Origin of the sequence: Citrobacter sp. RHBSTW-00887, from assembly GCF_013728095.1 — a bacterium.
GTDB classification, from domain to species: domain Bacteria; phylum Pseudomonadota; class Gammaproteobacteria; order Enterobacterales; family Enterobacteriaceae; genus Citrobacter; species Citrobacter braakii.
The window spans coordinates 3,966,573-4,024,243 of sequence record NZ_CP056267.1; the positions used below are offsets into that span (position 1 = coordinate 3,966,573).

At 53.3% G+C, this 57,671-nt stretch carries 54 protein-coding genes (2 of these 54 cut by a window edge); 23 read left to right on the plus strand and 31 right to left on the minus strand.

Annotated features, from left to right (window positions below):
• From clpP to bolA, 3 genes are all read right to left on the minus strand, one after another.
• Window positions 1–230, minus strand: the 5' portion of a protein-coding gene (gene clpP, locus HV314_RS18990; RefSeq protein WP_003021624.1) for an ATP-dependent Clp endopeptidase proteolytic subunit ClpP. It extends 394 nt beyond the left edge of the window; 230 of the gene's 624 nt are visible here — the first part of the coding sequence; it begins with the start codon at window positions 228–230; its stop codon lies off the left edge, out of view.
• 247 nt (window positions 231–477) lie between these two features.
• Window positions 478–1,776, minus strand: coding sequence for a trigger factor (tig, locus tag HV314_RS18995; RefSeq protein WP_003021622.1), 1,299 nt, complete (start codon window positions 1,774–1,776; stop codon window positions 478–480).
• A gap of 344 nt (window positions 1,777–2,120) precedes the next feature.
• Window positions 2,121–2,438: a transcriptional regulator BolA gene (gene bolA / locus HV314_RS19000; protein WP_016152051.1), complete on the minus strand. Its 318-nt coding sequence runs from the start codon at window positions 2,436–2,438 to the stop codon at window positions 2,121–2,123.
• Window positions 2,439–2,744: 306 nt separating this feature from the next.
• On the opposite strand from bolA, the gene HV314_RS19005 reads away from it, so the two are divergent.
• The 7 genes from HV314_RS19005 (at window position 2,745) to cyoE (ending at window position 10,096) form a co-directional block, all read left to right on the plus strand.
• On the plus strand, window positions 2,745–3,323 hold the full coding sequence (locus HV314_RS19005) for a lipoprotein (protein ID WP_016152050.1): 579 nt from the start codon (window positions 2,745–2,747) through the stop codon (window positions 3,321–3,323).
• Window positions 3,324–3,367: 44 nt separating this feature from the next.
• Entirely contained in the window at window positions 3,368–4,843 is a 1,476-nt protein-coding gene (gene ampG, locus HV314_RS19010; RefSeq protein ID WP_115190891.1) for a muropeptide MFS transporter AmpG, read from the plus strand.
• A gap of 459 nt (window positions 4,844–5,302) precedes the next feature.
• Window positions 5,303–6,250: a cytochrome o ubiquinol oxidase subunit II gene (cyoA, locus tag HV314_RS19015; protein WP_003847580.1), complete on the plus strand. Its 948-nt coding sequence runs from the start codon at window positions 5,303–5,305 to the stop codon at window positions 6,248–6,250.
• A gap of 19 nt (window positions 6,251–6,269) precedes the next feature.
• Window positions 6,270–8,261 (plus strand): cytochrome o ubiquinol oxidase subunit I, encoded by a 1,992-nt coding sequence (cyoB, locus tag HV314_RS19020; protein ID WP_003831008.1) that lies wholly within the window; start codon window positions 6,270–6,272, stop codon window positions 8,259–8,261.
• On the plus strand, window positions 8,251–8,865 hold the full coding sequence (locus HV314_RS19025) for a cytochrome o ubiquinol oxidase subunit III (protein WP_003831007.1): 615 nt from the start codon (window positions 8,251–8,253) through the stop codon (window positions 8,863–8,865). Before cyoB ends, HV314_RS19025 begins: the two co-directional genes overlap by 11 nt.
• Window positions 8,865–9,194: a cytochrome o ubiquinol oxidase subunit IV gene (locus HV314_RS19030; protein ID WP_003831006.1), complete on the plus strand. Its 330-nt coding sequence runs from the start codon at window positions 8,865–8,867 to the stop codon at window positions 9,192–9,194. Before HV314_RS19025 ends, HV314_RS19030 begins: the two co-directional genes overlap by 1 nt.
• 11 nt (window positions 9,195–9,205) lie before the next feature.
• Complete coding sequence (gene cyoE, locus HV314_RS19035) at window positions 9,206–10,096, plus strand: heme o synthase (protein ID WP_003831005.1); 891 nt, start codon at window positions 9,206–9,208, stop codon at window positions 10,094–10,096.
• A 59-nt stretch (window positions 10,097–10,155) separates the two neighbouring features.
• Here the strand turns inward: cyoE and HV314_RS19040 are convergent, their stop codons facing one another.
• The 3 genes from HV314_RS19040 to HV314_RS19050 are packed head-to-tail and all read right to left on the minus strand — an operon-like array spanning window position 10,156 to window position 11,428.
• Window positions 10,156–10,500: a DUF1493 family protein gene (locus tag HV314_RS19040; RefSeq protein WP_046276090.1), complete on the minus strand. Its 345-nt coding sequence runs from the start codon at window positions 10,498–10,500 to the stop codon at window positions 10,156–10,158.
• Window positions 10,485–10,934, minus strand: a complete 450-nt coding sequence (locus tag HV314_RS19045; protein ID WP_181546449.1) for an STM2901 family protein — start codon at window positions 10,932–10,934, stop codon at window positions 10,485–10,487. The genes HV314_RS19040 and HV314_RS19045 overlap by 16 nt, the downstream gene beginning before the upstream one ends.
• A gap of 11 nt (window positions 10,935–10,945) precedes the next feature.
• On the minus strand, window positions 10,946–11,428 hold the full coding sequence (locus tag HV314_RS19050; RefSeq protein ID WP_047416886.1) for an Hcp family type VI secretion system effector: 483 nt from the start codon (window positions 11,426–11,428) through the stop codon (window positions 10,946–10,948).
• 182 nt (window positions 11,429–11,610) lie between these two features.
• On the opposite strand from HV314_RS19050, the gene HV314_RS19055 reads away from it, so the two are divergent.
• The gene (locus HV314_RS19055) at window positions 11,611–12,975 is read left to right on the plus strand and encodes an MFS transporter (RefSeq protein WP_016152045.1); all 1,365 of its coding nucleotides are present in this window, start codon (window positions 11,611–11,613) and stop codon (window positions 12,973–12,975) included.
• A 94-nt stretch (window positions 12,976–13,069) separates the two neighbouring features.
• Here the strand turns inward: HV314_RS19055 and HV314_RS19060 are convergent, their stop codons facing one another.
• On the minus strand, window positions 13,070–13,561 hold the full coding sequence (locus HV314_RS19060) for a YajQ family cyclic di-GMP-binding protein (protein ID WP_003831002.1): 492 nt from the start codon (window positions 13,559–13,561) through the stop codon (window positions 13,070–13,072).
• 174 nt (window positions 13,562–13,735) lie between these two features.
• On the opposite strand from HV314_RS19060, the gene panE reads away from it, so the two are divergent.
• From panE to HV314_RS19075, 3 genes are read left to right on the plus strand one after another with little or no spacing between them, the layout of a single operon-like run.
• Window positions 13,736–14,647, plus strand: a complete 912-nt coding sequence (gene panE, locus HV314_RS19065) for a 2-dehydropantoate 2-reductase (RefSeq protein ID WP_016155860.1) — start codon at window positions 13,736–13,738, stop codon at window positions 14,645–14,647.
• Window positions 14,610–15,200: a protein deglycase YajL gene (gene yajL / locus HV314_RS19070; RefSeq protein WP_016152043.1), complete on the plus strand. Its 591-nt coding sequence runs from the start codon at window positions 14,610–14,612 to the stop codon at window positions 15,198–15,200. Before panE ends, yajL begins: the two co-directional genes overlap by 38 nt.
• A 31-nt stretch (window positions 15,201–15,231) precedes the next feature.
• Window positions 15,232–16,311 carry a hypothetical protein gene (locus HV314_RS19075; protein ID WP_181548114.1) on the plus strand — a complete coding sequence of 360 codons (1,080 nt, stop codon included), beginning with the start codon at window positions 15,232–15,234 and terminating at the stop codon, window positions 16,309–16,311.
• Between the two features lie 99 nt (window positions 16,312–16,410).
• Here the strand turns inward: HV314_RS19075 and thiI are convergent, their stop codons facing one another.
• Window positions 16,411–17,859, minus strand: coding sequence for a tRNA uracil 4-sulfurtransferase ThiI (gene thiI / locus HV314_RS19080; protein ID WP_005125147.1), 1,449 nt, complete (start codon window positions 17,857–17,859; stop codon window positions 16,411–16,413).
• Window positions 17,860–18,067: 208 nt separating this feature from the next.
• Between thiI and xseB the strand changes: the two genes are divergently transcribed.
• Genes xseB through yajO form a run of 4 tightly spaced genes read left to right on the plus strand, consistent with a single transcriptional unit; the run spans window position 18,068 to window position 22,128 of the window.
• Window positions 18,068–18,310 carry an exodeoxyribonuclease VII small subunit gene (gene xseB, locus HV314_RS19085; RefSeq protein ID WP_016152040.1) on the plus strand — a complete coding sequence of 81 codons (243 nt, stop codon included), beginning with the start codon at window positions 18,068–18,070 and terminating at the stop codon, window positions 18,308–18,310.
• Complete coding sequence (ispA, locus tag HV314_RS19090) at window positions 18,311–19,210, plus strand: (2E,6E)-farnesyl diphosphate synthase (protein WP_016152039.1); 900 nt, start codon at window positions 18,311–18,313, stop codon at window positions 19,208–19,210. It begins immediately after the preceding gene.
• 24 nt (window positions 19,211–19,234) lie between these two features.
• Window positions 19,235–21,097, plus strand: a complete 1,863-nt coding sequence (gene dxs / locus HV314_RS19095; RefSeq protein ID WP_181546451.1) for a 1-deoxy-D-xylulose-5-phosphate synthase — start codon at window positions 19,235–19,237, stop codon at window positions 21,095–21,097.
• Window positions 21,098–21,153: 56 nt separating this feature from the next.
• Window positions 21,154–22,128, plus strand: coding sequence for a 1-deoxyxylulose-5-phosphate synthase YajO (yajO, locus tag HV314_RS19100; RefSeq protein WP_181546452.1), 975 nt, complete (start codon window positions 21,154–21,156; stop codon window positions 22,126–22,128).
• A gap of 100 nt (window positions 22,129–22,228) precedes the next feature.
• Here yajO and pgpA read toward each other — a convergent pair whose 3' ends face one another.
• The 6 genes from pgpA to nrdR all read right to left on the minus strand — a co-directional run bounded on the left by pgpA (window position 22,229) and on the right by nrdR (window position 26,332).
• A complete protein-coding gene (gene pgpA, locus HV314_RS19105; RefSeq protein ID WP_016152036.1) occupies window positions 22,229–22,747 on the minus strand; it encodes a phosphatidylglycerophosphatase A in 519 nt (172 codons plus the stop codon).
• The gene (thiL, locus tag HV314_RS19110) at window positions 22,725–23,702 is read right to left on the minus strand and encodes a thiamine-phosphate kinase (protein ID WP_019076158.1); all 978 of its coding nucleotides are present in this window, start codon (window positions 23,700–23,702) and stop codon (window positions 22,725–22,727) included. Before thiL ends, pgpA begins: the two co-directional genes overlap by 23 nt.
• Before the next feature lie 77 nt (window positions 23,703–23,779).
• Window positions 23,780–24,199 (minus strand): transcription antitermination factor NusB, encoded by a 420-nt coding sequence (gene nusB / locus HV314_RS19115; RefSeq protein ID WP_000801129.1) that lies wholly within the window; start codon window positions 24,197–24,199, stop codon window positions 23,780–23,782.
• A 19-nt stretch (window positions 24,200–24,218) separates the two neighbouring features.
• The gene (gene ribH / locus HV314_RS19120) at window positions 24,219–24,689 is read right to left on the minus strand and encodes a 6,7-dimethyl-8-ribityllumazine synthase (protein WP_016152034.1); all 471 of its coding nucleotides are present in this window, start codon (window positions 24,687–24,689) and stop codon (window positions 24,219–24,221) included.
• 86 nt (window positions 24,690–24,775) lie between these two features.
• Window positions 24,776–25,879, minus strand: coding sequence for a bifunctional diaminohydroxyphosphoribosylaminopyrimidine deaminase/5-amino-6-(5-phosphoribosylamino)uracil reductase RibD (ribD, locus tag HV314_RS19125; RefSeq protein ID WP_016152033.1), 1,104 nt, complete (start codon window positions 25,877–25,879; stop codon window positions 24,776–24,778).
• Between the two features lie 3 nt (window positions 25,880–25,882).
• Entirely contained in the window at window positions 25,883–26,332 is a 450-nt protein-coding gene (gene nrdR / locus HV314_RS19130; RefSeq protein ID WP_016152032.1) for a transcriptional regulator NrdR, read from the minus strand.
• 153 nt (window positions 26,333–26,485) lie between these two features.
• Between nrdR and HV314_RS19135 the strand changes: the two genes are divergently transcribed.
• Together HV314_RS19135 and HV314_RS19140 are read left to right on the plus strand one after the other, a co-directional pair.
• On the plus strand, window positions 26,486–27,025 hold the full coding sequence (locus HV314_RS19135; protein WP_181546454.1) for a DUF3251 domain-containing protein: 540 nt from the start codon (window positions 26,486–26,488) through the stop codon (window positions 27,023–27,025).
• Window positions 27,026–27,323: 298 nt separating this feature from the next.
• Window positions 27,324–28,187 carry a nucleoside-specific channel-forming protein Tsx gene (locus HV314_RS19140; protein ID WP_003021561.1) on the plus strand — a complete coding sequence of 288 codons (864 nt, stop codon included), beginning with the start codon at window positions 27,324–27,326 and terminating at the stop codon, window positions 28,185–28,187.
• A gap of 45 nt (window positions 28,188–28,232) precedes the next feature.
• On the opposite strand, the gene HV314_RS19145 is transcribed toward HV314_RS19140, so the two are convergent.
• The 7 genes from HV314_RS19145 to queA form a co-directional block, all read right to left on the minus strand.
• A complete protein-coding gene (locus HV314_RS19145; RefSeq protein ID WP_016152029.1) occupies window positions 28,233–28,925 on the minus strand; it encodes a helix-turn-helix transcriptional regulator in 693 nt (230 codons plus the stop codon).
• A 23-nt stretch (window positions 28,926–28,948) separates the two neighbouring features.
• Entirely contained in the window at window positions 28,949–29,314 is a 366-nt protein-coding gene (locus HV314_RS19150) for a VOC family protein (RefSeq protein WP_016152028.1), read from the minus strand.
• A gap of 169 nt (window positions 29,315–29,483) precedes the next feature.
• Window positions 29,484–30,455 carry a protein translocase subunit SecF gene (secF, locus tag HV314_RS19155; RefSeq protein WP_003021550.1) on the minus strand — a complete coding sequence of 324 codons (972 nt, stop codon included), beginning with the start codon at window positions 30,453–30,455 and terminating at the stop codon, window positions 29,484–29,486.
• 10 nt (window positions 30,456–30,465) lie between these two features.
• On the minus strand, window positions 30,466–32,313 hold the full coding sequence (secD, locus tag HV314_RS19160) for a protein translocase subunit SecD (protein WP_003021547.1): 1,848 nt from the start codon (window positions 32,311–32,313) through the stop codon (window positions 30,466–30,468).
• A 27-nt stretch (window positions 32,314–32,340) separates the two neighbouring features.
• Window positions 32,341–32,673, minus strand: a complete 333-nt coding sequence (gene yajC / locus HV314_RS19165; protein WP_003021544.1) for a preprotein translocase subunit YajC — start codon at window positions 32,671–32,673, stop codon at window positions 32,341–32,343.
• A 22-nt stretch (window positions 32,674–32,695) separates the two neighbouring features.
• Window positions 32,696–33,823 (minus strand): tRNA guanosine(34) transglycosylase Tgt, encoded by a 1,128-nt coding sequence (gene tgt, locus HV314_RS19170; protein ID WP_003021535.1) that lies wholly within the window; start codon window positions 33,821–33,823, stop codon window positions 32,696–32,698.
• 55 nt (window positions 33,824–33,878) lie between these two features.
• Window positions 33,879–34,949 carry a tRNA preQ1(34) S-adenosylmethionine ribosyltransferase-isomerase QueA gene (gene queA / locus HV314_RS19175; protein ID WP_003021529.1) on the minus strand — a complete coding sequence of 357 codons (1,071 nt, stop codon included), beginning with the start codon at window positions 34,947–34,949 and terminating at the stop codon, window positions 33,879–33,881.
• Window positions 34,950–35,166: 217 nt separating this feature from the next.
• On the opposite strand from queA, the gene acpH reads away from it, so the two are divergent.
• Together acpH and HV314_RS19185 are read left to right on the plus strand one after the other, a co-directional pair.
• Window positions 35,167–35,748: an ACP phosphodiesterase gene (gene acpH / locus HV314_RS19180; protein WP_019076154.1), complete on the plus strand. Its 582-nt coding sequence runs from the start codon at window positions 35,167–35,169 to the stop codon at window positions 35,746–35,748.
• A gap of 168 nt (window positions 35,749–35,916) precedes the next feature.
• On the plus strand, window positions 35,917–36,519 hold the full coding sequence (locus HV314_RS19185; RefSeq protein ID WP_003021524.1) for a peroxiredoxin: 603 nt from the start codon (window positions 35,917–35,919) through the stop codon (window positions 36,517–36,519).
• A 48-nt stretch (window positions 36,520–36,567) separates the two neighbouring features.
• Here HV314_RS19185 and HV314_RS19190 read toward each other — a convergent pair whose 3' ends face one another.
• From HV314_RS19190 to HV314_RS19210, 5 genes are all read right to left on the minus strand, one after another.
• Complete coding sequence (locus tag HV314_RS19190) at window positions 36,568–37,962, minus strand: DUF3999 domain-containing protein (protein WP_141894815.1); 1,395 nt, start codon at window positions 37,960–37,962, stop codon at window positions 36,568–36,570.
• Entirely contained in the window at window positions 37,959–40,601 is a 2,643-nt protein-coding gene (locus HV314_RS19195; protein WP_181546456.1) for a DUF2339 domain-containing protein, read from the minus strand. Before HV314_RS19195 ends, HV314_RS19190 begins: the two co-directional genes overlap by 4 nt.
• Window positions 40,602–40,737: 136 nt before the next feature.
• Window positions 40,738–42,606, minus strand: a complete 1,869-nt coding sequence (locus HV314_RS19200; protein ID WP_053388992.1) for an amidohydrolase — start codon at window positions 42,604–42,606, stop codon at window positions 40,738–40,740.
• Between the two features lie 21 nt (window positions 42,607–42,627).
• The gene (locus HV314_RS19205) at window positions 42,628–43,173 is read right to left on the minus strand and encodes an antibiotic biosynthesis monooxygenase (protein WP_181546458.1); all 546 of its coding nucleotides are present in this window, start codon (window positions 43,171–43,173) and stop codon (window positions 42,628–42,630) included.
• Between the two features lie 173 nt (window positions 43,174–43,346).
• Window positions 43,347–43,988 (minus strand): hydrolase, encoded by a 642-nt coding sequence (locus HV314_RS19210; RefSeq protein ID WP_003021513.1) that lies wholly within the window; start codon window positions 43,986–43,988, stop codon window positions 43,347–43,349.
• A 273-nt stretch (window positions 43,989–44,261) separates the two neighbouring features.
• On the opposite strand from HV314_RS19210, the gene HV314_RS19215 reads away from it, so the two are divergent.
• Window positions 44,262–45,164, plus strand: coding sequence for a LysR family transcriptional regulator (locus HV314_RS19215; protein WP_016152020.1), 903 nt, complete (start codon window positions 44,262–44,264; stop codon window positions 45,162–45,164).
• Here HV314_RS19215 and malZ read toward each other — a convergent pair.
• The 5 genes from malZ to phoB all read right to left on the minus strand — a co-directional run bounded on the left by malZ (window position 45,158) and on the right by phoB (window position 52,328).
• The gene (malZ, locus tag HV314_RS19220; protein WP_181546460.1) at window positions 45,158–46,975 is read right to left on the minus strand and encodes a maltodextrin glucosidase; all 1,818 of its coding nucleotides are present in this window, start codon (window positions 46,973–46,975) and stop codon (window positions 45,158–45,160) included. The genes HV314_RS19215 and malZ overlap by 7 nt on opposite strands.
• Before the next feature lie 138 nt (window positions 46,976–47,113).
• The gene (gene proY, locus HV314_RS19225; protein ID WP_016152018.1) at window positions 47,114–48,487 is read right to left on the minus strand and encodes a proline-specific permease ProY; all 1,374 of its coding nucleotides are present in this window, start codon (window positions 48,485–48,487) and stop codon (window positions 47,114–47,116) included.
• Between the two features lie 80 nt (window positions 48,488–48,567).
• On the minus strand, window positions 48,568–49,887 hold the full coding sequence (brnQ, locus tag HV314_RS19230) for a branched-chain amino acid transporter carrier protein BrnQ (RefSeq protein WP_016152017.1): 1,320 nt from the start codon (window positions 49,885–49,887) through the stop codon (window positions 48,568–48,570).
• A 405-nt stretch (window positions 49,888–50,292) separates the two neighbouring features.
• The gene (gene phoR / locus HV314_RS19235; RefSeq protein ID WP_029139432.1) at window positions 50,293–51,588 is read right to left on the minus strand and encodes a phosphate regulon sensor histidine kinase PhoR; all 1,296 of its coding nucleotides are present in this window, start codon (window positions 51,586–51,588) and stop codon (window positions 50,293–50,295) included.
• 50 nt (window positions 51,589–51,638) lie between these two features.
• Window positions 51,639–52,328: a phosphate response regulator transcription factor PhoB gene (phoB, locus tag HV314_RS19240; RefSeq protein ID WP_181546462.1), complete on the minus strand. Its 690-nt coding sequence runs from the start codon at window positions 52,326–52,328 to the stop codon at window positions 51,639–51,641.
• 190 nt (window positions 52,329–52,518) lie between these two features.
• Between phoB and sbcD the strand changes: the two genes are divergently transcribed.
• The 3 genes from sbcD to araJ form a co-directional block, all read left to right on the plus strand.
• Window positions 52,519–53,721: an exonuclease subunit SbcD gene (gene sbcD, locus HV314_RS19245; protein WP_047501945.1), complete on the plus strand. Its 1,203-nt coding sequence runs from the start codon at window positions 52,519–52,521 to the stop codon at window positions 53,719–53,721.
• Entirely contained in the window at window positions 53,718–56,864 is a 3,147-nt protein-coding gene (sbcC, locus tag HV314_RS19250) for an exonuclease subunit SbcC (RefSeq protein WP_181546464.1), read from the plus strand. The genes sbcD and sbcC overlap by 4 nt, the downstream gene beginning before the upstream one ends.
• Before the next feature lie 187 nt (window positions 56,865–57,051).
• A protein-coding gene (araJ, locus tag HV314_RS19255) for an MFS transporter AraJ (protein WP_181548115.1) crosses the window boundary here: on the plus strand, window positions 57,052–57,671 show its 5' portion. It continues 553 nt past the right edge of the window; only the first 620 of its 1,173 coding nucleotides appear in the window; the start codon lies at window positions 57,052–57,054; its stop codon lies off the right edge, out of view.

Genomic DNA, 57,671 nt, shown 5'->3' on the forward strand with positions numbered 1-57,671 from the left:
ATGTACAGGTAGATATCTTTTTCTGGGTTTTCTGCTTCCAGGAACAGCATCTGCGCCACGATCAGGTTAGCCATATGGTCTTCGACCTGGCCGGTCAGAAAAATGACGCGTTCCTTAAGTAGACGAGAATAGATATCAAAAGAGCGCTCACCACGTGAGGTCTGTTCAATGACCATCGGCACCAGCGCCATATGGGGTGCAAAGTTATCTCGTTCGCCGCTGTATGACATTTCCGTCTCCTGGATAAAATTTGAAAAAACCTGCTGTGCTGATTGTAACCTTATGGACGGATTATCAGCTAGTCCCTCAGTAATGGGTACGACATCGCCATAATTCAAGCATAACAATCTTTTGTTGTAACGCTAACACTGAAACGCTGTTTTCGCACTCTTCCCATGCAAAATCCGTGACAAAAAAAAACCCGCCACCAAAAGGTGACGGGCTTGCGTACGAAATTCGTGCTAAATAAGCGACGAATTACGCCTGCTGGTTCATCAGCTCGTTGAAGGAAGTGGCTTTTTCAGTCACTTTCGCTTTCGCCAGAACAGCTTCAACAGCCTGCTCTTCCAGAGCGACGTTACGCATGTTGTCCATCAACTCTTTATTTTTGCTGTAGAACTCAACAACTTCTTTCGGATCTTCGTAAGCAGAAGCCATCTCTTCGATCAGGCCTTTAACGCGATCTTCGTCAGCTTTCAGCTCGTTGGTACGAATCACTTCGCCCAGCAGCAGACCTACAACTACGCGACGCTTAGCCTGTTCTTCGAACAGTTCACGCGGCAGTTCCAGAGCTTGTTTTTCGTTGCCGCCAAAACGCTGTGCAGCCTGACGACGCAGAACGTCGATTTCGCTGTCGATCAGAGCAGCCGGAACGTCGATGTCGTTAGCTTTTACCAGACCTTCGATCGCCTGAGACTTAACGCGGTTACGCACAGCGCCTTTCAGCTCGCGTTCCATGTTTTTACGTACTTCAGCGCGCAGACCCGCTACGGAACCATCTTCAACGCCGAAACGTTTGATGAATTCTTCAGTCAGTTCCGGCAGTTCGCGCTCTTCAACTTTCTTCAGGTTGATAACGAACTTAGCGGCTTTACCTTTCAGGTTTTCAGCGTGGTACTCTTCCGGGAAGGTCACATCGATAGTGAACTCTTCGCCAGCTTTGTGGCCTTTAACGCCTTCTTCAAAGCCTGGGATCATACGACCCTGGCCCATCGCCAGTACGAAGTCAGACGCTTTGCCGCCTTCGAACTCTTCGCCGTCTACAGAGCCGGTGAAGTCGATGGTTACACGGTCTTCTGCATCAGCAGCGCCGTCTTTGTCTTTCCAGGTAGCCTGCTGCTTACGCAGGGTGTCCAGCATCACGTCAACGTCAGCGTCGGTGACTTCAACAACCGGTTTTTCAACTTCGATTGCTTCCAGGCCAGTCAGCTCAACTTCCGGGTAAACTTCGAACTCTACCGCGTAAGTAAAATCTTCACCCAGTTTGTATTCGCCCGGAACGTAGTTCGGTGCGCCAGCCGGATTGATTTTTTCTTTGATGATCGCGTCAACGAAGTTGCGGCTCATCAGGTCGCCCAGAACGTCCTGGCGAACAGACGCGCCATAACGCTGAGCAACAACATTCATCGGTACTTTTCCTTTGCGGAAACCGTCAATACGCACTTTCTTCGCTACGTTGACCAGCTCGCTTTTCACAGCGGTCTCGATGCTGTCAGCAGCGATAGTAATCGTTACACGGCGGCCAAGGCCTTGAGTGGTTTCAACTGAAACTTGCATCTTGTTACCTCAAAAAATCACAGTGCTCGGTCAACTCTTCTCCGCAAGCACAGGTTGTTGGCTTCGCGGAACTGGGATGTTCTCATAAGCAATCACATTCCCTGTCGTCAGAATCATCCCGAAGACATTCCGAAAAATAAGACGCGCATTATAGCGGCATCACTTTTATGAGTCGAGAACGGTTATCGCGCGTTGCTGCGGCTTTTTTCACAATTCCCGGCTAATTTTTGTCTGAATACTGTACGACTGCCCCAGAATTCAGACAAAACAAAACGGCCCGCAGGCCGTTTTCACATAATCTGTAGCAACATACTGGAAAAACGTCGGTTGTTGCAAATCCGTTTTTACGCGATGCTTCCCGCCCCACGACACGGAGGCGATGCAAAAATCGTATCCTGCAACGCTTCCCACTCCTTAATGGTGTAGGTATGCAGGGCAAGTGCATGAACGGTTGTGGAAAGCTCCACCGTTAAGGTGCTGTAAATCATCCGATGACGATTCAGAAAACGCTCACCTGTAAAGCGATCGCTAACCAGCACAACCTTAAAGTGGCTTTCAGAACCTGCCGGGACATTGTGACGATAGCTTTCATCCACAACTTCGAGGAACACGGGTTGGAACGCTGCCCTTAATTTTTCTTCTATTTGCTCACGAATCATCATGAAGTTTTTCCTCCGACAACGCTGAGATGTCACCCATCCCTTTAAATACTAGCCGCTTTTACCGCTTTCATTACACCTTAGCAACAAAAAATTAGCGTTTGTCTGATTTTCTCAGCCAAATGGATGAAGTTCACTAAATCCTCACTTCGATTTATTGCAAAAAGTCCGTTTATGGTCTCCACAAAGACATAAAACTGACAACACAATGAATTTACATGCGTTACCCACTTCCCCTCATCGTTGGCGATGTTATGATGGCGGGAATTTTCTCCAACCATACAATTTAGATTCGCTGAGAGCCCTGGCATGTTTAAAAAAATCCTCGTCCCGTTTGTCGCGCTGTTTATGTTAGCTGGATGCGCAACGCCGCCGACCACTATTGAAGTTTCCCCGAAAATTACCCTGCCACAGCAGGACCCGAGCCTGATGGGTGTGACCGTTAGCATCAACGGTGCCGACCAGCGTCAGGATCAGGCACTGGCAAAAGTTACCCGTGACAACCAGCTTGTTACCCTGACCGCGTCCCGCGATCTGCGCTTCCTGCTGCAAGAAGTACTGGAAAAACAGATGACCGCACGCGGTTATATGATTGGGCCAAACGGTGCTGTTAACCTGCAAATCATTGTTAGCCAGCTGTATGCAGACGTGTCCCAGGGTAGCGTGCGCTATAACATCGCCACCAAGGCAGACATCGCCATCATTGCGACCGCTGCTAACGGCAACAAGATGACCAAAAACTACCGCGCAAGCTATTCTGTTGAAGGCGCACTACAGGCCTCTAACAAAAATATCGCTGACGCCGTTAACAGCGTGCTGACCGATACCATCGCTGATATGTCTCAGGACACCAGCGTTCACGATTTCATCAAGCAGAACGCTCGTTAATTTCTGCCCATATGGCCCGGCGTTCGTCGGGCCTATAGAAGCCCATGTCCAGTCATTACTTACGTATTTTTCAGCAACCACGTTCAGCTATCCTGCTCATACTGGGATTCGCCTCCGGTTTACCACTCGCACTGACCTCGGGTACGCTTCAGGCATGGATGACAGTCGAGAATATCGATCTTAAAACCATCGGTTTCTTTTCTCTGGTCGGCCAGGCCTACGTGTTTAAGTTCCTCTGGTCTCCGCTAATGGACCGCTACACGCCGCCGTTTTTAGGTCGACGCCGTGGTTGGCTGTTGGCAACTCAGGTGCTGTTACTGATTTCTATCGCCGCGATGGGCTTTCTGGAGCCTGGCACGCAGCTACGCTGGATGGCCGCGCTTGCGGTGGTGATCGCGTTTTGCTCGGCATCGCAGGATATCGTCTTTGACGCATGGAAAACCGACGTGCTACCCGCCGAAGAACGCGGTACCGGCGCGGCTATCAGCGTGCTGGGCTATCGTTTAGGGATGCTGGTTTCCGGTGGGCTGGCTCTGTGGATGGCCGACCGCTGGCTGGGCTGGCAAGGAATGTACTGGCTGATGGCGGCGCTGCTGATACCTTGCATCATCGCTACCCTGCTAGCGCCCGAACCGACTGATGCCATTCCGGTGCCCAAAACGCTGGAGCAAGCGGTTGTGGCCCCGCTGCGCGACTTCTTTGGTCGTAACAACGCCTGGCTAATTCTGCTGCTTATCGTTCTGTATAAGCTCGGGGATGCCTTTGCCATGAGCCTGACTACAACCTTTTTAATCCGCGGCGTCGGATTTGATGCGGGTGAAGTTGGCGTGGTGAATAAAACGCTCGGACTGCTGGCAACCATCGTTGGCGCGCTGTACGGCGGGATCCTGATGCAACGCCTTTCGCTGTTTCGCGCATTGCTGATTTTCGGCATCCTGCAGGGGGCGTCGAATGCGGGCTACTGGTTATTGTCCATCACTGACAAACACATGTTCAGTATGGCCGCCGCCGTCTTCTTTGAAAACCTGTGTGGTGGCATGGGTACGGCAGCGTTTGTCGCCTTATTAATGACGCTGTGCAATAAGTCCTTCTCAGCGACCCAGTTCGCTCTGCTCTCCGCGCTTTCAGCCGTTGGTCGCGTTTACGTTGGCCCGGTAGCAGGTTGGTTTGTTGAAGCGCACGGGTGGCCAACGTTTTATTTGTTCTCTGTGTTTGCCGCTATCCCCGGCCTCATACTGCTGCTGGTTTGTCGTCAGACTCTGGAACATAGCTGGCAAAATGAGAGCTTCATTCCGCGCACGGAATTTCGTGGCGCGTACAGCCTGGCATTAATGACGTTGGTTGCGGGCTGCGGGCTGCTGGTGGTTTGGCTGCTGCTGTTAACCATGAACGCGCTGGATTACACCCACTTCTCCTTCCTGCCGGAACTGCTGGAAATCTCGGTGGTGGTCGCGGTCTGCGGGGTCGTTTTTGGTGGATTGCTGGATTATCTGGCACTGCGCAAAACCCGCCTGGCGTAAAAATCCACATTAATATCGCCGTTGTAATCACCCTGCGTAATTATAACGGCTAAATAAACAACAATTACTAAAAATATTATTTGTTATTTTGTGCGCCAAAGAATTTGGAAATTATTGACGCCTTTTATATATACTATTTCCCTTACTCGATTCAGCCACTACAGATTTATTTTTTGTTCTTCAATTGTCTTTTTATTGATAATCAATTGTTAAACAATTGTTTTATTTTCGTATTGGTTATACCAATTGCCCTCAGCACGTCTCCCGCTTGCCCGCTTTCGTTATAACGTGATGTTGCAACAGGTTCTTAAAGTCAAAACGACATATATTGCAACATATGTGACATGCCCGGCAGAACCCAGTAACACAGATCCAAGGATGTTTACAGTAATGTAACCTTCCCGTAAAATGCCCTCACACTTTAAACGCCACCCGGTCCCGTGGAATTGAGGTCGTTAAATGAGACTCAGGAAATACAATAAAAGTTTGGGATGGTTGTCATTAATTGCAGGCACTGCATTACTCAGTGGCTGTAATTCTGCGCTGCTTGACCCTAAAGGACAGATTGGACTGGAACAACGTTCACTGATACTGACGGCATTTGGCCTGATGTTGATTGTCGTTATTCCTGCCATCTTGATGGCTGTTGGTTTCGCCTGGAAGTATCGTGCAAGCAATAAAGATGCGAAGTACAGCCCGAACTGGTCACACTCCAATAAAGTGGAAGCTGTGGTCTGGACGGTGCCGATCTTAATCATCATTTTCCTTGCCGTACTGACCTGGAAAACCACTCACGCTCTTGAGCCAAGCAAACCGCTGGCGCATGACGAGAAGCCCATTACCATTGAAGTGGTTTCCATGGACTGGAAATGGTTCTTCATCTATCCGGAACAAGGTATCGCTACCGTGAATGAAATCGCCTTCCCGGCGAATACTCCGGTTGAGTTCAAAGTGACGTCCAACTCCGTGATGAACTCCTTCTTTATCCCGCGTCTGGGTAGCCAGATTTATGCCATGGCCGGTATGCAGACTCGACTGCATCTGATCGCCAACGAAGTCGGTACTTATGATGGTATCTCCGCAAGCTATAGCGGACCAGGCTTCTCCGGTATGAAGTTCAAGGCTATCGCAACAAAGGACCGCGCCGAATTCGACCAATGGGTTGCTAAAGCTAAACAGTCCACGAACACCATGAGCGACATGGCTGCGTTCGAAAAAGTGGCTGTGCCAAGCGAATACAACCAGGTGGAATACTTCTCCAACGTGAAACCAGATTTGTTTAAAGACGTTATTAACAAATTTATGGCTCACGGTAAGAGCATGGACATGACCCAACCCGAAGGTGAGCACAGCGCACACGAAGGAATGGAAGGCATGGACATGAGCCACGCGGAATCCGCTCACTAAGGGGCCGAGGAAGAATACGATGTTCGGAAAATTGACGCTGGATGCAGTGCCGTTCCATGAACCAATTGTCATGGTTACGATCGCTGCCATTATCATCGGTGGTGCGGCCTTACTGGGCCTAATCACTTACTTCGGTAAGTGGACCTACCTGTGGAAAGAGTGGCTAACTTCGGTTGACCACAAACGCCTTGGCATCATGTATGTCATTGTCGCAATCGTCATGTTGATTCGTGGCTTTGCCGACGCCATCATGATGCGTAGTCAGCAAGCGCTGGCTTCTGCAGGTGAAGCGGGCTTCCTGCCACCTCACCACTACGACCAGATCTTCACGGCTCACGGCGTGATTATGATCTTCTTCGTGGCAATGCCATTTGTTATCGGTCTGATGAACCTGGTGGTTCCGCTGCAGATCGGCGCACGTGACGTTGCATTCCCGTTCCTGAACAACCTGAGCTTCTGGTTCACCGTTGTCGGCGTAATCCTGGTTAACCTGTCTCTGGGCGTGGGTGAATTCGCACAGACCGGTTGGCTGGCGTACCCGCCACTCTCGGGAATAGAGTACAGTCCAAGCGTCGGGGTCGATTATTGGATATGGGCAGTCCAGTTGTCCGGTATTGGTACAACCCTAACCGGGATCAACTTCTTTGTGACCATCATTAAGATGCGTGCGCCAGGAATGACCATGTTCAAGATGCCGGTATTTAGCTGGGCATCGCTGTGTGCGAACATCCTGATTATCGCGTCTTTCCCAATCCTGACGGTTACCGTCGCGTTGCTGACCCTGGATCGCTATCTGGGCACCCATTTCTTTACCAACGATATGGGCGGCAACATGATGATGTACATCAACCTGATTTGGGCCTGGGGCCATCCGGAAGTGTACATTCTGGTTCTGCCGGTCTTCGGTGTGTTCTCCGAAATCGCTGCAACCTTCTCACGTAAACGTCTGTTTGGTTACACCTCACTGGTGTGGGCAACCGTCTGTATCACCGTTCTGTCGTTCGTTGTTTGGCTGCACCACTTCTTCACCATGGGTGCAGGCGCTAACGTAAACGCCTTCTTCGGTATTACCACCATGATTATCGCCATCCCGACCGGGGTGAAGATCTTCAACTGGCTGTTCACCATGTACCAGGGTCGTATCGTATTCCACTCAGCGATGCTGTGGACGATTGGCTTTATCGTTACCTTCTCAGTCGGCGGCATGACCGGCGTACTGTTGGCGGTTCCGGGTGCGGACTTCGTGCTGCACAACAGTCTGTTCCTGATTGCGCACTTCCATAACGTTATCATCGGCGGCGTCGTATTTGGATGCTTCGCAGGTATGACCTACTGGTGGCCAAAAGCGTTTGGCTTCACGCTGAACGAAACCTGGGGTAAACGCGCATTCTGGTTCTGGATCATCGGCTTCTTCGTGGCGTTTATGCCGCTGTATGTGCTGGGCTTTATGGGGATGACCCGTCGCCTCAGCCAGCAGATTGACCCGCAGTTCCATCCGATGCTGGTCGTTGCCGCCTGCGGTGCCGCGCTGATTGCATTGGGTATCCTGTGCCAGCTGATTCAGATCTTCGTTTCTATTCGCGACCGCGAGCAGAACCGCGACCTGACCGGTGACCCATGGGGTGGTCGTACGCTGGAGTGGGCAACCTCTTCCCCGCCTCCGTTCTACAACTTTGCCGTTGTGCCGCACGTTCACGAGCGTGATGCCTTCTGGGAAATGAAAGAAAAAGGTGAAGCGTACAAGCAGCCTGCGCACTATGAAGAAATTCATATGCCGAAAAACAGCGGTGCCGGTATCGTCATTACCGCTTTCGCAACACTGTTTGGTTTCGCCATGATCTGGCATATCTGGTGGCTGGCGATTGCAAGCTTCGCAGGCATGATCATCAGCTGGATTGTGAAAAGCTTTGATGAAGACGTGGATTACTACGTGCCGGTCCCGGAAGTCGAAAAACTGGAAAACCAGCATTTCGATGAGATTACTAAGGCAGGGCTGAAAAATGGCAACTGATACTTTAACGCACGCGACTGCCCACGCGCACGAACACGGGCACCACGATGCAGGCCAGACCAAGATCTTCGGATTTTGGGTCTACCTGATGAGCGACTGCATTCTGTTCTCTATTCTGTTTGCAACCTATGCCGTTCTGGTGAACGGCACCGCAGGTGGCCCAACAGGTAAGGACATTTTTGAACTGCCGTTCGTTCTGGTTGAAACATTCCTGCTGTTATTCAGCTCTATTACTTACGGCATGGCGGCGATCGCCATGTACAAGAACAACAAGAGCCAGGTTATCTCCTGGCTGGCGTTGACCTTCTTGTTCGGTGCCGGATTCATCGGGATGGAACTCTATGAATTCCATCACCTGATTGTTAACGGTATGGGCCCGGATCGCAGCGGCTTCCTGTCTGCGTTCTTCGCGCTGGTCGGCACGCACGGTCTGCACGTCACCTCCGGTCTTATCTGGATGGCGGTGCTGATGGTGCAAGTTGCTCGTCGCGGCCTGACCAGTACTAACCGTACCCGCATCATGTGCCTGAGCCTGTTCTGGCACTTCCTGGATGTGGTGTGGATCTGTGTGTTCACTGTTGTTTATCTGATGGGGGCGATGTAATGAGTCATTCTAACGAGAGCGGCGGCGCATCCCATGGCAGCGTAAAAACCTACATGACAGGTTTTATCCTGTCGATAATCCTGACGGTTATTCCGTTCTGGATGGTCATGACAGGTTCTGCCTCTCCTGCCGTCATTCTGGGAACTATTCTGGCAATGGCAGTGGTACAGATTCTGGTGCACCTGGTGTGCTTCCTGCACATGAATAGCAAATCTGATGAAGGTTGGAACATGACAGCCTTTGTCTTTACTGTGCTAATCATCGCCATCCTGGTTGTGGGCTCCATCTGGATTATGTGGAACCTTAACTACAACATGATGATGCACTAAGAGCGGCGATTATGATGTTTAAGCAATACCTGCAAGTAACAAAACCAGGCATCATCTTTGGCAACCTGATCTCGGTGATTGGGGGATTCCTGCTGGCCTCGAAAGGCAGCATTGATTATCCCCTGTTTATCTACACGTTGGTTGGGGTGTCACTGGTTGTGGCGTCGGGTTGTGTATTTAACAACTACATCGACAGGGATATCGACAGGAAGATGGAGAGGACCAAAAACCGCGTGCTGGTTAAAGGTCTGATTTCCCCTGCGGTCTCGCTGGTATACGCCACCCTGCTGGGTATTGCTGGCTTTATGCTGCTGTGGTTTGGCGCGAACCCTCTGGCCTGCTGGCTGGGGGTAATGGGCTTCGTGGTCTATGTGGGCGTCTATAGCCTGTACATGAAGCGCCATTCCGTTTATGGCACGCTGATTGGCTCACTCTCCGGCGCTGCGCCGCCGGTGATTGGCTACTGCGCCGTAACCGGTGAGTTCGATAGCGGTGCGCTGATTCTGCTGGCTATTTTCAGCCTGTGGCAGATGCCGCACTCTTACGCGATTGCGATTTTCCGCTTTAAGGATTATCAGGCAGCCAACATCCCGGTACTGCCGGTGGTGAAAGGTATTTCGGTCGCGAAGAACCATATCACGCTGTACATCGTGGCGTTTGCTATCGCCACGCTGATGCTCACCCTGGGCGGCTATGCTGGTTATAAATACCTGATTGTTGCTGCGGCGGTGAGTGTCTGGTGGTTGGGCATGGCGCTGCGCGGTTATAAAGTGGAAGATGACAGGGTCTGGGCGCGCAAGCTGTTCGGTTTCTCCATCATCGCCATTACCGCGCTTTCCGTGATGATGTCCGTTGACTTTATGGTGCCAAATTCGCAGAACCTGCTGACTTACGTCTGGTAACGATCTGCTGATACGAAAAGGGTGCCTCCGGCACCCTTTTTTATTGGCAGGGATGTTATTCAGTCATAAAGCCATTTCCCCGCTTCAGCCGACTCAGCAAACATCCTTACGGTTAGCGGTATGCGTGTTGCTTCCACTTCTTCCCGGTTAGCTTTGAACCACCGAGTCAGAAGAGGCGTGTTTTCCCAAGGAAAATAGCGGGTCCAGTCAACATTCGATAAATCTACATTGAATGCTTTCTGAAACTCTTCTACTGCATCTGAGAGGTCATCTCGTGGCTCATCGAATAAATCTGTGTCCAATTCTAATGGGATCTCATTTCCGTCTTTATCGTCGTATCCAGGTATCTCCTTCCTGAATAGCTTCAACACTTCATTTTGTATGCTCATTAGAAAGATGTCCACTGTATGCGATCTTTTGGGCGGACAATCAGATTGTATTTATTCTGTATACGCCGTGAGATCTGGTAAATAGCGTTGGTTAACGCCACCCATCCTAACCAAGGGCAATAACGCCCAATCACAGCAGCAACCTTGTTAGTTTTCTTCATGGTAAAACCAACTGGTGTTTTAACTCTGAGGCCAAAAGGTAATCGCATATCTCTCAGTATAATTCTTGCGTACTTTGAGGCAACACTTGTTCCTTTAGTCGCGTCTCGTGGTTTTTGCCTTGTCTTTAACCAGGGTTGACCAGCCAGAATAGCGGCTCCCGATTCAATGCCAATTCCTAACTCATCACAAAACTGTTCCAGAAAGATGAGATCGAACAATTCGCCAGCGGACAGATTGCTGTGACCATGATACCAATAGGTTCCATTCGCCTCTTCAGTTGTGTCCATTCAATCCCCCATTATGCCGTCTGCCGGTCATTCCATGCGTCGGTATAGATAATGTTCCCGTCGCAATGCTTCCAGGTGATTTTTTCGTAGCGTAATTCTATGGTTTCAAGATGGTTATTATTCATGTCCTCTGGACCAGCCATCGAGGGAGAAACGGAGACAATCCGCACCCCTTCCAGAAACATATTGAAGTATTCAACTTCCTGACCGGCATCATTGATTTTGTACCAACGAATCTCAGCAGACTTAAGATTCTGACCAGAAGCGACAGCTTTGTATAAATACGGGCTGGAGTAGTCAAACTCTTTGACGATCATCATCGGTGAATGTTGGCGTGTGCCTGTTGGCTTGCCTGTACCGTTATCAGTGGGAATAGACAAATTGTGATGAAAGCCTTTAAATTCAATACTGTATTCTCTTCCCTCTACATCACACCCGCCCTTAATCAGCGCACCACCATCGTCATAAATCCACATATTGCCCGGAATCGCCATTTTCCTTTTCCCTCTTTCCATTAGAAATAACCACAAAAAGACTACACCTGTAATTATCGCAAGTAAATTAGTTGCAACTGTAATTATTTCAATTTTCCCACTACACAATTCCACATATCGTAGAGGTTTACCGCACTCCTTCCCCGCTTTACACTAGGCGCGAAATTAATACAGAGGTGGGAATGAACGATTACAAAATGACGCCCGGTGAGTTGCGCGCCACCTGGGGTTTAGGGACCGTATTCTCGTTGCGCATGCTTGGCATGTTTATGGTTCTGCCGGTTCTGACCACGTACGGTATGGCGCTACAGGGTGCCAGTGAAGCGCTAATTGGCCTTGCCATTGGCATTTATGGTCTGGCGCAAGCCGTTTTCCAGATCCCCTTTGGTCTGCTTTCAGACCGCATCGGTCGTAAGCCGCTTATCGTCGGCGGGCTGGCGGTGTTCGTTCTCGGCAGCGTGATTGCCGCACTCTCCGATTCAATCTGGGGCATTATTCTCGGTCGCGCTTTGCAAGGCTCTGGCGCGATTGCCGCCGCCGTGATGGCGCTGCTTTCCGACTTAACCCGTGAGCAAAACCGTACTAAAGCGATGGCGTTTATCGGCGTCAGCTTTGGTATCACCTTCGCCATTGCGATGGTGCTAGGACCGATCGTTACCCATGCGCTGGGGCTACACGCGCTGTTCTGGATGATTGCAGCTCTTGCAACCACCGGCATTGTGCTGACTATTTGGGTCGTTCCCAATAGCACCAGCCACGTGCTGAACCGCGAATCTGGCATGGTAAAAGGCAGCTTCAGCAAAGTGCTGGCTGAGCCCAAACTGCTCAAGCTCAACTTTGGCATCATGTGTCTGCACATTTTGTTGATGTCCACTTTCGTCGCCTTACCGGGCCAACTGGCGAAAGCCGGTTTCCCCGCCGCAGAGCACTGGAAAATTTATCTGGTGACGATGCTGCTGTCCTTTGTTTCCGTGGTGCCGTTCATCATTTACGCAGAAGTGAAGCGGCGGATGAAGCGCGTATTCCTCGCCTGCGTGTTACTGATCCTTATCGCAGAGATTGTATTGTGGAGCGCTAACGTGCGTTTTTGGGGGCTGATTGCAGGCGTTCAGATATTCTTCCTCGCCTTCAACCTGATGGAGGCCCTCCTCCCCTCGCTTATCAGCAAAGAGTCTCCGGCTGGCTATAAAGGCACGGCGATGGGCGTTTACTCCACCAGCCAGTTTCTTGGCGTGGCGATTGGCGGTTCGCTCGGCGGTTGGGTGGTCGAAATGTTTGATGGTCAGGCGGTATTCCTGGCCGGCGCGCTTCTGGCGGCGGTTTGGTTGTTGGTGGCAAGCACAATGAAAGAGCCGCCGTATGTCAGCAGCCTGCGAGTGGAAATCCCACCTGAGATTGCCGCAGATGACACCCTTAAGCAGCGTCTGCTGGCTAAAGAAGGGATAAGCGAAGTGTTAATTGTTGCGAAAGAGCATTCGGCTTACGTGAAAATCGACAGCAAAGTGACGAATCGATTTGAGGTTGAACAGGCCATCAGCCAGGCGTGAAGAGTGCCAGATGGCGACTATCGTTTGATCCAGCCTACAAATAGCGTGTGCAACCTGTAGGCCGGATAAGCGTAGCGCCATCAGGCATTACGACTTAATCGCGGAAGTTCTTAAACTGGAACGGCTGGCCGAGATCGCCGCCGCGAACCAGCGCCATAACGGATTGCAGATCGTCACGCGCCTTGCCAGTCACGCGGATTTCTTCGCCCTGAATTTGCGCCTGCACCTTCAGTTTGCTGTCTTTGATCAGCTTAACGATTTTCTTTTGCACCGCGCTTTCAATGCCCTGTTTCAGCTTAGCTTCAACAAACCAGGTTTTACCGCTGTGCACGAAGGTTTCTGGTACGTCCAACGAAGTGCCTTCAATACCACGTTTCAGCAGCTTGGCACGTAAAATATCCAGCAACTGATTGACCTGGAAATCAGACTCGCTTAGCACCTTAATCGTCTTATTCGACTCGTTCAGCTCAAAAGTCGCTTCAACGCCACGAAAATCAAAGCGTGACTCCACTTCGCGGCTGGCGTTATCTACCGCGTTACGGGCTTCCTGAAGATCAACTTCAGAAACAATATCGAAAGATGGCATCTTTTCCTCTCCCTTCATTTTTGATGCGAAGCATAATACCTGCAAAGTTACACAACAGACAGCGCTATACTAGGCTGTATCCTTTAATTGTACGTGGTACTGATACCTGCGAACAATAATGGGGTACGGCCGATATGGATTAACACCTGGTGATGTTGCAGGTGAGGAGGAAGAATGAAAATTACCGTACTGGGATGTGGAGCGTTAGGACAGCTTTGGCTAACCACGCTGTGCAAACATGGACATGAGGTTCAGGGGTGGCTACGCGTACCGCAACCCTATTGCAGCGTTAACCTGATCGACACGGATGGGTCAGTATTCAATGAATCCCTGACGGCAAACGACCCCGATTTTTTGGCGAAAAGCGACCTGCTGCTTGTCACTCTGAAAGCCTGGCAGGTTTCTGATGCGGTCAAAGGCCTGGCCGCCATTCTGCCTGACACCACTCCCATTCTGCTGATTCACAACGGTATGGGGACGATTGAAGAGTTGCATAACATTAAGCAACCTCTATTGATGGGCACCACAACCCACGCGGCACGCCGTGACGGGAACGTGATCATTCATGTCGCTCAGGGAACAACAAGGATTGGTCCGGCGCGTGAACAAGACGGTGATTTCAGTTATCTGGCTGAAGTCCTGCAAGAGGTGCTGCCGGACGTCGCCTGGCACAACAATATTCGCGCTGAGTTGTGGCGCAAGCTGGCCGTCAACTGCGTCATTAACCCGCTGACCGCATTATGGGATTGCTCAAATGGAGAGTTACGCCATCATCCTGAAAAAATAGCGCTCATCTGCGAGGAGGTAGCGGCGGTCATTGAACGCGAAGGCCACCACACATCAGCAGATGATTTACGCTATTATGTTGAGCAAGTGATTGACAGTACGGCGGAAAATATCTCATCAATGCTGCAAGACATACATGCCCTGCGCCATACTGAGATCGACTACATTACCGGTTATTTGTTAAAACGCGCCCGCGCGCACGGCATCGCCGTCCCGGAAAATGCCCGCCTGTTTGAAATGGTTAAGAGAAAGGAAAGTGAGTATGAGCGCTCAAGCACTGGTATGTCTCGCCCCTGGTAGTGAAGAGACCGAAGCGGTCACCACTATCGATCTGCTGGTTCGCGGCGGAATTAAGGTCACGACCGCCAGCGTTGCCAGCGATGGCGGCCTGACGATCGTGTGCTCACGCGGCGTAAAACTACTGGCGGATGCGCCATTAGTGGAAGTTGCTGACGGGGATTTCGACATTATCGTGCTGCCCGGCGGTATTAAAGGCGCCGAGTGTTTTCGCGACAGCCCTCTGCTTGTCGAAACCGTGAAACAGTTTCATCGCTCCGGGCGCATTGTCGCGGCAATTTGCGCCGCTGCCGCCACAGTCCTCGTCCCACACGATATTTTTCCCATCGGTAACATGACCGGTTTTCCGGCGCTGAAAGACAATATTCCCACTGACCAGTGGCAGGATAAGCGCGTCGTATGGGATCCGCGCGTCAATCTGTTAACCAGCCAGGGCCCGGGAACCTCAATCGATTTCGGTTTAAAAATCATTGATCTCCTGGTGAGTCGCGAAAAAGCTTACGAAGTGGCATCACAACTGGTGATGGCTGCGGGTATTTATAACTACTACGAGTAATCTTCAGGCCACTCGCATTCAAGGAATTATGATGAAAGGATATCTGAGCGGAGTGGCTTTACTGCTCCTTTCCGGCTACGCCAGTGCGACTCAACTTGAAATTGAGAGCCTTGAGTATCGCTATCCCGCAAGCACTGAGATGCAATATCGCGTGCCGTGGTTTACCTCAACGGATAACCCACAGGTTGCAAAACGCATTAACGATTATATTTTCACAAGCTTTATCAATCAGCTACCGGGAAATAATCCACGAGCGACCGTGAATCAGTTTGCGAAATCAGAGATGAATCCCACCGCAAACCTTGACTACACGGTTGAGTATCGCGACGCCAAAGTGTTGACCCTCAACATGTTTGTCGAAGGCTGCGGGGCGTATTGCGAGTCGTACAATGTACCGATCAGCTTCGATTTAGCCAACGGCGCGACAATTACCCTTAACAACCTCTTTTCCCGCTCCACGATGACCGAGTTGAACACCCGCATCAGAAAAGATATCCGCAGCCAAATTGATACCTTTGTTGCCGCACAGAAATCACAAAAGCCGGAGCAAATAAAAGAAGACGGTGGAGATTCTGGCTTTGCCGAATTCTACGCATCGTGTGCAACCTACACCGACGGTCTGTACTACATCGACAAACTCTCCCTGCAAAAAGACCATCTGGCTTTCCTGAATGGACGTTGTAGCAACCACGCCAATCGCGCGGGTGACGAACTGGGCGATTTCACCACGAAAATCCCGACCGTTGAACTGCATAATCAGCTCACGCCTTACGGCCAGTATCTGACTACCGCAAAGAGAACTACACCGGTTTCGCCAGCGCCCGGCATTGACGGCAAGGTCATGTACGGCACATTGGGAAAAAGCATGCGTATTGTGTTGAAGGTGGACTGCAAATACGGTGATTTTTTTGAAGGGGCTTACTTTTACCAGAAATTTGGTGCACCGATTGAATTAAACGGTAAATGCGACACAGCCGACAATCAACATTATGTACTGAAGACCTCTGCCGCTGAACAATCGGAAGAGAAGATAACGCTGGAGTTAAAAGACGGCGTCTATCAGGGTGTCTGGGAGTCGAACGGGAAAAAGCTCCCCATCCGTTTTGAATAATATTGTTATATTGCCGGATGGCAGCGTGAACAATTTATCAGGCCTACAAAACATACCGCTTGCAGGCCTGATAAGCGCAGCACCCTCAGGCAAAAGTCACTACGGGCGATATACCTTCACGTTTTCAAAGCCCTGCTCGCGCAGATACAGCGCCTGCAGACGGCTCATCACCCCGCGTTCACACCACAGCAGCCAGGTTTTACTCTGGTCCAGATCGCCGAATTTGGTGCTCAGTTTGTAGAACGGCAGAGAAACGACGTCCACACCGTCAACCTTCAGCGGTTTGTCATCCTGTTCATCCACAGAGCGGATATCCAGAATCACATCGTTCGGGCCGAAGCCGCTCACGGTTTCCACTTCCACCACGGTCTGCTGCGTCTGCTGGGCGATATCACGAATATCGATATTGTTCGCTTCTTCAACCACTTTATCGAGGATAGAGAAATCGAAGTTTTCTTCTTCGGCCTCAATCTTCGCTTTAATCGCTTTCACCGTCGGGCTTTTTGAAATCACACCGCAGTATTCCGGCATGGTACGGGCAAAGTCCTCAGTACCAATTTCACGCGCCAGATTAATGATGTGCTCCTTATCATGGGAGATAAGCGGGCGCAGGATCAGAGTGTCAGAAACGTTATCGATCAGGCGCAGGTTGGTCAGCGTCTGGCTGGACACCTGGCCCAGCGCTTCACCGGTTACCAGCGCCTGTACGCCGTAGCGCTCAGCGACTTTCGACGCTGCACGAACCATCATACGTTTAAGGACCACGCCCATCTGACCGTCGTCGACTTTCTCCAGGATCTCGCCAACCACCGGCTCAAAGTTGATCGCGACAAAACGCACGCGATGCGAGCTACCAAAGCGGTTCCACAGATAATGCGCCACCTGGCGAACGCCGATTTCATGCGCTGCGCCGCCGAGATTAAAGAAGCAGTAGTGCACGCGGCAGCCGCGACGCATCAGCATATAGCTGGACACGCCGGAGTCGAAACCACCGGAAATCAGCGACAGTACATCTTCCTGCGTCCCGATCGGGAAACCGCCAATACCTTCATAGCGGCCTTTAACCAGCAGCAGACGGTCGTTTTCGATTTCAAGATTAACCGTCACGTCCGGCTTCGTCAGCTTCACGCGCGCGGATTCAATATGCTGGTTCAGTCCACCGCCAACATAGCGTTCCACCTCAATAGAGCTAAACTCATGCTTACCGCGACGCTTAACGCGTACGCAGAAGGTTTTGCCTTCCAGTTGATCGCGATACTGCACCAGCGCTTTCTCGAAAATATCGTGCATATCGGTAAACGGCACGTCTTCAACTTCGAGAATATGGTGGATCCCCGGAATACGGGTCAGCGCGTCGCGAATATCCAGGCGCTGGCTTTCATCTTTAGCGCGAACCTCAACGTGATCCCAGTGGCGGACAACGGCAAGGTCTTCATCATAGTGCTTTAAAACGTTACGAATGTTCCCTGTCAGAATTTTTATAAAGCGCAAACGCACAGATTGGCTTTTGATGGTGATTTCTGGGAACAATTTAATGATAAACTTCATGGCGGCAATGGTTCTTTGGCAAGTCTGAATGACTTGTAATGGAAAAAAATACAGCAGCCCATACCCTGCGGCTGCATCCAGGCGCGCAAGTATACCACCATCATGGTCATCCTGTGCACATCGCCTTACCATTGTGCGTTATTTGCTTATCAGTGCGAGTCCGTTACCATAGCCTTGTGCTGCCAATACAGAGAGTCAGACATTCATTATGCCGAAGAAAAATGAAGCGCCAGCCAGTTTTGAAACAGCGCTGAGCGACCTGGAACAGATTGTTACCCGTCTGGAAAGCGGCGACCTGCCGCTGGAAGAAGCGCTGAACGAATTTGAACGTGGCGTACAGTTAGCACGTCAGGGACAGGTCAAGTTGCAACAGGCTGAACAGCGCGTACAAATCCTGCTGTCAGATACTGAAGACGCCGCCCTTACGCCTTTCACACCGGATAATGAGTAAATGGATTTTACGCAGCAGCTACAGGCTTGCGTTGAGCAGGCCAACCAGGCACTGAGCCGTTTTATCGCGCCATTGCCCTTTCAGAACACTCCCGTGGTCGAAACCATGCAATATGGCGCATTATTAGGCGGTAAACGTCTGCGCCCGTTTCTGGTGTATGCGACCGGTCAGATGTTTGGCGTCAGCCTGAGTACGCTTGATGCTCCCGCTGCCGCCGTCGAGTGTATCCATGCCTATTCGCTGATGCACGATGACTTACCCGCGATGGACGACGATGACCTGCGCCGCGGTCTGCCGACCTGCCACGTAAAATTTGGCGAGGCTAATGCGATCCTGGCTGGAGATGCGCTACAGACGCTGGCGTTCTCCATTATCAGCGACGCCCCGATGCCGGAAGTTTCTGACCGTGACCGCATCGCGATGATCTCTGAACTGGCCCAGGCCAGCGGTATCGCCGGTATGTGCGGCGGTCAGGCGTTGGATCTGGACGCTGAAGGCCATCAGGTAGAATTGGATGCGCTGGAGCGTATTCACCGCCATAAAACCGGGGCATTGATTCGCGCCGCCGTGCGTCTGGGTGCGTTAAGCGCAGGCGATAAAGGGCGAGAATGCCTGGCAATACTCGACAAGTACGCAGAAAGCATCGGTCTGGCCTTCCAGGTTCAGGATGACATCCTGGATGTGGTAGGCGATACTGCAACATTGGGTAAACGTCAGGGTGCTGACCAGCAGCTTGGCAAAAGTACCTATCCTGCACTTCTGGGTCTTGAGCAAGCCCAGAATAAAGCCCGGGATTTAATTGAGGATGCCCGCCAGTCGCTAAGTTTGCTGGCCGCACAGTCACTCGATACCTCGGCACTGGAAGCGCTAGCGGACTACATAATCCAGCGTGATAAATAAACCAACATATCCCATGAGCTTGCGATGAGTTTTGATATAGCCAAATACCCGACCCTGGCGCTGGTCGACTCCACTCAGGAGTTACGCCTGCTGCCAAAAGAGAGCCTGCCAAAGCTTTGCGACGAACTGCGCCGCTATTTGCTCGACAGCGTAAGCCGTTCCAGCGGGCACTTCGCCTCTGGTCTGGGCACGGTGGAACTCACCGTAGCGCTGCACTACGTCTACAACACCCCGTTTGACCAGTTAATCTGGGATGTGGGACATCAGGCTTACCCGCACAAAATTCTGACCGGCCGCCGCGATAAAATCGGCACCATTCGGCAGAAAGGCGGTTTGCATCCATTCCCATGGCGCGGTGAGAGCGAATATGACGTACTGAGCGTTGGGCACTCCTCAACCTCCATCAGCGCAGGTATCGGTATTGCGGTTGCCGCCGAGAAAGAAGGCAAGGAACGCCGTACCGTTTGTGTGATTGGGGACGGTGCAATCACCGCAGGCATGGCATTTGAAGCGATGAACCACGCGGGTGATATTAAGCCCGACATGCTGGTTATCCTCAACGACAACGAAATGTCGATTTCAGAGAACGTCGGCGCGCTGAACAATCACCTGGCGCAACTGCTCTCAGGCAAACTCTACTCCTCGCTGCGCGAAGGCGGGAAGAAAGTGTTCTCCGGTGTACCACCGATTAAAGAACTGCTCAAACGTACCGAAGAGCACATCAAAGGCATGGTTGTACCGGGTACGCTGTTTGAAGAGCTGGGCTTTAACTATATTGGTCCGGTGGACGGTCACGACGTGCTGGGGCTTATCACCACGCTTAAGAACATGCGCGATCTCAAAGGTCCACAGTTCCTGCACATCATGACCAAAAAAGGTCGTGGCTACGAGCCGGCGGAAAAAGATCCGATTACATTCCACGCGGTACCCAAATTCGATCCATCCAGCGGATGCCTGCCGAAAAGCAGCGGCGGCCTGCCGAGCTATTCAAAAATCTTCGGTGACTGGCTGTGTGAGACCGCGGCGAAAGACAATAAGCTGATGGCGATCACCCCGGCGATGCGCGAAGGCTCCGGTATGGTGGAGTTCTCACGTAAGTTCCCGGACCGCTACTTTGATGTGGCGATTGCCGAGCAGCACGCGGTGACGTTTGCGGCCGGTCTGGCGATTGGCGGTTATAAGCCGGTCGTGGCTATTTACTCCACCTTCCTGCAACGCGCTTACGATCAGGTACTGCATGATGTCGCCATCCAGAAACTGCCGGTCCTGTTCGCCGTCGACCGGGCAGGTATCGTTGGCGCAGATGGACAAACCCACCAAGGGGCGTTCGACCTCTCTTTCCTGCGCTGTATCCCGGAAATGGTCATTATGACCCCAAGCGATGAGAACGAATGTCGCCAGATGCTGTTCACCGGCTATCATTACAACGACGGTCCAACGGTCGTACGTTATCCGCGCGGTAACGCGGTGGGTGTTGAGCTGGCGCCGCTGGAACATCTGCCAATCGGCAAAGGCATCGTGAAGCGTCACGGGGAGAAAGTGGCGATTCTCAACTTCGGCACCCTAATGCCGGAAGCCGCTCAGGTCGCAGAGTCACTGAACGCCACGCTGGTTGATATGCGCTTTGTGAAACCGCTGGATGAAACGTTGATCCTCGAAATGGCAGCCCAACACGAGGTGCTGGTCACCCTCGAAGAGAATGCCATTATGGGCGGCGCTGGTAGCGGCGTAAACGAAGTGCTGATGGCCCATCGCAAGCCTGTTCCGGTGCTGAACATTGGCCTGCCTGACTTCTTCATCCCGCAGGGGACTCAGGACGAGGCTCGCGCCGAACTGGGACTTAATGCCACCGGAATTGAGGCCAAAATCAAGGCCTGGCTGGCATAATCCCCTCCCCGCTCCTGCTATGCTTAACTCATCACGAGCATAGCAGGAGTGGATTAATGAAATACAACACCTTAGGAAAAACCGACCTACGGGTCTCCCGCCTTTGCCTGGGTTGCATGACGTTTGGCGAGCCCAATCGCGGCAATCACGCCTGGACGCTACCTGAAGAAAGCAGCCGCCCGATAATCAAACACGCTATTGAAGGCGGCATTAACTTTTTTGATACCGCCAACAGCTACTCCGCTGGTAGCAGCGAAGAGATTGTCGGCCGCGCGCTGCGTGATTTCGCCCGCCGCGAAGAGGTCGTGGTCGCCACCAAGGTTTTTCACCAGGTTGATGATTTAGCGGAAGGATTATCCCGCGCACAAATCTTGCGCTCAATCGACGATAGCCTCAGACGCCTGGGTATGGACTATGTGGACATCCTGCAAATTCACCGCTGGGATTACAATACGCCTATCGAAGAAACGCTGGAAGCCCTTAACGACGTAGTGAAAGCCGGTAAAGCTCGCTATATTGGCGCCTCATCCATGCACGCGTCTCAGTTTGCTCAGGCGCTGGCTTTACAGAAACAACACGGCTGGGCGCAGTTCGTTAGCATGCAGGATCACTACAACCTGATCTACCGTGAGGAAGAACGCGAAATGCTGCCGCTTTGCTATCAGGAAGGCGTCGCGGTGATCCCTTGGAGTCCGCTGGCGCGTGGTCGCCTGACGCGCCCCTGGGGAGAAACGACTGCACGTCTGGTTTCTGATGAAGTCGGTAAAAATTTATACTCTGAGAGCGATGAAAACGACGCGCAAATTGCCGCGCGGCTGACCGGTATCAGTGAGGAATTAGGCGTAACGCGTGCGCAGGTTGCGCTGGCCTGGCTGCTGAGCAAACCGGGGGTGGCAGCGCCGATTATCGGCACTTCGCGCGAGGAACAGCTGGATGAGTTACTTAATGCGGTGGATTTGACGCTGAAGCCGGAGCAGATTGCCGAGCTGGAAACGCCGTACAAACAGCATCCGGTGGTCGGATTTAAATAATCTGGCATTGCCCGATGGCGCTGCGCTTATCGGGCCTACGAAACCGACATCGTGTTTCCAGGCCGGATAAGGCGTTTACGCTGCCATCCGGCAAACCTATTTAAATGATACCTACCGGCCAGTGATGGCCGATAAAATACAAAATTCCGGCGGAGAGTATTCCGGCCACAATATCATCAATCATGATCCCCGTACCGCCATGCACGTTGCGATCGAACCAACGGATCGGCCACGGCTTCCACATATCCAGAATACGGAAAATCACAAATCCGGCGGCGACCCACTGCCAGTCGTGGGTCGGCAGCGCCATCAGGGTTATCCACATCCCGACAAACTCGTCCCAGACAATACTACCGTGATCGTGCACGCCCATATCTTTCGCCGTTTGATGGCACAGATAAACGCCGATACAGATAGACAACATGACCACCAGTGAATACAGCTGCCACGGCAGAAACGTCATTAAATACCAAAAAGGGATCGCCGCCAGCGATCCCATCGTGCCTGGAACAATTGGGCTCAGCCCGCTGCCAAAACCGGTGGCCAACAGGTGCCACGGATTGCGCATACTCAGGCGACTTTTGGCGACATCTTTTTTAAGGCGCGGCAAAATGGTCATATCCTTTCCAGTCGAACGTGACGGGTTTTCCGTCGCGCGTAAAGTGAATGCCTTCCACGTCCGCGCTCATCTGCCCAATGCAGGTAAACGATGCGCCGAGATTCCCCAGCGCCACGTCCAGTGCGCCACGGTTAATTTCCGGTACGGTAAAGCATAACTCATAATCTTCACCACCCGAAAGCGCCCAGCGCAGGGCTTGTTCCGGCTCAACGTGTTGGGCAAATGCCGTGGAGTATGGCAACGCATCGACGTTAACCCGCGCCCCACAGCCGCAGGCATTGACGATATGCCCCAGATCGGAAATCAGGCCGTCGGAAATATCGATAGCCGCACTGGCCAGATCGCGCAGGGCTTGTCCCTGCAAAATACGCGGCGTTGGACGCAGATGACGTTTAAGCAGATAGTCTGCGTCTTTTGCATCTGCCACCTGCAAGCGATCCTGCAAAATCGCCAGCCCGGCCGCGCTGTCGCCCGGCGTACCGGTCACATAAATCCAGTCCCCCGGTTTCGCACCGGAGCGTTTTAAGGCCCGTCCAACAGGGACGTAGCCGTGGATACCCAGCGTCATCGACAGTGGCCCACGCGTGGTGTCACCACCTATCAGCTGCATATCATAGTAATTGAGGAGTTCAAACAGGCCATCGCTGAAGGCTTCAAGCCAGGCTTCATCGACGTCAGGCAGCGTGAGCGCCAGCGTCAGCCACGCAGGATCGGCTCCCATCGCCGCCAGATCGCTCAAATTCACCGCCAGCGCTTTCCAGGCGAGATCGGTGGGATCAATGTCGGGGAGGAAGTGGTTGCCTGCCACCAGCGTATCAGTGCTGATCGCCAGCGTTTGTTTTTCAGGGATGTTCAGAAGTGCGCAATCGTCACCAATACCGGTTTCGACATCAAGACGAGACGTTCTTACGCGGTCAAAATAACGGGCAATCAGGGAAAATTCGCCGCATGCCATACGTTATGCCTCAGCAGAAAAAAAAGAAAAAGCCGGGGGCAGCGGAAACAAGTTCCACCATCCAGCCGGCCTCGGGATTACTTTTTGTTGGGGCGAATCACAGGTGCTGCTTTATCCAGTACGCCGTTCACGAATTTATGGCTGTCTTCAGCGCCGAAGGTTTTCGCCAATTCAATCGCTTCGTTGATGGCCACTTTGTACGGCACATCACTACGTTTAGACAGTTCAAACAGCGCAATACGCAGCACGGCTTTTTCTACCTGACCCAGCTCTTCCAACAGACGAGACAGATAAGGCTTCATTAATCCATCCAGGTACGCGCTGTTAGTCGCCACCCCGGACAGCAGTTCACGGAAATACAGAACGTCGACATCTTTTACGTCCTGTTCCGCCAGGAACTGGTATTCAACATCAGCGATGTCGTTCTGGGACAACTGCCAGGAGTAGAGCGCCTGGACGGCACACTCACGGGCGCGGCGACGAGCAGCAGGTTTCACGGATTTCCCCTTACAAAAATCAGGCCTTGATGGCTTTCAATACATTAATCATTTCAAGTGCAGTCAGTGCAGCTTCTGCGCCTTTGTTGCCAGCTTTAGTGCCAGCACGTTCGATGGCTTGTTCAATACTTTCGGTGGTCAGAACACCGAAGGCTACCGGAATGCCACTGTCCTGAGCGACATGCGCCAGGCCATTGCTTGCACCGCCAGCCACATATTCGAAGTGCGCGGTGCCACCACGAATCACCGTACCTAACGCAATCACCGCGTCGTATTTACCGGATTTTGCAAGTACTGAGGCTGCCAGCGGCAGCTCATACGCGCCCGGAACCCAAACGACGGTAATGTTTTCATCTTTAACCTGACCAATACGTTTCAGGGCGTCGATCGCACCTTCCAGCAGGCTGTCATTGATAAAGTTGTTGAAACGCGCAATGGTGATGGCGACGCGAGCGTCCGGGGTAGCAACGTTAGCTTCAATAATGTTCATATTCTTCCTTCGGATTCACTAGACCCCGCAGGGGGGCGGATTTTATCATAATAATCTGTGCGCTGCTTCCCTTTCGAACCGGGAGATCATGCGCCCACTAAATGCAGGCAAAGGTCCGGACCTACATGGCGTATTTCGTTGAATTTGAAATGGGGGGCGTCAGCCAGTTTCTCAAGGCCTGGAAGCACACATAATCCTCGTGCATCGCTGCCTAACAGTTTAGGCGCAACATACACGATTAGCTCATCGACCAGTCCGGCCTGTAATAACGCGCCCGCAAGCGTTGGACCTGCTTCAACCCAAATGCTGTTAATTTGCTGCTTGCCCAGTTGCATCATCAGCACCACCAGATCCAGGTGCCCGTTATGTTCCGGCACCTTCAGGCTGCGCACCGTCTCCGGCCAACTACGAGGATCATCTTTTGTCCGGGCAATCCAGGTTTCTCCAGGCTGTTGCACAATACGGTGTTCCGGCGTGACCTGATTCTGGCTATCAACAACAATGCGGATAGGCTGGCGCAGATTTTCCTGCGGGTAACTCGCCTGGGTTGACTCCCCAAGTTCCGACCAACGCACGGTAAGCTGAGGGTCGTCAGCCAACACCGTAGCGCTGCTGGTTAAGATGGCGTGGCTTTGCGCCCGTAATCGTTGCACATCGCGACGCGCCTGTGGCGAGGTTATCCACTGGCTTTCACCACTGGCCATCGCCGTACGCCCATCAAGCGACGCACCAAGTTTAAGCTGCACGTAGGGGAATCCCGTACGCATACGCTTGAGAAAGCCTTTATTAAGCTGCTCAACCTCGCTCATCATCAGCCCGTGACTGACGTCAATGCCCGCCTGTTGCAAACGGTAGAGACCACGACCTGCTACCTGCGGATTGGGATCCTGCATCGCTGCAACCACACGTGACACGCCTGCGGCAATCAGCGCATCGCAGCACGGGGGGGTACGACCATGATGGCTGCAGGGTTCAAGCGTTACATAGGCAGTCGCCCCTTGCGCTTTTTCTCCAGCCATGCGCAGAGCGTGGACTTCGGCATGCGGTTCGCCCGCGCGGTGATGATACCCTTCACCGACGATCTCCCCATCTTTGACAATCACGCAGCCCACGTTGGGATTGGGGTGAGTGGTAAAACGTCCGCGCGCAGCAAGCTTCAGCGCGCGCGCCATGTACAATTCATCCTGCATGGCTTAGTCCTGTAGGCGAGCAATCTCTTCGCCAAATTCTTTGATATCTTCGAAACTCCGGTAAACCGAGGCAAAGCGGATGTAGGCGACTTTATCGAGTTTTTTCAACTGCTCCATCACCAGGTTGCCGATCATCTTGCTCGGCACCTCACGCTCGCCAGTCGCACGCAGTTGTGATTTGATATGGTTCAACGCCATTTCGACGTCATCTGAGCTGACCGGACGTTTCTCAAGCGCTCTGAGCATGCCGCTGCGCAGCTTATCTTCATTAAAGGGTTCACGCACATCGTTGCTTTTCACAACGCGTGGCATGACAAGTTCAGCCACTTCAAAAGTGGTGAAACGTTCGTTACAGACCAGACACTGCCGACGGCGGCGTACTGAGGAGCCCTCGCCTACAAGACGAGAGTCAATTACCTTAGTGTCTACGGCGAAACAGAATGGGCAATGCATACGGCGTCCTGTCCTCAGTGGTTAACAGAAATCTATTTTACCCTGAACTGGCGTGACAACAAAGGCGCAGCGCTTTTGAGACAAAGGATCGATGCCTTCGTGCTCGGTGCGCACTACCATTATGCTATCGCGACAATGAAGGAAGTAATCACAATGACAAGACGTTACCTAAGAATTCTCCTGGTGGGAAGTCTCTTTAGTCTTAGCGCATGCGCACAGCAAAGCGAAGTACGCCAGATGCATCAAAGCGTTAGCACATTGAATAAAGAGATGACACAGCTAAATCAGGAAACGGTAAAAATTACACAACAAAATATGTTGAATGCCAAATCAACCAGCGGAGCCTATCTGCTGCCGGGTTCCAATACACCAGCCCGACTGGACAGCCAGATTGGCATGTTACGGATGTCACTTGTCAATATTGCGCCGAACGCCGACGGCACGCGGCTTACATTACGTATTCAGGGTGAATCCACTACGCCTTTACCCGCCTTTAGCGCTACCGTCGAGTATGGACAAATTCAGGGCACCACGGATAACTATCAGGAAGCGAACGTTCAGAACCAATTGGTAACGGCCCCGGTAAGTATCCTTGCTCCCAGCGACGTAGACATTCCGCTGCAGATAAATGGCCTCTCTCCGGACCAGTTAGGATTTGTTCGTATCCACGACATCCAGCCTGTTAATCAATAAACTTTTTTGCGGGACGTTTTGTGCGTTCCGCAACATCACTCCGGCCCGTTTTGTTACTCACCTGACATAACCGATATTTCTGGTAAAACTTGGCAACATTCATGGGAGCCAGTACAATTCGCCGCCTAAAGTAAGCAAACGTGAACGCAATCGATTACGTAAATGATAGAACTGTGAAACAACACATATTTTTGTGAACAATGATTTTTATAATAGGCTCCGAAGAAACACGAAATATTTAGAAACGCAATTTGCGCCTTTTTCACTCCCGAAAGGGATTTCAAACAGTGGCATACATATGAAAAAAACATTACTTGCAGCCGGTGCAGTGCTGGCGCTCTCCTCGTCTTTTACTGCCAACGCTGCAGAAAATGACAAACCGCAATATCTGTCCGACTGGTGGCACCAGAGCGTCAACGTAGTGGGAAGCTACCACACCCGTTTCTCCCCGAAACTGAACAACGACGTTTATCTGGAATACGAAGCGTTTGCCAAAAAAGACTGGTTTGACTTCTATGGCTACATCGATATTCCGAAAACCTTCGACTGGGGTAACGGCAACGATAAAGGCATCTGGTCTGACGGTTCCCCGCTGTTTATGGAAATCGAACCGCGTTTCTCCATCGATAAACTGACCGGTGCTGACCTGAGCTTTGGTCCGTTCAAAGAGTGGTATTTCGCCAACAACTACATCTACGATATGGGTGATAACAAAGCCAGCCGCCAGAGCACCTGGTATATGGGTCTGGGTACCGATATCGATACCGGTCTGCCGATGGGTCTGTCCCTGAACGTGTATGCTAAATACCAGTGGCAGAACTATGGCGCATCCAACGAAAACGAGTGGGATGGCTACCGTTTCAAAGTGAAATACTTTGTGCCGATCACCCAGGTTTGGGGCGGCCAACTGACCTACATCGGCTTCACCAACTTCGACTGGGGCTCCGATTTGGGTGATGATCCGAACCGCACCAGCAACTCTATCGCTTCCAGCCACGTCCTGGCGCTGAACTACGATCACTGGCACTACTCCGTAGTAGCGCGTTACTTCCATAACGGCGGCCAGTGGAAAGGTGGAGATACTCTGAACTGGGGCGAAGGCGACTTCAGCGCGAAATCTACCGGTTGGGGTGGTTACCTGGTCGTAGGTTACAACTTCTAATCCTGCCAATTTATCGCAGACAAGCCAGCTTAACCGCTGGCTTTTTTATAGCTGGTCTTCACAGCGTACTTTACGTAAAAAATCACTTAGCGAGCGATCTGCAGATTCACGAAAATGTCTGTCGAGCGGCGTGATCTTCAGACACCGATCAACGCGAAAGCAGCGATAATCGTTACGTTTCTCGCACCAGGCAACCAGCAACCAGTGCTCACCCCAGAAAAATAACCCCAACGGCTGAACGTCGCGCCAGGAGAGATTCCCGGACTCGTCGCGATAATGCAGCGCCAGCACCTGCTGCGCCGAAACCGCGCGATGTATGAGATCAAAAGCACTGCGTGAATGCGGCTGATTGCCAAAATCTGGCGCGAAAACCCGCGTTTGCTCGGCTCTGCGCCGACACTCTGGCGGCAATATCGCCAGCACTTTTTCCTGCGCGGATTCCAGCGCCTGTGAGAGTGAATCCCCGCCCCATGTTTTCAGCAACCGAATCGCTACCATTAACGCTTCTGATTCGCGATGCGTTAACATCAACGGCGGCAGATCAAACCCCGCCATTAAGCGGTATCCACTGCCCACTTCTCCTTCAATAGGCACGCCGGATAAAGAGAGATCGCGGATATCGCGATAAATCGTCCGTTCAGAAACCTCAAGACGTTCTGCCAGCAGCGCCGCCGTTGTCACTCGCCTGCCACGCAGGATTTGTACAATCTGAAACAAGCGGTCGGCGCGTCTGGTCATTTTAATCCTCAGTCCTGAAAATATTACGCGGGTTGATGTAAACCAACACGATTGCCTTCGCTGTCAGTAAACAGCGCAATAGTGCCAATATCCTGCCCCAGTTCGAGCGGACCAAACACGCACTGACCGCCAGCGGTGGCGACGCGTTTAAGCGTTGCAGCCAAATCGTCCGTATGCAGATAAATAATAGCGCCCTGCGCTGAAGGCGTAATACCGTCAAATTTAGCCAGCGCCCCGCCGGGAGCGGGATCCTGATGTGGAAATACGGCCAGCTCCGCGCTGTCCATATTCTCACGACGCAAAGAAACCTGCATCACTGGCTCATAAAAAGCAATGGCGCGCTCCATTTGTGCCACGGGGATTTCAAACCAGCTAATTACGTTATTCATACTTCCTCCTGCCTGTGTGGGTAATCTCAGAAGGACTATAAGACAGGGCTACTGACAGCATACTGTCAGTAGTATGGCGACCGGAAAAGATAATGGACTGCTACCAAATCACAGGCAAAAAAAATCCCGACCTTGCGATCGGGATTCCAGTATCTTCACTCTTAATAGTTTAAGGCAGAATTGACGGTTGATCCGCCCCTTCTTTCTCAACCTTCTGCTGCAGCATGTGCTCACGCTTCATACCCAGCTTCAGCGCCAGCGCCGATGCTACGTAGATAGAAGATGCAGTACCGATGGAAACACCGATCAGCATCGTCAGCGAGAAGCCTTCCAGTACCGGACCACCGAACAGGAACAGCATCAGAATAACCATCAACGTCGTACCGGACGTAATCAACGTACGGTGCAGCGTCTGAGTCAATGACACGTTAAAGATTTCGTAAGGCGTACCGCGACGAATTTTGCGGAAGTTTTCACGAATACGGTCAGATACGACGATACTGTCGTTCAGCGAGTAACCGATTACCGACATCAACGATGCGACGATAGTCAGATCAATCTCGATATGGAACAACGACAGGATCCCAAGTGTGATAATCACGTCGTGCGCCAGAGCGATAACTACCCCTGCCGCCAGTCGCCACTCAAAGCGGAAACCGACGTACACCAGGATGGATATTAACGCCGCCATCAGCGCCATTGCACCGGTTTGCGCCAGGTCTGCACCCACGCTCGGACCCACGAATTCAATTCGCTTCACCGCGGCGTTTTGGTTGGTGGATTCGTTAATCACACTCAACACTTTGCTGCCCAGTACCTGACCGCCGTCTGCGCCTTCAGTTGGCGGCATACGCACCATAATGTCGTGGCTGCTGCCGAAGTTCTGCAGAAGCGGATCAACAAAGCCCGCTTTCTCCAGCGCATCGCGCATCACGTCCATATCGGCCGGTTTTTCCAGCGTAATTTCAATTACCGTACCACCGGTGAAATCGAGACCCCAGTTAAACCCGCGTACGCCCATCACCACGATGGCCGCAATCAGCAGGAAACCTGAAATGCCGAAAGCCCAGTAGTCCCAGCGCATAAAGTCCCAGACTTTACGGCCGTGGTTCAATTGTTCAACAGTATATTCCTGTGCCACTTCGCACTCCTCAGATTGACAGCTTTTTGACGCGCTTGCCGCCATACAACAGGTTTACGATGGCACGTGTACCGACAATCGCGGTAAACATCGACGTCGCCACACCAATACCGGTAGTAATCGCGAACCCTTTAATTGCCCCGGTGCCAACTGCGTACAGGATAATGACCTTAATCAGCGTCGTAATGTTCGCATCAAAGATGGAGCTAAATGCGCCCGCATAACCTTCATTGATGGCCTGCTGCACCGAACGCCCGTTACTCAACTCTTCTTTGATACGTTCGTTAATCAGTACGTTCGCATCGACCGCGACAGCAAGGGTTAAGACGATCCCCGCAATCCCCGGCATACTCAGCGTAGCGCCCGGCAGCAGCGACATAATACCGACAATCAGTACCAGGTTAGCAATCAGCGCACTGGTCGCAATCAGACCGAACTTCTTATAGAAGAAGATCATGAACAGGATAGACACCACCAGACCGGCCAGACACGCTTCCAGACCCTGTTTAATGTTCTGCATACCCAGGGTAGGACCGATGGTACGTTCTTCAACAATCTGAATCGGCGCAATCAACGCACCGGCACGTAACAGCAGAGAAAGCTGACGCGCTTCGTTCGGGTTGTTAATACCGGTGATACGGAAGCTGTTGCCCAGGCGAGACTGGATGTTGGCGATGTTAATCACCTCTTCCTGTTTCACCAGCACTGCGCGACCGTTGGCATCTTTTTTACCGCTGTCTTTGTACTCCACGAACAGGGTCGCCATCGGCTTACCGATGTTGTCCTTGGTGAAGTTGGACATGATGTTACCACCCGCGCTATCCAGCGAGATGTTAACCTGCGGCTGATTGTATTCGTCCTGGCTGGAAGTGGAGTCGGTGATATGATCACCGGTCAGGATCACGCGTTTGTACAGCACAACCGGCTGACCTTCACGAGACTGTTTCACTTCCGAATCACCCGGTACACGCCCGGATGCCGCAGCAGACTGGTCAACGTTGGTGTTCACCAGACGGAATTCCAGCGTCGCGGTAGCGCCCAGAATTTCTTTCGCACGCGCGGTATCCTGAATGCCTGGCAGTTCGACCACAATGCGGTCAGCACCCTGACGTTGGACCACCGGCTCAGCAACACCCAGTTGGTTAACACGATTACGCAGAATGTTGATGTTCTGCTGTACCGCGTATTCACGGGCTTCACTCAGGCGCGCATCGGTCATCACCGCACGCAGAGCATTGCTGCCCTGGCTGGAAATAACCAGATCCTGGTGACGCTTGCTCAGGTAAGAGATAGCTTCATCACGAGCGCTGCTATCACGGAAGGTGATGCTCAGACCGTAGTTATCTTCTTTGCGAACGGTAGTATAAGGAATGCCTTTTTCACGCAGATCGCTGCGCAGGCTATCGATATTTTGTTCCTGCAACTTACTCAGCGCGGTGTCCATATCCACTTCCATCAGGAAGTGAACGCCGCCACGCAGGTCAAGACCGAGTTTCATCGGTTCTGCGTGAATGGCTGCCAGCCAGCGTGGAGTTGCCGGTGCAAGGTTAAGCGCCACGACGTATTGATCGCCCAATACGCCCATTAACACTTCACGAGCGCGCAGTTGGGTATCAGTGGAGTCGAAGCGCGCAAGAATAGCACCCTCTTCCAGAGCCACAGACTTAGGTGTGATTTTATCTTCTTGTAACGTTTTCTGGACCTGGATCAGCGTTTGCTCACTGGCGGCGGCACCGCGCACGCCAGTGATTTGAACAGCCGGATCCTCACCATACAGGTTGGGAAGCGCATAGAGCAGACCGACGACAATAACGACGATCAGCATGACATACTTCCACAAAGGATAACGGTTTAACACGGCAGTTCCCTTTGGGAAAACAATAAATTACAGCGCCTTCATGGTGCCTTTCGGCAGAACGGCAGCTACGAAATCACGTTTAATAACCACTTCAGTGGTGTCGTTCAGCGCGATAGCGATGTAGCCAGATTCTGCTACTTTGGTCACGCGACCCACCAGACCACCGTTAGTCAGCACTTCATCGCCTTTCGCAATGGAGTTCATCAGATTTTTGTGTTCTTTGGTGCGCTTTTGCTGCGGGCGCAGGATCATGAAGTAGAAAATCAGACCAAACACCACCAGCATCAGAATCAGAGACATCGGGCTGCCCTGCGCCGGAGCACCTGTTGCCGCTACCGCATCAGAAATAAAAAAGCTCATTCAAATTCCCTCATTATTAAAATTAATCAACGTTCACAGGTGGAACTGGTCTACCCTGACGTTGGTAAAAATCGGTCACGAAGCTCTCTAATTTACCCTCTTCAATAGCCTTGCGTAAACCCGCCATCAAACGCTGGTAGTAGCGAAGGTTATGAATCGTGTTGAGTCGCGCGCCCAATATTTCGTTGCAACGGTCGAGATGATGCAAGTAAGCGCGCGAATAATTGCGACAGGTGTAGCAATCACACTCAGCATCGAGCGGACTGGTGTCGCTTTTATGTTTCGCGTTACGAATTTTTACCACGCCGTCAGTCACAAACAAATGACCATTACGGGCATTTCGCGTTGGCATCACGCAGTCAAACATATCGATACCGCGACGTACGCCTTCAACCAGATCTTCTGGTTTGCCGACGCCCATCAGGTAACGAGGTTTATCTGCCGGAATCTGTGGGCATACATGCTCCAGGATGCGGTGCATATCTTCCTTCGGCTCACCGACAGCCAAACCGCCGACAGCGTAGCCATCAAAACCGATGTCTACCAGACCTTTAACGGAGATATCACGTAAATCTTCGTAAACACTGCCCTGAATAATGCCAAAAAGCGCATTTTTGTTGCCGAGGCTATCAAAACGATCCCGACTGCGCTTCGCCCAACGCAGAGACATCTCCATCGAGCGTTTAGCATAGTCCCAGTCGGCCGGATACGGTGTACATTCGTCGAAGATCATGACGATATCGGAACCGAGATCGTATTGAATCTCCATTGATTTCTCGGGATCGAGGAAAATCGGATCGCCGTTGATCGGGTTACGGAAATGCACGCCCTGCTCGGTAATCTTACGGATATCACCCAGGCTGAAAACCTGGAAGCCGCCGGAATCGGTGAGGATTGGCCCTTTCCACTGCATAAAATCGTGCAGATCGCCATGCAGTTTCATGATTTCCTGCCCCGGGCGCAGCCACAGGTGGAAGGTGTTACCGAGGATAATCTGCGCGCCAGTTGCTTCAACTTCTTCCGGCGTCATGCCTTTCACGGTGCCGTAAGTACCGACCGGCATAAAAGCAGGTGTTTCTACTACGCCACGATCAAAAACCAGGCGGCCGCGGCGAGCGCGACCGTCTGTGGTATCCAGTTCAAATTTCATCTTAACTCCTGCGTCAGAAAAACAGTCCGACGTTTTAAATACTCATATCGCGGATTTATTCCCCGACACGCTCAGAAATAGCCTGCGGATTGTACGTGATAAACATCGCATCACCGTAACTAAAAAAGCGATATTCCGCTTTTACCGCTTCATGATAGGCGTGCATGGTGTTTTTATAACCAGCAAACGCGGAAACCAGCATGATCAGCGTTGATTCCGGCAGGTGGAAGTTGGTTACCAGGGCATCAATCACCTGATATTTATAGCCAGGATAAATGAATATTTGCGTATCGCCGAAAAACGGCTCGATAAGGTCGTTTTTGGCCGCCTGTGCCGCGCTTTCCAGTGAACGTACGGAGGTGGTGCCCACCGCAATCACGCGGTTGCCGCGCGCTTTTGCCGCCAGCACAGCATCAACGACATCCTGCGGCACTTCCGCATATTCGGAGTGCATGATGTGATCTTCGATGGTGTCTACGCGCACCGGCTGGAAAGTCCCCGCGCCCACGTGCAGCGTGACGAACGCCATTTCAATGCCTTTATCGCGCAGCTTAGCCAGCAGCGGATCGTCAAAGTGCAGACCCGCAGTCGGCGCGGCGACCGCACCGGGTTTTTCGCTATACACGGTCTGATACAGCTCGCGATCGGCGTCTTCATCCGGACGGTCAATATACGGTGGCAGCGGCATATGGCCGATGGCGTTAAGGATATCCAGCACGCTGCGCTCGTCGTTAAACTCGACTTCAAACAGCGCGTCATGGCGTGCCACCATCGTTGCTTTAATACTTTCGTCGTCGCCCAGCAGCAGCTCGGCCCCCGGCTTTGGCGCTTTCGAGGCGCGAATATGCGCCAGAATACGTTTGTCATCCAACATACGCTCGACCAGCACTTCGATCTTGCCGCCGCTGGCTTTACGGCCAAACAGACGCGCCGGAATAACGCGGGTGTTGTTAAAGACCAGCAAATCGCCAGGGTTGAGCTTATCGAGCAAATCGGTGAAAGTACCGTGCGTCAGCGCGCCCGTCGGCCCGTCCAAAGACAGCAAGCGGCAACTACTGCGCTCAGCTTGCGGATAGTGGGCAATCAGGGATTCGGGTAGTTCAAAGGTGAAATCGGTAACGCGCATGACACTGACTCAGACTAAAATAAGAGGCGGGTAGTCTAGTGCCGGGGCGTCCTCCCTGCAACCTTTACCCCTCAAGTTAAGAGACATAATCTATACACAAAATCATTCAAGATGCATCGAGGCGGCAACTGAATGAGTCCCCGGGAGCTTACTCAAGTAAGTGACTGGGGTGAGTGAAGACAGCCAACAAAGAGGCAGTTTGAAGGATGAAGTGGATATGAATTTTCTTGCACATTTGCATCTGGCTCACCTCGCCGACAGCTCGCTTTCCGGCAATTTGTTGGCCGACTTTGTCCGGGGCAATCCGGAAACGCACTATTCGCCTGACGTGGTGGAAGGCATCTTCATGCACCGTCGTATCGACGTGATGACCGATAACCTGCCGCAGGTGCGTGAAGCCAAAGAGTGGTTTCGCAGCGAAACGCGCCGTGTCGCGCCGATTACGCTGGACGTAATGTGGGATCATTTTCTGTCGCGCCACTGGTCGGAAATATCCCCCGACTTCCCGCTGGCGGACTTTGTGCGCTATGCTCGCACCCAGGTGACCACTATTTTGCCTGAATCGCCACCGCGCTTTATCAATTTAAACAACTATATGTGGTCAGAGAAATGGCTTGAGCGCTATCGGGACATGGATTTTATCCAGAACGTCCTGAATGGCATGGCCAGCCGCCGCCCACGACTCGATGCCCTGCGTGACTCATGGTATGACCTGGATACGCATTACGATGCGTTAGAGGAACGGTTCTGGCAGTTTTATCCGCAAATGATGGAACAGGCGCAGCGTAAAACCCTTTGACTACAGCCCGTATTAGCCGCCGGATAAGCAGTAGCCGCCATTCGGCAAAAGATTGATAGACAAAACCTGTCTCATTGATTGCCAGCGCCTCTTTGTCTTATTCGCGAACACTCTCTATACTGGCCCGCGTTGCGTTCCAAAAAACCCTTAACATTGCAGGAGAATTATATGGTACTGGTAACTCGTCAGGCTCCGGATTTCACAGCAGCTGCGGTACTGGGTAGCGGTGAGATCGTTGAAAACTTCAACTTCAAACAGCATACCAACGGTAAAACTACCGTTCTGTTCTTCTGGCCGATGGACTTCACCTTCGTTTGCCCGTCTGAACTGATCGCTTTCGACAAACGTTACGAAGAATTCCAGAAGCGCGGCGTGGAAGTTGTTGGCGTTTCCTTCGACTCTGAATTTGTCCACAACGCATGGCGTAACACCCCTGTCGACAAAGGCGGCATCGGTGCAGTGAAATACGCAATGGTTGCTGACATCAAACGCGAAATCCAGAAAGCCTACGGCATCGAGCACCCGGAAGCGGGCGTTGCTCTGCGCGGTTCTTTCCTGATCGACGCTAACGGCGTTGTTCGCCACCAGGTGGTTAACGATCTGCCGCTGGGTCGTAACATCGACGAAATGCTGCGCATGGTTGACGCGCTGCAGTTCCACGAAGAGCACGGCGACGTTTGCCCGGCACAGTGGGAAAAAGGTAAAGAAGGTATGAACGCGTCTCCGGACGGCGTGGCAAAATACCTGACCGAGAACGTTTCCAGCCTGTAATTGGCATGAATCGTAAGAGGCCCGCAAATGCGGGCCTTTTTTATTGGTCTATGTCGGATTATCCTTTTTCACTTCACGCCAGATTCGCCACGCCATAAGCGCCAGTACGGCGACCCCAAGAATTAACGCCCCCCACACCAACAACGTTTTCCACTGGCTTTGTTGCTCAGCTACTGACGTTGCCGTCAATCGCGCTTCACCACCAAGCGCCACGCTCTCCTGAAGAGTCGCCCACGGTAGATAATCTATCTCCTGCGATTTACGCAGCGACGCCGGGATCAGCATATCGAGACCAACATCTGCCTTTTTCGCCGCCCGGTTTCCCCACGCCAGCATATAAGGCCCTTTGCCCTGCGTATTAAACACCAGTTGATAACTGTCGCGCATGCCGCTCAACTCAGGCAGCCTCTCTGGCAAGCGGGCGTTAATGGTCGTCATCCGGACGGCCTCAACCAACTGACCGGAAAGATGAATATCTTCCGCACTCCTCCAGTCCAGATTGTAAAGCATGGTTTTTGTCAGCGGCTGCCAGGGCTCTTTTTCAGCGCTGCGCCAGGCCAGTTCCACCGGTAAAACACCTTCACTTTCCAGATCGATGCGAAGCGAGGTCAGCGGCTGGGGCTGCGCCCATCGCCAGACGGCTTCGTCATCCGAAACCTTATTCCCCTGGGCTTCAATCACGATACGCTCGGATTCCGGCTCGCTGCTGGCCGCTATCGCGCTCACGCTGTTTAACGTCAGCGCCGGACTTTGCGAGTCGAGGATCACAAGCAGGTAGCGAGTCGCCTCCACCGAGAGCGTGAGGCTGGCGCTGATGGTGTCCATTTTCAGGCGATCGTTATCACGCGTCAGATCCATTAACGGCGCATCTTCCTGCACGGGTCGCCAGTAGCGCAAATCACTGCTTGCATAAACCGAGGCTTTCCCCTGCCAGTTGCCCGCCTGCGAGTCCCAGTTCAGGCGTAACTGCGCCAGTGAAAAGGCATCTTTCGTCTCTTCCGGGAGCGTCAGTAAATAGCTCTGGCCGAGCGCTTTGACATCATCACTTTGCAAATGAATTTCAATGCCGCTCTTCGAGCGTAAAACAATAGCGTCTCCGCCTCGTTGCCCCTCCTCACGCGGCGCAACCGGTGACATATCAAGCGGGAAAAAACGCAGCGCCACTGCCTCTGGCGTAACGGGCTGGGTTTTCTGCGCCACCAGAGTAAACGGCACCGTCTCCCCCAGATGGTTAAAGACCCGGACATCGCGCAAATCCGCCCAGGCGGTACCCGGATACACCGCCGGAGGTAGCGAAAGGCGATACCACGGCGATGTGCCCGTAGTTTCCAGCGTCACCCCCGTTACGTAGTCCGCCGGAGACTCTTTCACTTCATCGCTGCTTACCGCCGCGCCTGTCGCGCCCAGCAGTACGCTGCATAACACCGCTTTCATCCATTTCATTTTTCTTCTCCAGCTTTGGGCGGTAATGGTGAAAAATACCCGATAATCAACACCAGAATGGCCACGCCGATAAACGCAACCGCGCGCGCCAGGCCGCCGCCTCCTGCGCTGTCCACCAGCATCAGTTTCACAATGACTATCCCCAACAATACCGCGCCACACAGCCATTCCCGACGCGAGCGGCGCCGGGTCGCCCGCAGCATCACCACCAATGCCGCCAGCATCCAGAACAGAGCAAAACAGGTTTGAATCAGCCGTGAATCCCATAGTGTGTCTACACGCCACGCAACCTCGCCATACCAGGACAATGCGCGCAGCAGCACACCATTGAGCCACCAAAAGCTGAGCGCCATCAGCGCCACAACCGGCCATGGGCGACATACCGAAAGCTGCGCCGGGAAATAGCGTTCAGACGCGCGATAAAACACCACCAAGCCCAGCAGGGCAAAAGCTGCGCCCTCTTCCAGCGGGTTGAGCAACGGCAGATAAGTCTGACGATAAACCACGCCATCTTGTAAATTGGTCAGCACGAGCAGACCGACCAGCACCAGCACAACGGGAACCATCGCCTGAACAGAATAGAGGGTAGGCCAGATGCGAAACGGCCAGATTTGTCGATGAACAGACTGATAAATCAGGAAAATAAGCAGCCCGCCAGCCGCCATCATCAGGCCGCTACCCCACGCGGCCCTTCCCCACGGCAGCCCCTGCGCGAACCAGAACAGCTCAACCGCGAGCGCCAGTAAAATCATCCAGAAGAACGATAAATGCGCCAGTCTGGAAAGCATTGGCGGTAATATTTGTGCGTCACGCCAGAGCAGCGCTACCGCAACAATTAGCGCCGCGCACCAGGCCAGATTCGGCCAGCCCGCCGCAAAAATCTGCTGTACAGCGATCTGATACATCAGCATCACCAGCATCATCGGCCACAGCAGCCATTTACTGGCATCCAGCTCCCGCCACGCCAGGCGACCCGCGATACTTCGCCAGCCCCAGCTCGATACCGCCATTAATGCCAGCACGCCAGACAGTACCCACCGCTCCTGTTTCAGAACGAGTTGCGATGCCGCAACGAGCGCAACAATCCAGAAAACCAAACCACCAGCGAGTAGCGCCCAACTGCCCGGCATCCAAATGTTGCGCCATAGCCATGCAGCAACCAGCCAACTGAGGCTGAGCACGGCAAAAATCAGCATGACTGAGAGCGCGGTTGTTCCGTTCGCCAGCGCCCATAGCGCGCTGCCCACGGCCAGCACGAGCAGCGCCGTACCGCTATAACTCATGCGTCGTTGCTGTTGTTGCACGCCCAGCCAGAGGATCCCAAGCCCTTCCAGCGACCAGGCCATCGCCGTCCAACGGGCTGAAAGCGCCAACGGGATAGCAAGAGTGGTAAACGCACCACCGAGCGCCAGGGCGGACAATACCAGAGGTCTCCCCAGAGAAGAGGAACGCCGCAACGCAAACTTTGCTAACACCAGATAGAAACCACCGTAGCCCAGCGCACTAAGCGCCGGACCATAAGCCATATGCCGGGTAATGGCATACTGCATTCCAAAACCGATCAGCGGTGGGGCAAACAGCAGTACGCCGTCAATAATCTGTTTGCCTTTTTCCTGCGCCCGGAGCGACAACGCCACGCTCAGCACGCCAAAAATAATCGTGTTGGCGATCAGGAACAGTTGGCAACTCAGGTAATACTCTGGTCGATAGCCCTCCAGGCCCCACACCCCGCCAACGCCGAAGGTGAACAGCAGGCCGAGCAGATTAAGCTCCCGCCAGTGCTGCCAGATGCTGATGGCGAGAATGCCGACCGAGAGCAGAAGATAGAAAGAGAAGAGCGCGACATGACTGCCGCCGCCGGTGGAAAGCAACAGCGGCGCGAGATAACCGCCAAGACTTGCCAGCATCGCCAGGCTGAGCGCCTTTTGCAGAATAGCCAGCCCCACACTCGCCGCACAAATCACCACCAGCAGCGCAAATGCCAGCGTCATTGGCAGCATTTGCCACAGCCGGAACGCGCCAAAGACGGTGAGATAGAGTGCTCCGGTAGCTCCCCCCTGTAATATCAGCGCATAAATCGGTTGCTTATGCCGCAACCGCCAGCCCAACGCCAACAGCACAATAGCGAACAGCGCGGCCGCCACCAGACGCAGCTCCAGCGGAAACAGAGAATGTTCGACCGTATAACGCAGCAGGAAAGAAAGCCCCAAAAACAGGAGCAAAATACCGAGCTTTGCCAACGGGTTACCCTGCATAAACCAGCGCACCAGCGATGACATTACCCCGCCAAAAGCAGAAGGCCGCTCGACGTCGGGCGTAGATACCGCCGCATTATCCGGCTTCGGCTGTGAAGCCCACGGGTTAACGGGCTCAGGCGGCGGCTCAGTTACAGGCTCCGGCGATACGCTGCTCATCGCAGCCGTTGGCGCATCGGCAGGAACAATATCTTTTGCTGCCGTTGGCTCAACGGCGCTGGTCTGCGCCACACCGCGCAGCTCCAGCTCCTCTACCCGACGGCGCAAGACCATCAGCTCAGAACGTACAGCCGCACTGCGTCTGAATGCCACGATCGCGAGGCCAGGAACCACTACCAGCGCGAAGAATAATACAATGCAGCCAAGGGTTAGCAGCTCATCCATGTTTCCACCTTCACTGTATAAAGACAGACCAGAATGACACAAATTGTTGCAGTTGCGCCATATCGGTTAACACGATGAATCGCTTTTCAGAATAGACAATCAGCCCCTGCGTTTGGCCAGGGGCTGTGATGAGGGATTAAAACGCGAAACAGGAGCAGCCAAGCGCGCCCCAGAAAGCCCGGTCATCTGACACCGGAATTGCCGATTTACGCGCTATATCATGCTGATGACCGTGTACGCCGCAGCTGCCGCAGCACTGGTGCATCTGCACCATTGCGCCAATTTTCGCCGTAGCAGGCGGCGCTGAGCGATAGTGCCCCGGCACTTTTACCACCGGCGACCAGTCAGGTACAACTGGGATGGCTGGCGGCGCCAGCGGAGTGAAATGCCCGGCCGCATACACCACTTTGCCATCGACAATGGTCATCACCGACTCTATGCCTTTGATCTCCTCTTCCGGCACACTGAAGTAATCTTTAGACAGCACCACCAGGTCGGCCAGTTGCTCTTTCTCGATGCGCCCTTTCTTACCCTGTTCGCTGGAGAACCAGGCGCTACCGGCCGTCCACAGTTCCAGCGCCACATCGCGCGGCAGGCGATTGTTATCATCGTACATCGCCATCCCTCCCACAGTACGGCCCGAAACCAGCCAGTAGAGCGCTGTCCACGGGTTGTAGCTGGCCACGCGGGTGGCATCAGTCCCCAGCCCTACCGGAACGTCAGCCGCCAGCATTTTCGCCACTGGCGGGGTATGTTTGACCGCATCTTTGCCATAGCGATCGACAAAATATTCGCCCTGGAACGCCATACGGTGCTGAACAGCGATCCCGCCCCCCAGCGCTTTTACGCGCTCGATATTCCGTTCGGTAATCGTTTCAGCGTGATCGAAGAACCAGTGCAGGCCATTGAACGGGATATCGCGATTCACCTTCTCGAATACGTCGAGCATTCGGCTGATGGATTCATCGTAGGTGGCGTGCAGCCGGAACGGCCAGCGGTGCTCCACGAGGTGGCGCACCACGCGCTCCAGCTCATCTTCCATACCTTCCGGCAGATCCGGGCGTGGCTGGAGGAAGTCTTCAAAATCCGCGGCCGAGAAGACCAGCATTTCCCCTGCCCCATTGGCACGGTAGAAGTCGGTCCCCTGCCCTGGTTTGAGCATATCGGTCCAGCGCTCAAAGTCTTCCAGTTCCTGCTGCGGACGCTGGGTAAACAAGTTGTAGGCGATGCGCACCGTCATCTGTTTGTTGGCGTATAGCTGCTCAATTATCTCGTAATCTTCCGGGTAGTTCTGAAAACCACCGCCTGCATCGATGGCGCTGGTCAGCCCGAGACGGTTCAGCTCGCGCATAAACTGCCGGGTCGAGTTGACCTGCATTTCCAGCGGCAGTTTTGGTCCTTTTGCCAGCGTCGAATAAAGGATCATGGCGTTGGGTTTGGCGATCAGCATCCCGGTTGGGTTACCGTTGCTATCACGCACAATCTCACCACCCGCCGGGTCCGGCGTCGCTTTGGTGTAGCCGACTGCTTTCAGTGCGGCACGGTTCAGCAAAGCTCTGTCGTAGAGGTGCAGAACAAAAACTGGGGTATCCGGGGCAGCTTCATTCAGTTCTTCGAGGGTTGGCATGCGACGTTCGGCAAACTGGAATTCGCTCCAGCCGCCCACCACGCGCACCCATTGCGGCGATGGCGTTCTGTCAGCCTGTTCTTTGAGCATGCGTAGCGCGTCCGCCAGCGACGGTACGCCTTCCCAACGCAATTCCAGGTTGTAATTCAGACCGCCGCGAATGAGGTGCAGGTGCGAATCGTTCAGGCCCGGGATCACCGTATGCCCTTGCAGATCGACAACCTGCGTCCCGTCGGTGGCAAAACTCATGATGCGATCGTGGCTACCGGTCGCCAGGATCTTACCATTGGCGATCGCCACCGCCTCCACCTGCGGGTTTTGTCTTTCGAGAGTATGAATTTTTCCGTGAGTCAGAATCAGTGTGGCAGTTTGAGACATAACAATCTCCTGAGAAACCGGTCAGGCTTTTTTCAGCCATCCGGCAAACAGACGGGTTACGATGGGCATCCAGAACCAGACCACCAGCGCAACCACACAGGCATCATTGATCAGATGCAGGAGTAACGAGCCCTTCATGGCAGGCAGCACAATGCCGGTCAACCACGGCACCAAATTGGTGCTGGGAAAAATCACCAGCAGAGTTATCAGAAACTGTTTCCAGCGCCTGGGCTGACGTACATGGGGCGCGGGCGGCGTAAACCAGAACGCTGCTTCGGTGCGGATTTCGGTTTTATCCCCCTCCGCCAGCAGCGGGGCAATCTCTTCGACCAGCACGCGGCGCGTATCGGACTGGGTCCAGTTATACAGATGCTCCAGCGTGTCGAAGCGGATAATGATGTTCCACAGATTGTTGCTATCTGCAGGACGAATCACATTCGCCCCCAGATGACCGGGAAACTCGGCCGCCACCGGCATGATTTTCCCCAGCCACTGCTCATACCGCTGCGCTTGTTCAGGCAGCAGGGTGTGGGAAATCACCAACGTCACATGTTTGTTCTGCGCCATAAAGGGTTCCTTGTGGAGAGGAAACAGGCCCGCTTAGGCCACGGAAGCAATACACAAAATCATTCATGGCGCATCGAAGCGGCAAGATTGTGTATCCCCGGAAGCTGACAAAGTGAGTGACCGGGGTACGCAAACGAAGCCTACAAAGAGGCAACATGAAGGATGAGGTGTATTTAGGCTTTACGTTCCGGCGCGCCATGCACCATGGTGTAGGCGTAATCCACGCCCATACCGTAGGCGCCGCTGTGCTCACGTACCAGATCCATGACGGCGTCGTAGGTTTCTTTGCGGGACCAGTCGCGCTGGTACTCGAGAAGAACCTGTTGCCAGGTCACAGGTACGGCACCCGCCTGTACCATGCGGTCGATAGAACGCTCATGGGCATCCACGGACGTGCCGCCGGAAGTGTCAGTTACCACATAAACTTCGTAACCCGCTTCCAGCGCCATCAGCGCCGGGAAAGTCAGGCATACTTCGGTCCACAGCGCGGAGATAATCAATTTTTTACGCCCGGTCGCTTCCACGGCTTTCACAAACGCCGCATCTTCCCAGGAGTTCATCGAGGTGCGTTCAATTGGTTTCACATCAGGATGAACCGCTAACAATTCCGGCCAGATATAACCGCTAAAACTTTTCGTTTCCACAGAAGTATAAATCACCGGAACATTAAATATTTTCCCGGCCTTCGCTAATGCCACGGTATTATTTTTCAAAGTCTGGCGGTCAATATTCGCCACACCAAATGACATTTGCGGCTGATGATCAATAAAAATAAGCGTTGAGTTTTGAGGGTCAATCAGTTCCCGAATAGACATAGCACACCTTCTTAATCAATAAGTTAAAAGGCAACGGTCTGTATCTGCCGTCAGCAGAAGGATCCTGAATCAGAAAGCTTGTTGAGTATAGCGGGAAATTTCTAACGAGTTATTAAAGAAAACTTACCATCCAGTGAAACTATTAATTTTGTGTTGCGATATATCCTAAACAACATCAAAAAAATGCGCATGACTCATCTAATTTATTCACTGGCATTGTTTTTCTCCATTCGGTACAACAGAGGGGTTTAATTTTCAGGATATTTTCTGCTTATGCGCATCAATCTGGATGTTTTGCTAATTCTCGACGCACTTGATAAACAGGGTTCATTTGCCGCGGCGGCGGAATCGCTGTTTAAAACCCCTGCAGCACTCAGCTATATGATTCAAAAGCTGGAAAGTGATTTGAATATCGAGTTGCTTGACCGTTCCGGTCACCGAGCAAAATTTACCGACACCGGTCAGATGATGCTGGAAAAGGGACGTTTGCTGCTGAGTGCGGCAAAAGATCTCGAAAAGCAGGCGGTGCAGCTGAGTTCAGGCTGGGAAAAAGAGCTGGCGATTGCGCTGGACGACTCCTTCCCTTTCGCCTCGCTGTTGCCCATTATCGATGAATTTCACGCGCTGAATAAGCAAACCCGCCTTAACTTCACCCACCATACGCTGGCGGGCTCCTGGGAGGAGCTGACGCATAATGGAGCAGATATTATTTTGGGGGCGATTAATGAACCGCCTACGTCAGCGGCCTGGTCCTACAAAATGCTCGGCACGCTGGACAATGTGTTTGTCGTTGCGCCTGAGCATCCGCTGGCCGCAGCACCGGATGGCCTGACTAACGAACAGCTGTGCCTGCACCGGGCGATTGTCATTAGCGACAGCGCCCGCTTTTGTCATCCGTTACAAACCAATCTGATGGAGGAGCAGGCGCAGATTCGCGTTGATGATTTCCACAGTAAGGTGATGCTACTGCGGGCCGGCTTGGGCTGCGGATTTCTCCCCCGCCATATTGCTAACCCGTGGCTTGCCACGGGCGAGCTGGTGGAAAAAACGGTCATCTCATTTCGCCAAAAAGACGTGGCCTATATGGCCTGGCGCAATAACCGCGATGGACTGGCGCAGCGCTGGTGGCGGGAAACGCTGCTGGCAAGCCCGGATGTTACGCGCTTATATCAATGACCCATCCACACCGAAGCGGAAATCGCCGGCAGCGTCAGGATATCCTCGGCAAGCACGCCTTTGCCCTCCTGGTGCTGCCATTGGCTGACGCTCAGTAATGGCGAGGCTGGCAGGACCACTTCACAGGCGTGGCCACGGTTAATCGCCACCAATACACGCTGGCGGTTTAGCACGCGTACAAACACCACCACGTTATCCTCGGCGTAAATCACCTGACAACCACCATGGCGCAGCGCCTGGCTCTGGTGGCGTAATGTTGCCAGCCGCTGATACAACGCCAGCAGGTTAGCGTCCTGTTTTTCAGGCTGCCACGGGAATGGTTTGCGACAAAACGGATCGTTGTTCCCATCCAGTCCCACTTCGTCACCGTAGTAAATACAGGGCACACCAGGCCAGGTAAACAGCCACACCACCGCCAACGGTAAACGTGCGACGTCTTTACCGAGCAGAGATTTAAAACGGGCGGTATCGTGGCTGTCGAGCTGGTTGAACATCCGCAACTGCTGCTGATGCGACAAACCCGCGCGATAGTTATCCATCCACGCCATACAGGTCTGGGCGTCAATGAATTGCGGATCGTATGAAATATCGGTATTGGCGAGAAATCCCCATATCGGAAAGGTAAAACCGCGATAGTTCATGGCGGCATCTTCCGCGTCGGCCTGCAACCATTGGCGCGCGTCGCCAAAATGCTCGCCCACCACATACGCCTCTGACTGGGTCTCTTTCGCCGCCTGCGTAATTCCGGCCACGTGCTGCAGGTTGTTGTGCGCACCACCGGCCTCTCCCAGCATATGCACCACGTCAAGACGCCAGCCGTCCATACTCCACGGCGCTTTCAGCCAGTGGCGAACGATACTGTCTTCGCCGCGATAAATTTCATTCACCAGGCTTTCAGAGGAAAAGTCCAGCTTGGGCAGGCTGGAATACCCCAGCCAATCGAGCGCGACGCCGTCGGCTGAGAAATGATACCAGTCGCGCCAGGGGGATTGCGGATTATGGCACGCGCCATCCGTTCCCCGATTATGTCGGTCAAACCAGGCGTGTGAATCGCCGCTATGGTTAAAAACACCGTCGAGAATCAGGCGCATCCCCTGCTGTTGGGTGGTGTGACGCAGGCGCAGCAGCGCCCTGTCGCCGCCAAACTGCGGATCAACATGACGGTAATCTTCGGTATCGTATTTATGCACGCTCGGCGCGGTAAATACCGGATTCAGGTACAGCGCCGTGACGCCTAACGTTTTCAGATACGGCAGCTTTTCGCTGATGCCGTCCAAATCGCCGCCATAAAACGTGGAGCCACCGGCCTGGGCCGTAAGCGGTTCATCCCACTCGCGCCGCACAATATCGTGTCCGGCAGCGTGGTGGTAATAGACGTTATCCTGAGTCGCTTCACGCGACTGGCTGCGGGCAAAACGGTCCGGGAAAATTTGGTAAAAAATCTGATCGGCGGCCCACTGCGGACCGTTATCCGGCACATCAACAGCAAACTGCTCCAGACGCGCAGGCGGAAAACGGCTGAATCCCTGCGGGGTAAACCACAGCTGACGATCGAGCCAAAGTAATTTAAAGCTATAGCGTCGACGAGGCTGTCCGCTGGAGAGATCGATCGCCGCTCTCCACGCGGTCACGCCCGGCTGTGGCTGGCTGCGTTGCTTGTGCATACCCAGCGAAATCTCTTCGTTATCGTTTTCTGCGCGTAGCGTCACCCGCTGGGGTGGATTTTCCCCCGCCAGCCATAATGTAATCGTCAGTTGATCTTTGTTTTGCTTAACAAATGGGGCAACCGGAAGGTGCCAGGCGTTCAACATCACGTATCCCCTTTGATGATAATGACGTCACCTTGCCATAGCGAAGTGCAGGATCACTCATCATCTTAACGTTTATTGGGGGAGGAGTGCGGGGGAGGAGAAAATTGCCGGGTAACATTAAGCTACCCGGCAAAAATATTACTGCGCTTCAGCCAGTTGGCGCTCGCGACGGCGCTTGAAAACCCAGCCGGCAAGCAGCAGGATAATCCACGCAAAGCCGACGTATAGCGAAATGCGGGTATCCGGATGATAGCCGATAAGCGCGATGATAAAGACCAGGAAAATCAGGCCAATGACGGTCGTCACAACCCCACCCGGCACTTTAAATTTCAGCGCCTTAACCTCTTCCGGCGGCAGACGACGACGGAAGGCAATTTGTGACAGCAGGATCATAATCCACACCCATACCGTTGCGAAGGTCGCCAGAGAGGCGATCACCAGGAAGACGTTTTCCGGCATGATGTAGTTAAGATACACCGCAAACAGCAGCGCGATGGTCATCACCATCACCGTCACCCATGGCACGCCACGACGCGACGTCTTGGCGAACATTTTTGGCGCGCTGCCCTGCTCCGCCATACCGTGCAGCATACGCCCCACGCCAAAGACGTCAGAGTTGATGGCCGACAGCGACGCGGTCAGGACTACGAAGTTGAGGATCCCGGCGGCAAAGGTAATCCCCATATGCTGGAACGTCAGAACGAACGGGCTACCGTCAGTGCCGACCTGGTTCCACGGGTAAATAGACATGATGACGAACAGCGTCCCCACGTAAAACACGAGGATACGCATCGGTACGGAATTGATGGCGCGCGGAATAGATTTTTCCGGGTCTTTGGCTTCGCCAGCGGTAATCCCGATAATCTCAATCCCGCCGTAGGCGAACATCACCATTTGTAGCGACATCACCATGCCGAGCCAGCCGTTGCTGAAGAAACCGCCGTTGCTCCACAGATTATGGATACCGGTAGGCTGTCCGCCGTTACCAATCCCCCAAATGATGATGCCAAAACCAGCGACAATCATGATGATAATGGTGGCGACTTTAAAGAACGAGAACCAAAATTCCAGCTCGCCAAACACCTTCACGCTCATCAGATTGATGGCGCAGATAATCAATACCACGCTGAGTACCCAAATCCAGTGCGGTACGGCCGGGAACCAGACGCCCATGTAAATACCAAAGGCAGTCACATCGGCAATGGCGACAATCAGGATTTCAAAACAGTAGGTCCAGCCGGTTATGTAGCCTGCCAGCGGTCCGAGGTTTTCCTGCGCATAGCGCGAGAAGGAGCTGGCTGCAGGGTTATGAACGGACATTTCGCCCAGCGCGCGCATAATGATATACGCCGCTACGCCGCCGATAATATAGGCCAGCAACACGCTTGGCCCCGCCATTTTGATGGCATCGGCCGAGCCGTAGAACAGCCCGGTACCAATTGCTGAACCTAATGCCATAAAGCGAATGTGCCGGGTGCTCAGCCCACGCTTTAGCTTGTTATTACTTTCCATCGATTCCTAACCTGTTAACACAATAAAAAACCACGGGGCCATGTTAATAGCCCCGTGGTTAAAACTTATTGTCAGTGATATTAGTGTGCGCTGGAGGTCACTTGTCGACCCGCTGCACGATCCCAGATAACTGCCAGGACCACCATCACGACTGTTGGCATCAACCACGCCAGCCCCTGCTCCGCCAGCGGTAAACGCTGGGTCCAGGCCGGTAACACGTCGCCAATTGCAGAAGCTTTAATGCCATCAAGGATACCAAAAATCAGGCTGATAAACATCGCAGGTGCAATGACGCGGGAAGAATTATGCCACCATGAGCGGGTAAAACTTAATACAACCAGTGCGATACATGGCGGATAGATAGCCGTCAGCACCGGAATAGAGATCTGAATCAGATGGCTCAGACCCAGGTTAGAGACCACCATCGAGAAGCCGCCGAGGATAAATACCAGCGTACGATAAGACAGTGGAACGTACTGGGCAAAGAACTCTGCGCACGCGCAGGTCAGGCCAACCGCGGTGACCAGACAGGCGATGAAAATCAACGCCGCCAGCAGGAAGCTCCCTGCGCCACCAAAGGTGTGCTGAACATACGCATGCAGAATTGCCGCGCCGTTAGCAGATTGATCGACCAGAATTGCGCTATCTGAACCCAGACGGAACAACGCGAGATACAGCAGCGTTAAGCCCACACCCGCCATCAAACCCGCCCAAACGGTATAACGGGTCAGCAGACGCGCTTCAGTAACACCACGCGAGCGAGCGGCGTTGACGATAACAATACCAAATACCATCGCGCCCAGCGTATCCATGGTCAGATACCCGTTCACGAAGCCATTAGAAAACGCCGCAGTTTGATAGGCTTCCATCGCATTGCTGATCGGGCCTGCTGGCCAGACGATTGCGGCGACAGACAGGACCACCAGCGCCAGGATTTTCAGCGGAGCCAGGAAATTACCAACCGTATCCAGCAGTTTGCCCGGATACAGCGAAACCAGAATCACAATCGCGAAATAGACCACGCTGTAGATAAGCAGTGGCAGCGCGGAGTCACCGGTCAGCGGTGCAATCCCGACTTCGAAAGAGACCGTCGCGGTACGCGGCGTAGCAAATAACGGTCCAACAGCCAGGTAGCACACGGTCGCCAGCAGCAAACCAGCGACTTTACCGATAGGCGTGCTCAGTCGGTCCACACCACCACCGACTTTCGCCAGCGCGACAACGGTAAGTACCGGCAGGCCAACGGCGGTAATCAAAAAGCCAAAAGCCGCAGTCCAGACGTGTTCACCTGCCTGCAAACCAACCATTGGGGGGAAGATGATGTTACCTGCACCAACGAACAGTGCAAATGTCATAAATCCCAAAGCGATAATATCGCGCGATTTTAACTGATGGGTCATAAAGTCTTACTGCCTGTGGATGTGGTGTTGAAAATAATAAATTTTTGCCTTTCCCTGGGGGACAATACAGCGGCATTTTTGCTCAATTCCAGCGGGAAACACTCCCAGACTGGCGCGGCGAAGAATAGTTTTTCGATTTACCGCGTAAATGCAGTCGGTATGACAGCACCTGGAGCGCAATTTAAACGCTTATAACGTTTTAAAGCAAGGTGGGATCCAAAAACCAGAACAATATAGCGATATGAAAAATGGGGTTAGCACAAAACACCATTTCATGGAAAAAGGTATGGGTAATAGTTCGAACAAAAAACAACCAAACGTCGTAAAATTCAGGATGGTTATATTGACCGCATAGAAAAAGCCAGCTTGCGCTGGCTTTTGGAAAGATTATCTTACGAATGCGCCTTAACCGTTAATTTTGGCAATTAAACGTTCCGGGATCACGAAACTAAATCGCGTCCCAACGCCTGGTTCGCTTTCGATACTCAAGCGACTGTCGTGATGATGCAGCGCATGCTTAACGATGGCCAGACCAAGTCCGCTGCCGCCCGTTTGCCGTGATCGCGCCTTATCCACACGATAAAAACGTTCGGTTAATCGTGGAATATGCTCGGCGGCAATGCCTGGACCGTTGTCTTCCACGCAAAACTCCGCCCCCGACGCCACATGCTGCCAGCGTACGGTAATGTGCGTTCCCGCTGGCGTATGGTTCACCGCGTTGTAGACGAGATTCGAGATAGCGCTACGCAACTGCTCCTCGTTACCCCGCACGTTCAGGCTGTTATCAACATCAAAGGTAAACGTATGTTTTTGCTGGCTCAGCGTTTGCGCTTCGTGTTCGAGCACGCGCAGCATCATGGGCACATCGACCTTCTCATTGAGCAGTAGCGTCGGCGCAGCCTCAATTTTTGACAGCGTCAGCAGCTGTTTCACCAGCCCTTCCATGCGATACGTTTGTTCACGCATGGTATGTAGCGCTTTTTCACGCGTCGTCCCTTCCAGCGGATGCTCCTGCATCATTTCCAGGTACCCTTGTAACACCGTCAGAGGCGTACGCAGTTCATGGCTGGCGTTGGCGAAAAAGTTACGTCGTGAACCTTCCAGTTGATGCATCTGGGTAACGTCGCGCGCCACCATCAGCAGTTGCTTATCGGTATAGGGCATCACGCGAATTTCCAGATGCCGTCCGGTATTGAGTACCAGATTGATCGGTCGGCTAAAATCGCGCGTTTTCAGATATTGTGTAAATTCCGGGTAGCGCAACAAGTTAAGAATATTTTGCCCGCTATCGTCCGGCCAGCGCAGTCCCAGAACCTGCTGGGCCAGTCCGTTACACCAGAAGATACCGCCTTCTTCAGTGGTCAGCACCACCGCGTCGGGTAGCGATTCCGCCCCGCTGCGAAAACGTTTAATCAGATTACCCAGTTCACGACGGCGCTTTTTGTTGCGCAGTTGCATTTGATGCAGCCCGTACAGCAACGGCTCCCAACTGCCTCGCCCCGGCGGCGGCGTCATGCTTCTGTCGACCCATAGCCACCAGGACAAACGTAATAAATTCCAGAAATGCCAGATAAGCAGGCCCGTTACCGACGCCAGTAAAAACCAGGGCAGGTAACCGAAAAAAGCGCTAAGGATAAATGCCGGTATGCAGCACAGGATCAGCTCCAGTACCAACCTTTTCCATGACAATCGTTCTAGCAAACGTCTTACTCCCTATACGGCCTAATCCTTCAGGCCCTGATTCTTGTCAGTCAGAAGCGGGTTGAAAAACGATATCCCGTCCCGCGAACCGTCTGCACCATACGATCGTGTCCGCTGTGCTCCAGCGCCTTACGTAAGCGGCGGATGTGCACATCCACAGTCCTGTCTTCCACGTACACATTGGTACCCCAGACATGATTGAGGAGTTGCTCGCGACTGTAGACACGCTCGGGATGAGTCATAAAGAAGTGCAACAGTTTGAATTCGGTCGGCCCCATATCCAGCGGATCCTCGCCGGTCATCACACGATGCGAGGTGGGATCAAGGCTTAGCCCCTGCATTTCTATAACCTCTTCCACCGCCATCGGTGAAATACGACGCAGAACTGCTTTAATACGCGCCACCAGTTCCTTGGGAGAAAAGGGCTTGGTAATATAATCATCCGCGCCGGTTTCCAGCACCCGGACGCGATCTTCCTCTTCCCCCCTCGCCGTCAGCATCATCACCGGGATATCCCGCGTCATCGCTTCGCGCTTGAGATGTTTAATAAACTGTAGACCCGAGCCGCCTGGAAGCATCCAGTCAAGCAGGACGAGATCCGGCCAGGGTTCATTGAGTTGGTTCACAGCACTGTCATAGTCTTCGGCTTCAACGGGTTGAAATCCGTTTTGCTCGAGCACGAAGCAGACCATTTCACGAATTGGAGCTTCATCTTCTACGACCAGAATACGTCTCGCCATGATTTGCCCTGTTTGTAATTAAATCGTTTGCCATCAATACAGTGCCATTATGCGTCAGTTTTATGACAGATTTATGAAAAGATAGTCCAGGTTTAACGCAGCCCGGCGAATTATGACAGCCCGGAGACAAGATATTCCCACTCGTGAAGGGTTATAATCCCCGCCATTGTTTTATCGTCATGGAACTCTTATGCGCATCCTTCACACGTCTGACTGGCATCTGGGCCAAAACTTCTACAGCAAGAGCCGCGCCGCCGAGCATCAGGCCTTTCTCGACTGGCTGCTGGAAACGGCACAATCCCAGCAGGTGGATGCCATTATTGTGGCAGGCGATATTTTCGATACCGGCTCACCGCCTAGCTATGCCCGTGAGCTGTATAACCGTTTTGTCGTCAATCTGCAGCAAACCGGCTGTCATCTGGTGGTGCTGGCAGGCAACCACGACTCCGTCGCCACACTCAATGAATCCCGAGATATTCTGGCGTTTCTCAACACCACGGTGGTTGCCAGCGCTGGTCATGGGCCGCAGATACTGCCGCTACGCGACGGTACGCCGGGGGCGATCCTGTGTCCGGTGCCTTTTTTACGTCCGCGCGACATCATCACCAGCCAGGCCGGGCTGACAGGACAAGAAAAACAACAGCATTTACTGGGCGCAATCACCGACTACTATCAGCAGCAGTATCAGGATGCCTGCACGCTGCGCGGCGACCACAATCTCCCCATCATTGCGACCGGGCATTTGACCACCGTTGGAGCCAGTAAAAGCGACGCCGTACGTGACATTTATATCGGTACGCTGGACGCCTTCCCGGCGCAAAACTTCCCACCGGCAGACTACATCGCGCTGGGACATATTCACCGGGCGCAGATTATCGGCGGCACGGAACATATTCGCTACTGCGGCTCGCCGATTGCCCTCAGTTTTGACGAGTGCGGCAAAAGCAAATGTGTACATCTGGTGAGCTTTGACGCGGGGAAACTCAGCGCCGTTGAAAATCTCACCGTGCCGGTTACGCAGCAGCTTGCGGTACTGAAAGGCGATTTAGCCGCCATTACTACTCAGCTTGAGCAGTGGCGCGGCGTGCAGCAAGAGCCACCGGTGTGGCTGGATATTGAAATCACCACCGACGACTACCTGCATGATATGCAACGTAAGATCCAGGCCTTAACCGAAGATTTACCGGTAGAAGTGCTACTGGTGCGCCGCAGTCGTGAACAGCGCGAACGCATTATGGCCAATGAACGACGTGAAACGTTAAGCGAGCTGAGCGTGGCAGAGGTTTTTGACCGCCGCCTGGCGCTGGAAGAACTCGAAGAACCGCAGCGTGAGCGGCTTAACCAGCTGTTTAGCGCAACCTTACAAACGCTTGCCGGGGAGGCTGAAGCATGAAAATTCTCAGCCTGCGCCTGAAAAACCTCAACTCCCTGAAGGGAGAATGGAAAGTCGATTTTACGGCAGAACCGTTTGCCAGCAACGGGTTGTTCGCTATCACCGGGCCAACGGGCGCGGGGAAAACGACCCTGCTGGACGCAATTTGCCTTGCGCTGTACCACGAAACGCCGCGCCTGAATACCGTGTCACAGTCGCAAAACGACCTGATGACCCGCGACACCGCGGAGTGTCTGGCCGAGGTCGAGTTTGAGGTGCGGGGCGAAGCCTACCGCGCATTCTGGAGCCAGAACCGGGCACGCAATCAGCCGGAGGGCAATCTGCAGGTCCCTCGCGTAGAGCTGGCCCGCTGCTCCGACGGTAAAATCCTCGCCGATAAGGTCAAAGATAAGCTGGAGATGACCGCCGAGCTTACCGGGCTGGATTACGGACGTTTTACCCGTTCGATGCTGCTGTCTCAGGGGCAGTTTGCCGCATTTCTTAATGCCAAACCGAAAGAACGCGCCGAGCTGCTGGAAGAGCTGACCGGCACTGAGATCTACGGCCAAATCTCCGCCATGGTATTTGAAAAGCACAAATCAGCGCGTACGGAACTGGAAAAATTGCAGGCCCAGGCCAGCGGTGTTGCGCTGTTAACGCCAGAGCAATTGCAATCCCTGACAGAAAGTTTGCAGGTACTTACTGACGAAGAAAAACAATATCTTACCTGCCAACAAGCCCAGCAGCAGCACCTCAACTGGCTCATGCGGCAAAATGAGCTACAGGCGGAGATAAACCGTCACCAGCAGGCATTACAGGCGGCACTTCAGGCGCAGGAAGACGCGCAGCCGCAACTGGCGGCGCTGAGTCTGGCACTCCCAGCCAGAGCGTTACGCCCACACTGGGAGCGAATCCAGGAACAAACGGCTACGATTGACCGTACGCGACAGAAGATTCAGGAAGTGAATGCTCGCTTACAAAGCAGCTTAGCGCTGCGCGGACGTATTCGTCAGCAGGCACAAACGCAGTCAGCCGCTATGCTCGCCGGACAGCAAACGTTAACCGACTGGCTGAAAGAACATGACCGCTTCCGTTTGTGGAGTAGCGAACTGGCAGGATGGAAAGCGCTGCTGGCCCAACAGTCCGACGCCAGCGCCCAACTGCGCCAGTGGCAGCAGTTGCGGGAGAACGACATGCGCAAGCTCGATGCGCTGGCGCTTCCCACGCTGACCCTTTCGGTACAACAGGTAACGGAAGCGCTGGCGCAACATGTGCAGCTTCGTCCGTTACGCCAGCGGCTGAGTAATCTGCACGGGCAAATCGCCCCGAAGCAAAAGCAACTGGCGCAGCTACGCGCCACGCTTGTGCAGCGTCAGCAGGAGCTGGCCCAGCGCAATGCGGTGCTTACAGAAAAGCGTCAGCGCTATAAAGATAAAAATCAGCAGCTTGCCGATGTGAGAATCATTTGCGAGCAGGAAGCCCGCATCAAAGATCTGGAAAGCCAGCGGGCATTATTGCAATCCGGCATGCCTTGCCCACTTTGCGGCTCCACCACGCACCCGGCGATTGAGCGCTATCAAACGCTCGAACTGAGTGTGAATCAGACACGGCGTGAAGCGCTGGAAAAAGAGGTCAAAACGCTGGCCGATGAGGGTTCAACGCTACGCGGTCAACTTGAGGCGATAACCCAGCAACTTCAGCGCGATGAACGCGACGTACAAACGCTTTCTCTGGAAGAGCAAGCACTTACTCAAGAGTGGCAGACAGTCACCGCCAGCCTCAACGTGACGCTGCAACCGCAGGATGACATCGCCCCGTGGCTTGCCGCCCAGGAAGAGCACGAGCAGCAGCTTCACCAGTTGAGTCTGCGTCATACCCTGCAGGCGCAAATCACCGCACACACAGAGCAGATTACTCAGCTCCAGCAGCATATTGACCAGCGTCAGGCAACGTTAACCGCCGAGCTGGCCCGTCATGGTCTGTCCCTTCCGGCCGAGGGTGAAGTCGCCTCATGGCTGAGCGAGCGGGCGAACGAAGCGCAAATGTGGCAGCTGCGCCAGAACGAACTGGCTGAATTACAGGCTCGAATCGCCCAGCTTGCGCCGGTGCTGGAAACGCTGCCTGAAACCGATGCGCTTGGTGAAAACATTGAGAATCTGTCGCTGGAAAACTGGCGGCAGGTGCACGACGATTGCCTCTCTTTACAGGGGCAGTGGCAAACCTTACAGCAGCAGGAGGCGCAGGACGTTCAGCGCGCTGCAGAAATTCAGGCGCAGTTTGATACCGCATTGCAGGCCAGCATCTTTGCCGATCGCGACGCCTTTATTGCCGCCCTGCTGGATGAAGAGACCTTTAACCGCCTTGAACAATTGAAGCAATCACTGGAAGGCCAGCGACAGCAGGCGCAAACGCTGCTTAATCAGGCGCAGCAGGCGCTGGCGACTCATCAACAACAGCGACCAACCGGGGTGGATCTCACGCTCACCGTGCAACATCTTCACGACGCGCTGGCGCAACTCACCCAGCAGCTACGGGAGAACACCACTCGTCAGGGCGAAATTCGCCAGCAGCTCAAGCAGGATGGAGAAAACCGCCAGCAGCAGCAGGCGCTGATGCTCGAGATTGCGAAAGTCGCACAGCAGGTCGAAGACTGGGGCTATCTGAACGCGCTGATCGGCTCGAAAGAGGGAGATAAATTCCGCAAGTTTGCCCAGGGGCTGACGCTGGATAATCTGGTCTGGCTTGCCAACAACCAGTTGACCCGTCTGCACGGTCGCTATCTGTTGCAGCGCAAGGCCAGCGAAGCGCTGGAGCTGGAAGTGGTTGATACCTGGCAGGCCGATGCCGTGCGTGACACGCGTACGCTTTCCGGCGGCGAGAGCTTCCTCGTGAGTCTGGCGCTGGCGCTGGCGTTGTCCGATCTGGTCAGCCACAAAACGCGAATTGACTCCCTGTTCCTCGACGAAGGTTTCGGCACGTTGGACAGCGAAACGCTGGATACCGCCCTGGATGCGCTCGATGCGCTCAACGCCACTGGCAAAACCATTGGTGTCATCAGCCACGTTGAAGCGATGAAAGAACGCATTCCGGTACAGATCAAGGTCAAAAAAATCAACGGACTGGGCTACAGCAAACTCGATAAAATATTTGCAGTTGATGCCTGATAGCAGCTCAGCTCCAGAAGGCCGGATATGCGCCAGCGCTATCCGGCACGGCACATAGCACGATCGTGAATACACAAAGACGGATATGAAATGGCATTCCACTTCGCTTATCCGCAAGCTATCTCTATTGGCGGCGAACGTTCGCCGCTATGGCGCACATCGTGCGTCTTTCTTGTTGGCAGGTGGTATGAAAAAAGTCATTTTCTCTTTAGCTCTGGGGACATTTGGGCTGGGCATGGCCGAGTTTGGCATCATGGGTGTACTCACCGAGCTGGCGCGGGACGTGGGAATTTCCATCCCTGCCGCTGGCCATATGATTTCGTTTTACGCCTTTGGCGTGGTGCTGGGCGCGCCTATTATTGCGTTCTTTTCCAACCGCTTTTCTCTCAAGCACATTCTGCTGTTTCTGGTCACGCTGTGCGTGATCGGCAACGCCATCTTCACCCTCTCCTCCTCATATTTAATGTTGGCGGTGGGCAGGCTGGTTTCCGGCTTTCCACACGGCGCGTTTTTTGGCGTTGGCGCGATTATCCTGTCGAAGCTGGCCCGTCCGGGAAAAGTCACCGCCGCCGTCGCGGGCATGGTTTCGGGTATGACCGTTGCTAATCTGATTGGCATTCCCATCGGCACCTGGCTGAGCCAGGAATTTAGCTGGCGCTACACGTTTCTGCTGATAGCCGTCTTTAATATCGCCGTGATGGTCTCGATAACTTTTTGGGTACCCAACATCAGCGATGAAGCAAAAGGGAAACTGCGCGAACAATTTCACTTTTTGAAAACCCCCGCCCCGTGGCTCATCTTTTCCGC

Bases quoted from the DNA above. Each gene is read 5' to 3' on its own strand.
- tig (WP_003021622.1), bottom strand. From the start codon at position 1,776: ATGCAAGTTTCAGTTGAAACCACTCAAGGCCTTGGCCGCCGTGTAACG.
- bolA (WP_016152051.1), bottom strand. From the start codon at position 2,438: ATGATGATTCGTGAGCAAATAGAAGAAAAATTAAGGGCAGCGTTCCAA.
- HV314_RS19005 (WP_016152050.1), top strand. From the start codon at position 2,745: ATGTTTAAAAAAATCCTCGTCCCGTTTGTCGCGCTGTTTATGTTAGCT.
- ampG (WP_115190891.1), top strand. From the start codon at position 3,368: ATGTCCAGTCATTACTTACGTATTTTTCAGCAACCACGTTCAGCTATC.
- cyoA (WP_003847580.1), top strand. From the start codon at position 5,303: ATGAGACTCAGGAAATACAATAAAAGTTTGGGATGGTTGTCATTAATT.
- cyoB (WP_003831008.1), top strand. From the start codon at position 6,270: ATGTTCGGAAAATTGACGCTGGATGCAGTGCCGTTCCATGAACCAATT.
- HV314_RS19025 (WP_003831007.1), top strand. From the start codon at position 8,251: ATGGCAACTGATACTTTAACGCACGCGACTGCCCACGCGCACGAACAC.
- HV314_RS19030 (WP_003831006.1), top strand. From the start codon at position 8,865: ATGAGTCATTCTAACGAGAGCGGCGGCGCATCCCATGGCAGCGTAAAA.
- cyoE (WP_003831005.1), top strand. From the start codon at position 9,206: ATGATGTTTAAGCAATACCTGCAAGTAACAAAACCAGGCATCATCTTT.
- HV314_RS19045 (WP_181546449.1), bottom strand. From the start codon at position 10,934: ATGGACACAACTGAAGAGGCGAATGGAACCTATTGGTATCATGGTCAC.
- HV314_RS19050 (WP_047416886.1), bottom strand. From the start codon at position 11,428: ATGGCGATTCCGGGCAATATGTGGATTTATGACGATGGTGGTGCGCTG.
- HV314_RS19055 (WP_016152045.1), top strand. From the start codon at position 11,611: ATGAACGATTACAAAATGACGCCCGGTGAGTTGCGCGCCACCTGGGGT.
- HV314_RS19060 (WP_003831002.1), bottom strand. From the start codon at position 13,561: ATGCCATCTTTCGATATTGTTTCTGAAGTTGATCTTCAGGAAGCCCGT.
- panE (WP_016155860.1), top strand. From the start codon at position 13,736: ATGAAAATTACCGTACTGGGATGTGGAGCGTTAGGACAGCTTTGGCTA.
- yajL (WP_016152043.1), top strand. From the start codon at position 14,610: ATGAGCGCTCAAGCACTGGTATGTCTCGCCCCTGGTAGTGAAGAGACC.
- HV314_RS19075 (WP_181548114.1), top strand. From the start codon at position 15,232: ATGAAAGGATATCTGAGCGGAGTGGCTTTACTGCTCCTTTCCGGCTAC.
- thiI (WP_005125147.1), bottom strand. From the start codon at position 17,859: ATGAAGTTTATCATTAAATTGTTCCCAGAAATCACCATCAAAAGCCAA.
- xseB (WP_016152040.1), top strand. From the start codon at position 18,068: ATGCCGAAGAAAAATGAAGCGCCAGCCAGTTTTGAAACAGCGCTGAGC.
- ispA (WP_016152039.1), top strand. From the start codon at position 18,311: ATGGATTTTACGCAGCAGCTACAGGCTTGCGTTGAGCAGGCCAACCAG.
- dxs (WP_181546451.1), top strand. From the start codon at position 19,235: ATGAGTTTTGATATAGCCAAATACCCGACCCTGGCGCTGGTCGACTCC.
- yajO (WP_181546452.1), top strand. From the start codon at position 21,154: ATGAAATACAACACCTTAGGAAAAACCGACCTACGGGTCTCCCGCCTT.
- pgpA (WP_016152036.1), bottom strand. From the start codon at position 22,747: ATGACCATTTTGCCGCGCCTTAAAAAAGATGTCGCCAAAAGTCGCCTG.
- thiL (WP_019076158.1), bottom strand. From the start codon at position 23,702: ATGGCATGCGGCGAATTTTCCCTGATTGCCCGTTATTTTGACCGCGTA.
- ribH (WP_016152034.1), bottom strand. From the start codon at position 24,689: ATGAACATTATTGAAGCTAACGTTGCTACCCCGGACGCTCGCGTCGCC.
- ribD (WP_016152033.1), bottom strand. From the start codon at position 25,879: ATGCAGGATGAATTGTACATGGCGCGCGCGCTGAAGCTTGCTGCGCGC.
- nrdR (WP_016152032.1), bottom strand. From the start codon at position 26,332: ATGCATTGCCCATTCTGTTTCGCCGTAGACACTAAGGTAATTGACTCT.
- HV314_RS19135 (WP_181546454.1), top strand. From the start codon at position 26,486: ATGACAAGACGTTACCTAAGAATTCTCCTGGTGGGAAGTCTCTTTAGT.
- HV314_RS19140 (WP_003021561.1), top strand. From the start codon at position 27,324: ATGAAAAAAACATTACTTGCAGCCGGTGCAGTGCTGGCGCTCTCCTCG.
- HV314_RS19145 (WP_016152029.1), bottom strand. From the start codon at position 28,925: ATGACCAGACGCGCCGACCGCTTGTTTCAGATTGTACAAATCCTGCGT.
- HV314_RS19150 (WP_016152028.1), bottom strand. From the start codon at position 29,314: ATGAATAACGTAATTAGCTGGTTTGAAATCCCCGTGGCACAAATGGAG.
- yajC (WP_003021544.1), bottom strand. From the start codon at position 32,673: ATGAGCTTTTTTATTTCTGATGCGGTAGCGGCAACAGGTGCTCCGGCG.
- tgt (WP_003021535.1), bottom strand. From the start codon at position 33,823: ATGAAATTTGAACTGGATACCACAGACGGTCGCGCTCGCCGCGGCCGC.
- queA (WP_003021529.1), bottom strand. From the start codon at position 34,949: ATGCGCGTTACCGATTTCACCTTTGAACTACCCGAATCCCTGATTGCC.
- acpH (WP_019076154.1), top strand. From the start codon at position 35,167: ATGAATTTTCTTGCACATTTGCATCTGGCTCACCTCGCCGACAGCTCG.
- HV314_RS19185 (WP_003021524.1), top strand. From the start codon at position 35,917: ATGGTACTGGTAACTCGTCAGGCTCCGGATTTCACAGCAGCTGCGGTA.
- HV314_RS19190 (WP_141894815.1), bottom strand. From the start codon at position 37,962: ATGAAATGGATGAAAGCGGTGTTATGCAGCGTACTGCTGGGCGCGACA.
- HV314_RS19195 (WP_181546456.1), bottom strand. From the start codon at position 40,601: ATGGATGAGCTGCTAACCCTTGGCTGCATTGTATTATTCTTCGCGCTG.
- HV314_RS19200 (WP_053388992.1), bottom strand. From the start codon at position 42,606: ATGTCTCAAACTGCCACACTGATTCTGACTCACGGAAAAATTCATACT.
- HV314_RS19205 (WP_181546458.1), bottom strand. From the start codon at position 43,173: ATGGCGCAGAACAAACATGTGACGTTGGTGATTTCCCACACCCTGCTG.
- HV314_RS19210 (WP_003021513.1), bottom strand. From the start codon at position 43,988: ATGTCTATTCGGGAACTGATTGACCCTCAAAACTCAACGCTTATTTTT.
- HV314_RS19215 (WP_016152020.1), top strand. From the start codon at position 44,262: ATGCGCATCAATCTGGATGTTTTGCTAATTCTCGACGCACTTGATAAA.
- malZ (WP_181546460.1), bottom strand. From the start codon at position 46,975: ATGTTGAACGCCTGGCACCTTCCGGTTGCCCCATTTGTTAAGCAAAAC.
- proY (WP_016152018.1), bottom strand. From the start codon at position 48,487: ATGGAAAGTAATAACAAGCTAAAGCGTGGGCTGAGCACCCGGCACATT.
- brnQ (WP_016152017.1), bottom strand. From the start codon at position 49,887: ATGACCCATCAGTTAAAATCGCGCGATATTATCGCTTTGGGATTTATG.
- phoB (WP_181546462.1), bottom strand. From the start codon at position 52,328: ATGGCGAGACGTATTCTGGTCGTAGAAGATGAAGCTCCAATTCGTGAA.
- sbcD (WP_047501945.1), top strand. From the start codon at position 52,519: ATGCGCATCCTTCACACGTCTGACTGGCATCTGGGCCAAAACTTCTAC.
- sbcC (WP_181546464.1), top strand. From the start codon at position 53,718: ATGAAAATTCTCAGCCTGCGCCTGAAAAACCTCAACTCCCTGAAGGGA.